The organism is Streptomyces sp. NEAU-W12 (assembly GCF_026242095.1).
GTDB lineage: Bacteria > Actinomycetota > Actinomycetes > Streptomycetales > Streptomycetaceae > Streptomyces.
On record NZ_JAPJDM010000015.1, the window covers coordinates 34772 to 90355 of the forward strand.

A 55584-nucleotide genomic window follows, 5' to 3' on the forward strand; every position below is an offset into this window, starting at 1 on the left:
TCAGGGGCGTCCCCGGGGCGGGGCTGGGTGCGGGGCGCGGCCCCGCCGGGCCCCCCCCCCCCCCCCATGCCCGGTCGACAGGGCCGGGGTCCGGTGGCCCCGGGTCAGGTCTCCCGGCGCGGGGCCGGGGGCAGTGCCGCCGGCGCGTGGGGCCGCCCGACGGCGTGCCGGCCGACCGCCGGGACGCGCTGCCACTGCGGCTGCCGGCCCGCACCCTGACGGGCGCTGCTCGCCCCCGCGCTGTAGGCACCGTACGACTCGCCGCCGACGGAACCGCCGAACGTCCCCGAACCGTGGCCGACGGGCGATCCCGTACTGTGCGGGCCGCTTCCGAAGGAGGTGAAGCCCAGCTTCTCCTCGCCGCTGCGGTCGCCCGGCAGCGAGCGGAAGGACTTCACGTACTCGGCGTAGAGCGCGTCGTAGATCGGCGTGGCCGAAGGGCCGCCCGCGGAGTCCTGAGCCGACCGCACGGGGGCGGGGGCCAAGGGGAAGGGCTGGCGGCGGGGAGTGTCGTATGCGTGCACGTATCTCCCAACGACCCCGCCCGGCAAGGGATGCGGCCGTGGTACGGGTTTTCGCCGGTCACCGGCCTGTCGGCCGGCGGCCGGATCCCGGTCGGGTGTCAGCCGCCGGTCATCGGCCGTCAGCCGGTCAGAGACCGGCGAGCGGCAGGGCCGCCGCGACCAGCCTTCCACCCGCCGCGGCCCTGTCCAGCGCGTCGCGCAGCAGGTCCTCGCGCGGCTGACGGCCGATCGAGCCGACCGGCGCCGCGAACAGCAGTACCTGCTGGTGCTTGTTGGCGGCCGCCCGCCAGCCCTCGGTGACCTGGAGCGGCTGGTGCGCCTGCCACCAGGCCACCGGCTGCCCGCCGTTCGGGTTCGGCTGGAGCACCGCGTGCAGTTGCCCCACGGCCAGCAGGACCGACCAGCCGTGCAGCACGGACGGCGTGGTGGACAGCTCGGTCACGGGCGTGAAGCCCTGCTCGACGAGCAGCGGCAGGAAGTCGTCGCCGAACCCGGGTGAACCGGGCCGCGCCACCGGCGCGGTCGGCTCGACGACCAGCGCCGGGTGCAACTCCCCGGCGATCAGGACCAGCCCGCTGGTCACGCCGAGCACCGCCTGCTCCGGCACGACGTGCGGTGCGGCCCGGCCGGGGGCGGCCTGCGCGTCCCGCACGGGCGCCGGCGGGGCCGCGGCGTCGCCGTTGATGGACCGCACGGCGCCCTGGAGCTGCGCCTCGGTGACCTGGACGACCTGCGAGGGCAGGCAGGTGGAGTGGGCGAAGGCGAGAACGGCGGTCTCGTCCCCGATGAACAGGACAGTGCTGGTCCGCTCCTGCTCCGGATCGCCCGGTGTGCGGCAGGAGGTGCAGTCGTAACCGCCCGGGGCGGAATCTCCGGCGAGCAGGCGGTCCGCTTCTTCGTCGCCGATCTCGGCGCGTACCTCGTCGCTGACGTCGAGCATGCGCGGCACGGGTGGCTCCCTCGGGATGCGGTGCGTGGCGAGGCCGGGTGGGGCCCGGCCCGTGGTCCGGGGCGGGTCCCCGGCTCGTACAGATGACAACGGGCGATCTGTGGCGGGAGTCACGCCCGGGAGCGAACGGAATCGAACCATCCCGGGCGCACGGTCACTTCCGGCACGGGACCGGGCACTCACCGTCAACTGTCTGCAACACTCATGCTGTTGCTCGAGTGAGGCGACTTCCACGGTGCGCGGCCCGCTGGCCGGCACATCCTGAAATCAGGGAGTGAAGTGGGGTTCCCGGAATTGCAGTTGCCGGCGGTAATCAGGAACTGGCCTGCGAGTAGGGGGAGTTGCTTGAGTCCGGTCCGGTCGGCTGTCTGGATTCCTCCACCGTGTGCAGCGAGCACCGCTCGGGAACGTCCGCCGACCGCACCAGCCGGATCCACCGCACCACCGGATCCGTCGCACGACCCGACGGCGGGCGGGGCGAGCGCGGCATGCCGCGTCCCGCGACGCGGCGACGGCGCCCGGCCCCGGGGGGCCCCGGGGCTTCGGAGAGGGAGCTGCATGTCCGATGGTGCCGGCACCACCCGCGACGGCGTCCGCAGGAGCCGGAAGACCCCAAAGCCCCCCGTACGGCGGCGGCTCTGGCCGGCGCGGCCCTGCTCGCGCCCCGCGGCGGACGGCGGGGTGGGGACCGCATCGCACAGTGCGAGAGCGGCGGCAACCGGCACACCGACCCCGGCAACGGCTACCACGGCGGGCTCCAGTTCTCCGCCTCCCCCTGGCGCGCGTCCGGCGGCACGGCCTACGCGCCGGCCGCCGACCGGGCCACCAGGGCCCAGCAGACCGCTGTCGCCACCAAGGTCCAGCAGGGGCAGGGCCGGGGCGCCCGGCCCACCTGCTCGGCACGTGCCGAAGCGTCCGGAAGCGCACCCGGCGCCGGCTCGGCGGCCGCCGAGGAAGCCCTGGCGAAACCCGCGAACCGGCGGGCTCCTCCCCGCGGTCGACCTCGTCGGACCAGTCGGACCAGTCGGACCAGTCGGACCAGTCGGGCCAGTCGGGCCAGGCCACCCGGCCGAAGCGGGCGGTCCCGTCGAAGGCGCCGGCCGGTCGCCGGGCGGCGCGCAGCGGAGCTCGTCCGGCGGTGAACACACCGTCCGTGCGGGCGACACACCGAGCACCATCGCCGCCCGGCCCGGCCCGGCACCGCCCGGCAGCAGCTGCACGCCGCTCACGAGGCCGTCATCGGCGGCGACCCCGACGTGATCCTGCCAGGCCGGCGTCTCGTGCTCCGAGCCGCCGAACGCGCCGGGTCCCGAGGTGAGGCCCCGTCCGGCCGCCGGTTGCCGGCCTCCGGCTCCCGGCCGCCGGGCGGGGCCGCCTCCTCGCGGACAGTGGCTGTCCGCAAAGGCTGGCAGACTCGGCCCATGGTGGAGACCTCGGCACGTCTGCTGCGTCTGCTGTCCCTGCTCCAGGCCCACCGTGAGTGGTCCGGCGCCGATCTGGCCGAGCGGCTCGGGGTCAGCTCCCGGACCCTGCGCCGGGACGTGGACCGGCTGCGCGGACTCGGTTATCCCGTCAACGCCAGCCCCGGAACCGGTGGTGGCTACCAGCTGGGCGCGGGGGCCGAACTGCCGCCGCTGCTGCTGGACGACGACGAGGCCGTCGCCGTCGCGGTCGGCCTGCGTACGGCGGCCGGGCAGGGCATCGAAGGCATCGGGGAGACCTCGGTGCGGGCCCTGGCCAAACTGGAACAGGTCCTGCCGGACCGGCTGCGCCGCCGGGTCGGCGCCCTGAACGCCGTCACCGTGCCGATGCTGCGCGGGCCGGGCGCCGACGCCGTCGACCCGGCCCTGCTCACCGAACTCGCCCAGCTCTGCCGCGACACCGAACGCCTGCGCTTCGAGTACCGCGACCACGAGGGCGCGATAAGCCGCCGCACCGTGGAACCGCACCGTCTGGTGTGCTCGGAACGCCGCTGGTACCTGGTGGCCTGGGACCTCGGCCGCGAGGACTGGCGCACCTTCCGGGCGGACCGTCTCACCCCGAAGCCCCCGCACGGCCCCCGCTTCGTCCCGCGTGAACCCCCGGCCGGGGACCTGGCCGCCTATGTGTCCCGGGGCGTCTCCACGCGCGCGTACGCCTCGCAGGCCGTGATCCGGCTGCTGGTGCCCGTCGAGGAGGCCGCGGAGCGGATCTCGCCCTCCGCCGGCGCGCTCCGGGCGGACGGGCCGGACGCCTGTGTCCTGAGCACCGGGGCGGCGAGCTTCGACGCCCTGATGGTCCACGTGCTGCTGCTGGGCTTCGAGTTCGAGGTGCTGGAGCCGGCAGGGCTGACCGACGGGATCGCCGCGGCCCGCGACCGGCTCTCCCGCGCCCTGGCCCGGGCGGGGGAAGCGGACGCGGCGCGCTGACGCCGGAGCGTGCGGACCGTGTGGGGGAACGGCGGATTTTCCGTGGAGAGTCGTCGCCGGGGCGCGTACCTGCAGTCACGACGACGGAATGGAATGACCTGAAGGGGCCCCGGGGTACTTCTTCGGGAACTCCTCGCCGGGTTTATCAGCGACGTCGGCGCGATGGCCGGAAATTGTGTTCGCCTCCCGCGCGAAGAGGCTTCAAATCACCCATTCGTGTGAGGGTGGCGAGCATAAACGTCTGTCGTGGTCCTGTGACAGAAGTGTGACCGCCGGGGGATCTCGGGCAGGTGTTCCCGGTCCGGCCTTCCCCGCCCGCCGGGCAGGGCATAGCGTGACCGTATGGCACCCATTCCGACACCTTCCGCGGAACCCGACGACAGCCCGGACGCCTATGTGGGCCTGCCCGCGGACCGGGCCGAGCAACTCGCGCGCGAGCGCGGCTGGGCGGCGGTCCGGGCGCTGCCGCCGGGCGCGATCATCACCATGGAGTACCGGGTGGGACGGCTGAACTTCGAGGTGAGGGACGGCACGGTGGCGAGGTCCTGGAAGGGCTGAGACACGGCAGAGGCCCCGGTTCCACGAGAGAGCCGGGGCCGGGGTGCGTGTGCCGGGCCGCCGCCGCGGGGCCCTGTGGGGTCGTCAGGGGCGGGTCGCCGGGGTGTTCCCGCGCGGATGACGCTCGCCGTGCGGCGGGCGGCGGCTGCCGGCGGGGGTGACCGGTGCGCGCTCCCCGCGCGTCGAGTGCGGTCCCGGCGCCAGATAGGCGCCCGGCCGGCCGCCCGACCGGGACGCCGGGACCGGCTCGGGGGCCGCGCTGCCCTCGCGGCCGGTGAGCGGCTTGAGCATGACCGGTGTCGCGACGGCGGGGGCCGGGAGCGGTGTCCGGCCCCGTCGGGCCCGCCGGCGGTCCCGCCAGTGGTCGCGCCAGCCGAAGATCCGGTCCTCGGCACGGGCGATCAGCGGCTCGAACCAGGGCAGGGCCAGCAGGATCAGCAGGCCCGCCACCCAGCCGAGCAGGACGTCGCTCAGCCAGTGGGTGCCGATGTAGACGGTGGAGAGTCCGACGCCGAGCGAGGTCACCGCGGACAGGGCGGACAACCAGCGCCGCGCCCAGGGAGCGGAGGCCAGGTAGGCCAGGATCCCCCAGGTCACCACGGCGTTCGCGGTGTGGCCGCTGGGAAATATACTGCCGCCGAGCCACATCTCGTTGGAGCCGATCTCGGTCGCGTAATGCGGTCCGAGGCGCCCCATGCCGTACTTCGCGGCACCGACGGTGACGTTGAGCAACAGCAGGGAGACCGCGAGCGCGAGCAGCGGACGCAGCGTGTGCTGCCGCCAGGAGCGCCAGCCCAGCCAGGCCGCGACCATCACCGCGGTCGGACCGCGCTGGCCGAGCACCACGTAGTAGTCGACGAAGGCGTGCAGCTCCGCCCACTGCTCGTACGGGCGGAAGAACATCACCTGCCAGTCCAGCCGGACCAGCCAGGACGTGATGACGACGGCCCACACGATCGCCACGTAGAAGGCCAGGGTGGAGCCGAAAAGCACCGTCCGGTGCCGGCTCATTCGAGGCACGTCGAGGTGGGCCGGTCGTTCCGGCTCACGATCCAGCCTCGCGAACACCCGGTCCAGACGGGTGGTCTTCCGTTCGGTACGCACCCAATCGACGTTACAGGGAGTGAACGCGCTGACCCGTCGAATCGGCGGCTTTGTGATGACGATGTGATGTGGGATTGCTCTCAAGGCGGCCTTTGTTTTCCGCGAATCAGCAATCCCCGGACGGCTTCTGTCCCAATTCCTTTGATCATTCGAGAGGGCGATTTTATCGCGCTTTTGGAATGCGTTCACCGAAGGCTGGCCCAGATTTTCCCCGGTGCTCACCGCTCGTCGGCACGGGAGGGGCCGGGTACGGCCCGCGGGAGCGGTCAGGGTGGCCCGGAGCCGTTCAGCCAGAAGGCGCCGTACACCGCGGAGGCCACCGCCGCGGACCCCACCACCAGCGCCGGCCCGGGTGTACGCAGCCGGGCCAGGGCCAGGGCGGGGGGCAGCAGCAACGGGAAGGCGGGCATCAGCAGACGCGGCTTCGAGCCGAAGTAGCTCGACGCGCACAGGGCGAGGAGGGTGACGACACCGGCGTACACCAGCAGCGGGAGCGGCTGACGCTGTCGTACGCAGAGCACGTACAGCCGGACCAGCAGTCCGACCCCGAGAACCAGCCCGAGTCCCGCCGGGGCCGACGGAAGCGACGTGAACTTCTCCGCCGTGAACCGGGCGAAGGCGAAACCGCCGTCGAACCCGTTCCGCCAGCCCGCCTGCACCTCGAGATACCCGAACAGGCCCTCCCCGGTCCGGTACCCGACCCACAGAACGTAACCGGCGGCACCGAGCGGAGCGACGAACAGGCCGAGCGCCCGGCGGACGCCCGAGCCGGGGGCGCCCGGCAGGACGGGCACGCCCCCGGCTCGGGGCACGCGCCGGGTGGTCCCCTCCGTGGCGGCGCGTCTCCCGGAGCGCGCGCCGTCCACCGTCGTCGAGCCACCACTCCGACCGAACGAGCGGTGCTCGTCCTCACGCGTGCGGCGCTCGTGCAGGAAGGAGACGACGCCCGCCGCCCAGACGGCCGCGACCACCGCCAGCCCGACCGGGCGGGTCAGACCGGCCAGCGCCGCCAGGACACCGGCCGTCACCCAGCGCCCGGTCAGCACCGCGTACAGCGACCACGCGGCGAGCGCCGTGAACAGGGACTCGCTGTACGCCATCGACTGGACGATCCCGACCGGCAGCACCGCCCAGAGCAGCACCGCGCCCACCCCGGCCCGCGGCCCGTACACCTGGTCCGCCACCGCGAAGATCCCCCAGGCCGCGGCGAGCGAGGCCGACACGGCGACCACGAAGCCCCCGTCCGCGTACGACAGCGGCGACACCGCCGCCACCAGTCGCTCCAGCCAGGGGAGCAGGGGGAAGAAGGCCAGGTTCGAGTGCACGTCCCCGTTCGCCAGGCGCACCTCGTAGCCGTACCCCAGCTCCGCGACCCTCGTGTACCACAGGGCGTCCCAGCGGGCGGTGAGCAAGGTGTACGCGCTCTTGCCGCGGGCCTCGCTCCACAGGGCCAGAACGAGGAGGCCCAGGGCGCGCACGGCGGCGTACCCGAGGAGCGCCGGCGCGGCCCTGCGCAGTGCTCCGGGGCGGGCCGGTGCGGCATGTCTCTCGAGAACGGTCACGGGCCCGATTATCGACCGGGCGCGCGGCCGGTCCGTCCCACGGGGCGTGCGAACCCCCGGAGCGGGCCGCGGGAAACGGTGGGCAGCGGTGCGGAAGTGGCGCACGCCACACCTGTGGGCCCGAGATGTGAGAGGCCCGCCACTCGACACCGGCGCGGCCTCGCGTACGCTGCCTGTCACTCGCCGTTCGTTGCACGGGCCGGAGCCCTACCGCTCCTCTCCGGCCGAGTCACGGGGGAGTCCCCCACCCCGTGAGCCCGCCGAGGGCGAGGGAACATCTGGGAGGTCTGTACATGTCCGGGACGACCACGGTTGCCGCGCTGCGCCGTCGGGCGGCCGGGGCCGGTGCCAACCGCTGGGTGGTGCTCGTCGTCCTCTGCGTCAGCCTGCTGCTCGTCGCCGTCGACGCCACAGTGCTGCACGTGGCGGTCCCCGCCGTCACGGAGGACCTCAGGCCCGGCGCGATGGAACTGCTCTGGATCGTCGACGCCTACCCGCTGGTCTGCGCCTCACTGCTGATCCTCTTCGGCACACTGGGCGACCGGGTCGGCCGCAGACGCGTCCTCCTGCTCGGTTACGCCCTGTTCGGGGTCGCCTCCGGACTGGCGGCGCTCGCGGACAGCGCTCCGGTGCTGATCGCGGCGCGGGCGCTGCTCGGCGTCGGCGGCGCGATGATCATGCCGGCGACGCTGTCGATCCTGCGACAGGTCTTCCCCCACCGGCGCGAGCGGGCGCTCGCCATCGGCATCTGGAGCGCGGTCGCCGCGGTGGGCGCGGCGGTCGGACCGCTGCTCGGCGGTTTCCTGCTCGAGTACTTCTGGTGGGGCTCGGTCTTCCTCATCAACATCCCGCTGATGCTGGTCAGCCTCCCGGTGGGCAGGATCCTGCTGCCCGAGTCGAAGGGGGACGGCACCGGCCCCTGGGACGTGACGGGCGCACTGATGGCCGCCTCCGGGCTGTTCTCGGTGGTCCTCGGCGTGAAGCGGCTCGGCGGCGGGTCCGCCGGAGGCCTGTGGACCGTACTGTCGCTGGCCGCGGGCACCGCCCTGCTGGCCGCCTTCGTCCGCCGGCAGCGCCGGCGCACGCATCCGCTGGTCGACCTGCGGATGTTCGCCCGGCCGGCGTTCAGCACGTCGGTGGGCTGCATCGTGCTGGCGATGCTCGCTCTGGTCGGACTGGAACTGATCGCCGCGCAGTACCTCCAGCTCGTCCTCGGACTCTCCCCGCTGGAGACCGGACTGCGCCTGCTGCCGCTGACGTTCGCCGCGATGGCGGCGGGGCTGGCCGGCGCGCGGCTGCTGCGCCGGTTCGGACCGCGTCGCATGGTCTTCTCCGGATTCTGTCTGACGGCCGCCGCGGTGCTGCTGCTGACCCCGATGGGCGGGCAGGACAACCGCGTCCTGCTGCTGAGCGGGTTCGTCCTGCTCGGCTTCGGCCTGGAGACCACCCTGTTCGGGGCGTACGAGTCGATGCTGAGCGAGGCGCCGTCGGAACAGGCGGGCGGGGCCGCCGCCATAGGCGAGACCTCCTACCAGCTGGGCGCCGGAATCGGGATCGCGCTCCTCGGCAGCGTCATGAACGCGGCCTACGCGCCCCGCCTCGGGGACGTTCCCGGGGTCTCCGCCTCGGAGTCCTCGGCGGCGCGGCACTCGCTGGGCGAGGCCTACGGGGTCGCCGCACAGCTGGGCGGGCCCGCCGGAGCCGCTCTGCGGGACGCGGCCCGCCACGCCTTCGTGCACGGGCTGCACGTGACCCTGCTGGTCAGCGCGGCCCTGCTGCTGCTCGGGGCCGTCATGGCGCTGCGGCTGCCGCGGACGATGCAGTGCGAGCCGGCGACCGCGGCCGATGCGCCCGCCGAGGTGGCCGACGTCCCCGCGCCGAGGGAGGCCGCGGAGTCCCGCGTCTCGGTGTGAGGCGTGCCGCGGTGCGGCCGGGTGGACGCGCGCGGCACCGCGTCGTAACGTCGCTCCGGACCTGGCTGGTTGAGCAGCACGAGCCGCATCGGCCCCGGCCGGGTCCGTACCGGCCACCGGCCGCATCCGGCCCGGTTCGGCCCCGGCCCGAGCGCCCCGGAGGGTGTCCATGTCCGCGTCCGCGAAGTTGCCCCCCTTCGACCCGGCCGACCCGCTCGGCCTCGACGACCTGCTGGAGCCGGAGGACCTGGACGTCCGGGACACCGTGCGCGCCTGGGCGGGGGACCGGGTGCTGCCCTACGTCGCCGACTGGTACGAGAAGGGTGAACTGCCCGGTGTCCGCGAGCTGGCCCGGGAACTCGGCGCGCTCGGCGCGCTCGGCATGCCGCTCGACGGCTACGGCTGCGCGGGCGCCTCGGCCGTGCAGTACGGGCTCGCCTGCCTGGAGCTGGAGGCCGCCGACTCCGGCATCCGGTCCCTGGTCTCCGTCCAGGGCTCGCTCGCCATGTACGCGATCCACCGGTTCGGCAGTGAGGAGCAGAAGCGGCAGTGGCTGCCGGGGATGGCCGCCGGAGAGGTGATCGGCTGTTTCGGGCTCACCGAACCCGACCACGGCTCCGACCCCGCCGCCATGCGGACCCACGCCAAGCGCGACGGCGGGGACTGGGTGCTGAACGGCCGCAAGACGTGGATCACCAATGGCTCGGTCGCCGGCGTCGCCGTGGTGTGGGCGCAGACCGACGACGGGATCCGCGGCTTCGTGGTGCCCACCGGCAGCGCCGGGTTCTCGGCGTCCGAGATCAGGCACAAGTGGTCGCTGCGCGCCTCCGTCACCAGCGAGCTGGTCCTCGACGGCGTACGGCTGCCCGCCGACGCCGTACTGCCCGGGGCGACGGGTCTGCGCGGACCGCTCAGCTGCCTGACACACGCCCGGTACGGGATCGTCTGGGGCGCGATGGGCGCGGCGCGCGCCTGCTTCGAGTCCGCCGTCGGCTACGCGAAGTCGCGGGAGCAGTTCGGGCGGCCCATCGGCGGGTTCCAGCTGACGCAGGCCAAGCTCGCCGACATGGCGGTCGAACTGCACAAGGGGATTCTGCTCGCCCATCATCTCGGGCGGCGCATGGACGCCGGCCGCCTGCGGCCCGAGCAGGTCAGCTTCGGCAAGCTGAACAACGTCCGCGAGGCCATCGACATCTGCCGTACGGCCCGCACGATCCTGGGTGCCAACGGGATCTCGCTGGAGTACCCCGTCATGCGGCACGCGACGAACCTCGAGTCGGTGCTCACCTACGAGGGCACCGTGGAGATGCACCAGCTCGTGCTGGGCAAGGCGCTGACCGGGATCGACGCGTTCCGGTAGGCCGGGTGGGCCGTGCGGGTGGGGGCGGGTGCGGGGCCGGCGAGCGGCCCCGCCTCAGCTCTGGTTGAAGAAGCCGTCCGACCGGTGCGCCGCCGGTTCCCCGCTGACGACCTCGGTGTCGGCCGGGCTCAGCAGGAACACGCGGTTGGACACACGCTCGATGGAACCGCGCAGACCGAAGATCAGCCCGGCGGCGAAGTCGACGACGCGCTTGGCGTCACCGGCGTCCATCGCGGTGAGGTTGATGATGACGGGGACCCCGTCCCGGAACAGCTCGCCGATGGCGCGGGCGTCCCGGAAGCCGTCCGGGGTCACCGTCCCGATGCGGCGGCCCTTCTCCGCGGCGACGTCCGTGGCCACCTTGACCCGCGGATCAGTGACCCAGGCGTCCCCGGGCTCGGCCCCGTCGGAGTAGTCGTCGTCGTAGTAACGCTCGTCTTCGTTGTCGTCGACGAGGCCAAGCCAGGCACTTGCCTTGCGTACCGATCCCATGGACGCCTCCTCTCACAGCGGTCCTTCTTGCTTTCCGCATACCTATGGTCGTCCATGATGCGGATGGCGCGCCAAGCGATTGGACGCCGCGCGGGGGGTTTGTGACGGTACTGGTGCAGGGCGCATCCGTCGAGAGCCCAAGCCCCCCAAGGGTCCTGATGTAAAGGGATGCTGACGGTGAGTGAAATATGATTCTTCTCGGCGTATGGGTGATCGGCGGCGCGTACGGGTGAAGGCGCCCCTGGGTACGATGCCGCCGCTCCATATCGGACCGCCCACGGGGGGACGTCATGTTCGGAATCGTCAGGCCCTGCCGGCACCGGCTCGGTGAACGGCTCGCGGCCCAGTGGACGGCACATCTGTGCGGACTGTGTCTGGCGTTGCGCGGGGACCACGGACAGTTCGCGCGCGTCGTCACCCACTACGACGGGCTGCTCGTCTCCGTCCTGACGGAGGCTCAGGCCGGACGGGCCGGTGCCGGACGGCGCACGGCGGGGCCGTGTCCGCTGCGCGGGATGCGGACCGCCTCCGTCGCGCACGGTGAGGGCGCGCGGCTCGCGGCGGCCGTCTCGCTGGTCCTGGCCTCCGCCAAGGTGCGCGACCATGTCGCCGACCGGGACGGGCTGCTGGCCCGCCGCCCGGTGGCGCTCGCCGCGCGCCGCGTCGCCGCGCGCTGGGACCGGGCCGGGGCGCGGACCGGTTCGGACGTCGGGTTCGACACGGCCGTCCTGGTCGACGCCGTCGACCGGCAGACCGGCATCGAGACCCTCGCCGGCCTCGGTACCCCGATCCTCACCGTCACCGAACCGACCGAGACCGCCACCGCGGCCGCCTTCGCGCACACCGCGATACTCGCCGGACGGCCGCGCAACGCCGGGCCGCTCGCCGAGGCCGGGCGGCTCTTCGGCCGGCTCGCCCATCTCCTGGACGCCGTGGAGGACCGGGAGGCCGACGCCGCGTCGGGCGCGTGGAACCCCCTCACCGCGACCGGCACCCCGCTCGCCGAGGCGCGCCGGCTCGCCGACGACGCCGTGCGTGGCATCCGGCTCGCGCTGCGCGAGGTGGACTGGGGGGCCGGGGCATCCCCGGGAGGGCACAGCACCGACGGCGGACTGGCTCACCAGCTGCTCGTCCATGAACTGCCCCCCTCCGTGGATCGTGCCTTCAACACCGTTTCTTGTGCCCACGGTTCTCACCCCTACGCACCGCCCGGCGCCCCCGGCGCCCCGGGCGGTCCCGGAGGCCCGGTGCCGCCCGGGCCGCCGCGCCGGCGCGGGCTGATCGCCGGGTGCGCGGTGTGGGCGGGGCTGTTCTGCACGTGCCAGGTGTGCTGCGGGACCTACGAGGACCCCTGGACCGGGGAGCGCAGGCAGGCCTGCTCCCCCTGCGACTGCGGCGGGTGCTGCGACTGCTGCAGCTGCTGTGGCGAGGACGGCGGCTGCGACTGCGGGTGCGACTGCTGAGCCCGGGGCACAGGGCGGCCCGGCATGCCGTCCGGCGGTTACCGAGGCCTTCGGCGCCTGTTCGGAGAGTCGTCGGCAAGAGTATTCGGAGGGGTTACTTCCGGACATCTCGGGGGTGCGGGCGACCGGTTGCGGCGCAGAGGTATCGGCTGGTGACGCGAGGGGGCCGAGGGGCGTGCCGTACGGGCGGTGCGCGGGGCGACGACCGAAAGGCACTCTTGCGTCGACCGGGCCGTGGACCGAATACTCACCCCCAGCGCTTGTCAGGGGCACGGCATATCCGGAATCCGGGTGACCGGTCCCCTGACTGCGCCTCACGGGCCCCAACCCCACGAGGGCCCCCTACTTCCTTCATGGAGGAACGAGAAGTGAGGATCAAGCGCACCACCCCCCGCAGCGGCATGTCGAGACGTACCCGGCTGATCGCCGTCTCCACCGGTCTCGTGGCCGCCGCCGCGATCGCGATCCCCAGCGCGAACGCGTCCGAGGCTCCCACCACCTTCAGCTCCGCCGAGCTCAAGAGCGTCAGCGGTTCGGTGCTGGACGCCGACGTCCCGGGCACCGCCTGGGCCGTCGACAGCAAGACCAACCGGGTTGTCGTCACCGTCGACAGCACGGTGTCCGCGGCCGAGATCGCGCAGATCAAGCAGGAGGCCGGTGCCGACGCCGGTGCGCTGCAGATCAAGCGCACGCCCGGAAAGTTCACCAAGCTCATCCAGGGTGGCGACGCCATCTACTCGAGCAGCGGGCGCTGCTCCCTCGGCTTCAACGTCCGCAGCAGCAGCGGCGTCGAGTACTTCCTGACGGCCGGTCACTGCACCGCCGGCTCGAGCACCTGGTACTCCAACTCCGCGCGTACCTCGGTCATCGGCTCCACGGCAGGGTCCAGCTTCCCGGGCAACGACTACGGCATCGTGCGCTACACCGGTTCGGTCAGCCGCCCCGGCACCGCGAACGGCGTGGACATCACGCGTGCGGCCACTCCGAGCGTGGGCACCACCGTCATCCGCGACGGGTCCACCACGGGTACGCGCAGCGGCCGGGTCACCGCCCTCAACGCGACCGTGAACTACGGCAGCGGCCAAATCGTCTCCGGTCTCATCCAGACCACGGTCTGCGCCGAGCCCGGCGACTCCGGCGGCTCGCTCTACGGCAGCGACGGCACCGCGTACGGTCTGACCTCCGGGGGCAGCGGCAACTGCTCCTTCGGCGGCACGACCTTCTTCCAGCCGGTGACGGAGGCCCTGAGCGCCTACGGGGTCAGCGTCTACTAGGCCGGGCGTCCGCCGACCGGGACCGGCCGGTACCACCGGTCCCGCGGCGCAGGACCTCGCAGTGGCCGACACACGACGAGCCCCCGCACGCAACCAGCGTGCGGGGGCTCGCCCTTTCGCCGCCGCCGCCGACGCCGCCGACGCCGAACTCCAGGCGTCCAGGCAGCCCGCCGAAGCGGCCCGGCAGATGGCGGACACGCCCCCGCGCCGCAGCCGCGGGAGCCGCGGCCCGTCGTGGCGGGCGGGGGCGAGGAGAAATCCACGCCGGTGCCGCCCTTCCCGGTGGAACTGCCGCACTTCCTGGAGCGAACCTCTACGAGGGCTCCGCGCAGGCGATCTCCGGCGCCGCCGAGGCCGCCGTCGGCAGGGAGGCCACCCGCAGCGGTTCCACGACCCAGGTGCACTCCGGCACGGCCACGGGCCTGGACGCCACCGTGAACCACGGCAGCGGCGACACCGTCAACGGCCTGATCCGGGCCGGCGTCTGCGCCGAGCCCGGCGACAGCGGCGGCTCGCCCTTCCCGGGCGGCAGCGCGGTCGGGATCGCCCCCAGCAACCACGGCACCACCCTCGCGGGCCTCACCAACCTGCTGCCGTACTTCCCCGGCGTCGGGGACCCGCTGGGCGAGGCCACCCCCGCCCTCGCCCAGCAGGTCGCCGGCTCGGACTTCCCCACCCGGCTCAACGCGGGCGGGGACACCGTGCCCGGCGTCCGTCACACCGTCATCGCCACCCGGTACGGCCAGGTGGTCACCCCCTACTGCAGCCAGTACCTGAGCGGGCCGAACGTGCGCAACGTGCTGCTCCAGGACCTGTGTCCGGTCGACCTGTCCGAGCACGTGGCGATCGGGCCGACCGACCGGATCGCCTTCCACGAGGTCGCCAACGCCCTCGACCCGGCCCGTGCCCGCCCCACCACCTGCGCCTCGGCGTTCGGCCGACACGTGCAACCGCCCGTACGCGTGTCGGGGCCTGTCCGGCCTGAGCCGCCGGACAGGCCCCGGGTCGCGGCCGACGTGAGGTCGGCGGTCGACGTGGGGTCAGCGGCCGTGCCGCCCGCTCGCCGCGCGCCGCCGGGTGGAGGCGAACAGCGCCGCCGAACCGAGCGCCAGGGCGGCGGCCCCGCCGACCATCAGGTACGGGGTGACCCCGTCGCCGCCGGTCTCCGCGAGGTTCCCCGAAGCGCCGGCCGCCTTGGGCTGGTTGACGGCGGCCTCGGGGGTGCCGTCGGCGCCGTCGCCCGTCTTCCCGCCGGCGGTGTCTGCGCCGGCCGGGGCAGGCTGCGCGGTGGTGTGCGGGTCGTCGTCCCCGTGACCGTGGTTCTCGACGGTCGATCTGTCGGCGCCGTCGTCGATCTGCTCCTCGGAGGGCGCGGAGGCGACCGGCGCCGGGGCGGCCTCGCCCTCGGGCGTGTCACCGGTGGGCGTGTCACCGGCGCCGGCCCCGCTTCCGCTGTCGGCGGTGCCCCCGTCCGCGTCTCCTTCCCCTCCGCCGAACGAGACGTCCGAGCAGGAGTAGAAGGCCTCCGGGCTGTCCGAGCGCTGCCACACCGCGTACAGCAGGTGCTTGCCCGACCGCTCGGGGAGGGCGCCGGAGAACGTGTAGAAACCGCCGGTCGCGGCCGGGTCGGTGGACGAGGCCACCGGGTTCGCCAGATCCAGGTCGTCCCAGCCCAGCGGCTTCGCCGGGTCGTGGCCGGGCTTGGTGATGTACACCTTGAAGTCGCCCTTGTGCGGGGCGGTCACCCGGTACTTGAAGGTGTACGAGCCGCTGCTCACCGAGGTCGTGGGCCAGTCGGCGCGGGCCAGGTCGAGCCCCTTGAACGCCTCGTTGTTCGCGCTGCACAGCTTGCCGTCGGGGATCAGCTCCTCGTGACGTCCGCCCGCGTCGCCGATGCGTACGCCGTTCCAGTCGTAGAGCGCCTGGGTGCCGCCGTCCGTGACCGCCGCCCGGCACGCCGCCGACTTCGGGCTCTCCGGACCCTCGGCGAAGCACTGCGCGACCCTGCTGACCGGGTCGCCCATCGAACCGTGCGCGGCCGCCGGCGAGGCGGACAGCCCGGTCAGGGCGAGCGGGACGATACCGACGGCGGCGACAGCGGCCTTGCGGCGTGCGGGCATGGGGCGGCAACTCCTCGGACGATCAACGGGCTTGGGGGGGTCCCGTGGGGGGTGGCTCAGAAACTAGCCCCAGGGATCCCGGAAATCGCCTGCCGAAGGCCGCTCGCGGTGATCCTTATGGCCCCGTTAAGGGAGTGCTCAGGCTGGGATCAGGTTGTCACCCCTGAGCGGCCCCGGCCGAGGAGTTGTGGGGGTGGGCGGCAGGGAAGCGCGGGAGGCGGGGGACGGTGAGCCCGGTCGGGACACCGGCGGACCGGCTCACCGCCCTCCTTGCCCCGCTCGGTGGGCGGGTGAGCGTGGAACGGCTGTCGGACGACGTGGCGCTGTGGGGCCGGGAGGTGGACGACGAGCGCTACGCGGTGGTCGTGGCGTGGCGTGGCGTGGCGTGGCGTGGCGACGGACGGCCGACCCGGACCCGTCCTCCTCACGCGAGCAGCGCGCCCAGTCCGCCCTCGTGGGCCAGGGCGTCCAGTTCGCCGAGGGCGGCCACCGCGGCGGCCGCGGCCCCGGGATCCGTCCGGGCGAGGCCGCTCGCCTCGAACTCGTCCTCGTCCAGCCGCCGTACGTCCGTGCCGTCCGCCGAGACCCACAGGTCCAGGTCGAGGTCCTCGACCACCAGCCGGTTGCCGGAGAGCTCGGCCGGGCGGGTGATGTCGCAGTAGTGGCCCTTGAGGGTGCCTGTGGCGGTGCGCACCTCCTTCACCGCGTACCACCGGTCGCGCCAGTAGTACTCGGTGAAGACGTCGCCGGGCTCGAAGCGGACGAAGCCGAAGTCCCGCACGCCGTCGCCCGCCCAGGGGGCGCGCGCGGTGACGCGGGTGCCGTCGTCGGCGAGCAGTTCGGCCGGGTAGCCGATCTTCGTGCGTCCCGCCTTGACGAGGACGACGTCCAGGAGGACCGGGCGGTCAGCCGAGTTCACGGACATACCGCACCTCCCTGCCGCAGACCTCGTAGTCGAACCACCTGTTGATCGCGATCATCGAGGTCGGCGCGGGCTTCGGGACGCAGATCGCGGACGGTCACAGTCATGGACGCGTACGTTACGGGCAGACGTGCCGGAGCCGCCTCCCATTTTCCGCTCGTTCCTCGCCGGGTGCGGGACAATCGGGCCGTGACCCTGAAGATCCATATCGACGACAGCGCGCCGCCGTACGAGCAGGTGCGGGTGCAGATCTCCGAGCAGGCCCGGTCGGGGGTGCTGCCGGTGGGCCACCGGCTGCCGACGGTACGGGGCCTGGCCCAGACCCTCGGCCTCGCCGCGAACACGGTGGCCAAGGCCTACCGTGCGCTGGAGGCGGACGGCGTGATCGAGACCCGCGGCCGCAACGGCACGTTCGTCGCCGCCGCGGGCTCGGCCGCGGAGCGTGAGGTCGCGGCGGCGGCCCGGGCGTACGCGGAGCGGGCGCGACGGCTCGGGCTGGACGAGGACGCGGCCCTGGCCGCCGCACGGGACGCGCTGCGGGCGGCGTACGAGGCGTAGGGCCTTGTGACGGAAGGGACGTCTGCCGCACGATGCCCGGCGCGTGCTCCCCCAGGCTCTCGGCTTCGCTCGAGCAGGGGACCCCCAGGACGCCGCGCGGCCGCCCTCCGGGCGACGACGCCTCTTCCGCCACAGGCCCCGGCCGCGGGCCGTCGGGCGGGAGGGGAGCAGGGCGCGGAGCAGGCCGGCCCGGTTCCGGAGCACCGGCCCCGTGCCCTCGTGCCTACAAGTACAGCCCCGCCTCCGCGTCCCCCCGTGGTGGGGGCAGTGCCGTCGGGGAGGTGCCCCTGCGCAGGGCGTACAGCTCGGCCAGGGTGGCGCCCTCGCGGCCGACGCCGTCCTCGCGGCCCAGCCAGTCCACCGCCTCGGCCCGGGTCAGCGGCCCCACCTCGATCCGGGCGAGACAGCGGCCGGGGCGGACCACGGCCGGGTGGAGGCGCTCCAGGTCCTCGTTGGTGGTGACGCCCACCAGTACGTTGCGGCCCTGGCCGAGCAGGCCGTCGGTGAGGTTCAGCAGCCGGGACAGGGCCTGCCCCGCGGTGTGCTTGGCCTCGCCGCGGATCAGCTCGTCGCAGTCCTCCAGCAACAGCAGCCGCCAGCGCCCCTTGCCCGTCGTCGCGTCCTCCTCGCCGATCGCGATGTCCATCAGATAGCCGACGTCGGAGAAGAGCCGCTCCGGGTCCAGGACGCAGTCCACCCGGCACCAGTCCTGCCAGGAGCGGGCCAGCGTGCGCAGCGCGGACGTCTTCCCGGTGCCCGGCGGGCCGTGCAGCAGGAGCAGCCGGCCCGCGATGTCCTCGGGCCTGGTCTTCATCAGGCCGTCCATGGCGTCCGCCACCGGCGCGGTGTAGTTGGGCCGGATCTCGTCCCAGGTGCCCGCGGAGATCTGCCGGGTGGTGCGGTGCGGGCCGCGACGAGGGGACACGTACCAGAAGCCCATGGTGACGTTCTCCGGCTGCGGTTCCGGTTCGTCCGCAGCGCCGTCCGTGGCCTCGTCGAGGATCTTCGCCGCGAGTTCGGCGGTGGTCGCGGTGACGGTGACGTCGGCGCCCCGGTTCCAGCGGGAGACCAGCAGCGTCCAGCCGTCGCCCTGGGCCAGGGTGGCGCTGCGGTCGTCGTCCCGGGCGGTCCGCAGCACCTCGGCGCCCTTCGGCAGCAGGGTCGCGCCGGAGCGCACGCGGTCGATGTTCGCCGCGTGCGAGAACGGCTGCTCGCCCGTCGCGAAGCGGCCGAGGAACAGCGCGTCGACGACGTCGGACGGGGAGTCGCTGTCGTCGACGTTGAGCCGGATCGGCAGTGCGTCGTGCGGGTTCGCTGGCATACCGCCATGATCGGGCACGCGGACGCCCCCGCGCACCCGGTTTCCCCGAGGCACGCGGGACGCGCGCCGTACGTGAAGCGCGCCGTGTGCCCGGGTCACCGCCGGACGCGCGCCGCCGCCCGCCGCGCGTGCCGCGCCCGCCGGAGCACCGCGTACCCCTTGGTCAGGGCCCGGTCCCGGGCGAAGAGGCGCGTGAGGCCGCGGCCGTCCACCAGCCGCTCGAACTCGGCGGCGTCCGTCGACCGGCGCACGGTCACGCGCCGCAACGCGTACGGTCCCTGCGCGCGGCGGGCGAGCCCGTTGCCGACGGCGAGTGCCTGCGCGTACCCCGTCTCCCGCACCGCCTCCCGCACCCGGCGGCTGGAGTAGCCGTAGGGATAGGCGAACGACGTGGGAGCGCGGCCCAGCTGGTCCGAGACGATCTCCTTGCACAGGATCAGCTCGGAGCGCAGCCGCCGGTCGTCGAGCTGGTCGAGCTGCGGGTGGCTGTGGCTGTGGCCGCCGATCTCCACGCCCGCGGCGGCCAGTTCGCGCACCTGCTCCCAGTCGAGCATGGTGTCCAGGCCGCCGCCGGTGTCGTGGGGCCCCCGGAGCCATCCCGTGGAGACGAACAGCGTGGCGGAAAAGCCGTGTTCGGCGAGGGCCGGCAGGGCGTGCCGGTGCACGCCCTCGTAGCCGTCGTCGAACGTGATGAGGACCGGCCGCGCGGGCAGCGGCCGCCCGGTGCGCCAGCGGGCCGCCAGTTCGGCCGTGCCGACGGGGGTGAGGCCCCGCGCGGCGACCACCGCCATCTGTTCGGCGAACGCCCGCGGGGACACGGACAGCGCACGGGTGGCCTCGCTGGGGGCGTCGGCCACCGAGTGGTACATGAGGATCGGCACCCGTTCGTCAGCCACGGACACCCCCTGACCCTCCGTCCGGCCGGTCTTCCCCGCAGTGCGCCCCGCCTTCCGGGTCCGACACGTCGACCACGGAGAACGTGACCCCGCCCCGCCGCGCCCGCACACTCCCCACCGCGTATCCGCCCGCCGCCGTGAGCACCCCGGCGACGATCGCGCCCGCGCGCCCCGCCCCGCCCGGCCGGGCCAGCAGGGCGTCCCGCAGCCCCCGCACCACACCGGCGGGCAGCACCCGTGCGGTGTACCGGCGTTCCGACTCCAGCCCCTTCCCGGCACCCACGCTGCGCGCCACCAGCGCCTTGGACAGGCCCTCGGCGTAGGTGCGGGTGCGGAAGTAGCGGAAGTGCTCGCGGGTCTCGGGCACCCGGTGGTGGATCACCGCGCGGTCGTCGATCAGCAGGACCGCGTCGGGCCGGGCGCGGCTGAGGCGGATGCACAGTTCCGTCTCCTCCCCGCCCAGCGGGCGCTTGTTCCCGTCCCGCCCGATCCCGGTGGCGAAGCCGCCCGCCGCGTCGAAGGCGGTGCGCCGGAAGGAGGCGTTGCCGCCGAGGACGTTGCGCACCCGCACGCGTCCGGGCGGCAGTCCCCGGTAGCTGCAGCCCACCACCCAGTCGAACTCCTCGGGGAACCAGCCGGGGCGCCGCCCCGACGCCCAGAGGGGCTCGGTGCGCCCGCCGACCGCCATCACGCGCGGATCGGCGTACGCCTCGGCGAAGTGCCCGAGCCAGTCGCGTTCGGCCACGGCGTCGTCGTCGAGGAACGCGACGATCCCGCCGCGCGAGGCGGCGATGCCGGTGTTGCGTCCCGCGGACAGGCCGCGGGGGCCCGCGTTGGCGAGCACCCGCACGTCCTCGGTCTCCCGGTACTCCTTGGCCAGCCGGTCCAGCAGAACCTGGTTGTGGTCCACGACCAGCAGGGTCTCCAGGGCCGGCCGGGACTGCGCCCGCACCGAGGCGACCGCCGCGAGGACGTCCTCCCAGCGGTCCTCGGTGTAGGCGCAGATCACGACCGAGATGCCGGGCGGGCCCGACGCGTCGGGCCCGCCCGGAGCACCCGTGAGGGTGGGCCCGCTCAAGACACCTTCCCCCGGACCGTGTCGAGCAGCGGGGAGCGGTGCGGGCGGCGGCGCAGCGCACGCCGGTTGGAGCGCTCCTGGAGGATCACCCCGAGGACGCGGAACCCGTCCCGCACGGCCCGCAGATTGCTCGCGCCGTGGATGCGCAGGTACTCGTGGCTGGGGATCTCCTGCACTCTCAGTCCGGCCTTGACGACCCGGATGTTCATCAGGGTCTCGACCTCGAAGCCGGTGCAGTCGAGGTCGATCTTGTTCAGGCAGTGCCGCCAGAACGCGTTGTAGCCGTAGCAGAGATCGGTGTAGCGGGCGCCGAACTTGCGGTTGACGACCCCGCACAGGACCCGGTTGCCGAGCTTGCGGATGAAGGTCATGTCGTCGGTGCCGCCGCCGTTGGCGAAGCGGGACCCCTTGGCGAAGTCCGCGCCCGATACGAGGGCGGAGACGTACGACACGATCTCGTTGCCGTCCGCCGAGCCGTCCGCGTCGACCATCACGATGATGTCGCCGGTGCAGGCCTGGAACCCGGTGTTCAGGGCGTCCCCCTTGCCCTTGCCGCGCTGTTCGACGACCTTGACGTCCGGCCACAGCTCGCGGGCCACTTCGACGGTGTTGTCGGTGGAGTTGCCGTCGACCAGGACGACTTCGTGGATCCAGTCGGGAAGCGTCTTGAAGACGTACGGCAGGTTCTCGGCCTCGTTCATGGCGGGTATCACCACGCTCACCGGTGGTGCGATGGCCAGGTGCGAGGAGACGGGCCGGTACTTTCCGGTGGCCGGCGGGTTCTGGTCCTCGGTCGCCGGCTGCAGAACGGAACTCATGAGTCTGATCCCTCTCGTCCGGTGGGCCGCCCGCCCCTGGGCGGCCCGGCTGTTCGTCCGGTTCGAAAGGGGGGTTCTCACCCGCGCACGACGCGACAAGAGCTCCGTGCACGCCGGGTGAGCTGGCAGAACTGGCCGACCGCGGCACACGCCGGCCGACCGCGCGGCCCGGCCCGGTCCCCGTTGCGGTCACCGAGCACGGCACCCCCCTACCGCGCCCCGCGCCGGTGCGTCGCGGCCCTGAGCCCTCCCCTGGAGCCGCTTGCTGACGGACCGACGCGGGTGAGATGTATTGCGATGTATGACGGTATTGACGATTGAGCCCGGATGGCAAGGCCGCAAGCCGGACCTCACGTTTTTGTCGGTTTGAGTGTCACGTGTGGTTCCGGCCGGGGCGGCTCGCGCGAAGCGGCGTGCCGGTGCGGACGGTCTGCATGGCCGACTTTGCCCCCTGAAGCGCCGGATGCCGGGCTTCAATCTGACGCAGCCCGTTGTGGGCGTCAAGGGTGGAACGGCCCCAAGGTGTGAATTCGTCCGGGATTGAACAGATGTTCCGGTGGCCGGTGGTGGCGGTCCTGCGCCGCTCCCGTGGCGTTTCGTCAATGAGCCCGTGAGAGGCGGACGGTGACCCCGTGGTGGTCGCGCGGTGGTTATCCGGTGGACGAATTGCGGGGTTCCTGGGGAGGGGGCGACATTTTTGGCATGGACACTTCCAGTCAACGCGCGTAGTCGCTATGAAGGTTGCGGCAGAGATCCTGCTAAAGGAGGTTCCATGAGACGTTCCCGGCTTTCCGTCCTTCTCGGTTCCATCCTCCTCGCCGTCGTTACCACCCTCACCGGGGCAGCCACGGCGCACGCGTCCCAACAGGCCGCCGCAGACGGCTATGTGGCGCTCGGCGACTCCTACTCCTCCGGTGTCGGCGCAGGCAGCTACATCGGCTCCAGCGGAGACTGCAAGCGCAGCACGAAGGCCTATCCGTACCTCTGGAACGCCGCCAACTCACCCTCGTCCTTCGACTTCACCGCCTGCTCGGGCGCCCGAACGGATGAAGTTCTGGCGTCGCAGCTCGGCCCGCTCGGTGCCGGCACCGGTCTCGTCTCGATCAGCGTCGGCGGCAACGACGCGGGCTTCGCCGACGTCATGACGACCTGTGTGCTCCAGTCGGAGAGCGCCTGCCTCTCCCGGATCAACACCGCCCGCTCGTACGCCACCTCGACGCTCCCCGGCAAGCTCGACAACGTCTACTCGGCCATCCGCACCCGGGCCCAGAACGCCGAGGTCGTCGTCCTCGGCTACCCCCGCTTCTACCGGCTCGGCACCACCTGCATCGGCCTCTCCGAAGCCAAGCGGGCGGCCGTCAATGACGCGGCCGACCTCCTCAACAGCGTCACCGCCCAGCGCGCCAACGCCCACGGCTTCACCTTCGCCGACGTGCGCGCCCCCTTCACCGGCCACGAGATCTGCTCCGGCAACTCCTGGCTGCACAGTGTGAACTGGGCCAACATCGGCGAGTCCTACCACCCGAAGGCGGCCGGCCAGTCCGGCGGTTACCTCCCGGCCTTCGACAGCGCGGCCTGATCCCCGGGGAGCCGCCCTCACCGGGGGCCGCCGCCCCAGGTCCACGTCACCCCACGGCCGCGCACCTCGTCCCTCAGGGAGCGGCCGCCGAACCGACAGGAGAGGGGCAGGCCCCGTCCGGCGGGGCCTGCCCCTCACACGTCACCGAGAACGGCACCGAGCCCGACGCCGTGTGCACGGGCTCCCGCACCTCCACCCCGATGCTGTTCCCGAACGTCCCGGACTCCAGGTACGTCGTCACGGTCACCGTGTCCTGCTTCGTGCGCCCGCCGCCCTCCGGGAACGACAGTGTCCGCCACCCCGGGTCGGCCACCGACTCGTCCTCGCCCACCCAGCGGTGGGCCACCTCCGCGGGCAGCCGCCCCACGGTGGACGTCGCCGTGAAGGAGGGCGCCCCCTCCCGCGGCGGGGGACAGGCGCCCGAGTACTCCGTGTGCACGCCCTCCACGGTCACCCGCACCGACTGCTGCGGTGGCGGACTCTCCTCTCTCCCTCGCCGTCCTCGCCGTCCCCCTCGCCGTCGTACTCGGGGGTGGCCGGGGCGGATCCGCCGGTCTGCCCGGTCCCGTCGTCGCTCCCGGACCCACCGCCGCCGGTCCGCGCGGACGAACCCGCCCCGCCCGTAAGGCCGTCCGCGCCCTCCGAGCCGTCCCCGCGGTTCAGCGGCACGTACGTCAGACCGGTCAGCGCCAGGGCCAGTACGGCCACGCCCGCGACCAGGACGGCGGCGGCCCGGCGACCGCGCCCGGGGCGGGCGACCGCGGTGCTCCCGGCGGACGGGGGCGGGGGCGGGGCCGCCGCGGCAGGCCGGGACGCGGGGGCCCCGGACGGGTGCGCGCGGACCGTCACGGTGGGGGCGTACGGGGCAGGTGTTCGTGCCCTTCGCGACGGCCGCCGCCGCTGCCCTCGTCGTCGCCGCGCTGTTCGCCGTCCAGGCGGACCGGACCCAGGACCAGCTGACCGCCGAACGGGACCGGGCACGTGAGATCGCCCACGTTCTCGCCGCTCCCGACGCCCTTGCGGACAGCGGCCGCGACGCACGGGGCGGCACGATCGGAGTGATCGCTTCCGCATCGGAGCGGAGCGCCGTCGTCACCCTCGGCGGATACGGCAACCCGCCGAACGGACGTGTGCGTCAGCTCTGGCTCATGCGCTCCGGCGCGCAACCGCGCTCCCTCGGGCTCTTCGAGAGCAGTGTCCCCCTCGTCGCCCCCGGTCTCGACGCCTCCGCGACGTCACTGGCCGTAACCGTCGAGCCGGACGGAGGATCGCCGCAGCCCACCACGCAGCCGGTTGTTCAACTCACCCTGAAAACGGTTGGATTCGGAGAGTAACCATCGTGTGTTCGTCAACCCCCTTACGGGGAAGGTGAATCCTGTGGCCGGGATACGCGAGTGCCCGGACGGGACGATAGGGTTACTCTGCCCGGGGCCGGGCGGACTCGTACGGGTGGGGAGTGACATGGATCAGATAACGGTGCGCGGCAGGGCCAGGGTCCCCGCGGTCACCTGCGGGAGCAACGCGACCAGTACGCGACTGGACCGCCACCTCTCGGTGCTGGCGGGCCCCGCCGTCCCGCAGCGGGAGGCGGCCGAGGCGACGTCACTGATGCGCGAACTGACCGCGCGCGACCGGCACGACCGCGGAGCCAAGGGTGCACGGGCGCGGACGAGCCGCGTCTCGCTCTTCGCCCCACTGCGCCGGCTGCGCCGCTCCCTCCTCGGCAGCCGCTAGTCCCGCGCCCGCGTCCGGACGGGCCCACCGTCCCGGCGTGGCACACCGTGCGCGCCGCCGTCACCCCACGGCGCGCGGCGCCGCCCACCGGTGCGCCGTCCTCCCCGGCTCCCCTTCCGGTACCTCTCGGTACCCCTTTCAGGCCCCGTTCCTCCCTCGGCTCGGCGCTCCCGACCCACCCGGCCGTGATCCGGGGGCGCGAGCGATCCGGGGGCGTGCGGACTCCTGCTGTTCCCGGCCCGCACCCTGTCCCTGTCCCTGCCCGTGAGCGTTGCCGATGCGGCCCGGTCGGGTGCCGCGTGGTGTCAGATCAGCGCGAGCTGGCCCTCCGGCCCCTCCGCGTGTGCGTCCAGGACCGAGGCGGGCCCGCGCGCCGACCGCGGTACGGGGAGCACGCCCGCCCGGCGCAGCTCCGCCGGGGTGACCGGATCGGCTGCCGTACCGTCCGTCAACGCAACCTGCCGCGGGCGCAGTTCGGCGAGCAGGGCGAGGACCGTGATCAGCTCCAGGAGTTCCGACGTCCAGGTCTGCGACCAGCCGGCCGGACGGATCGCCTCCAGTGTCCCCGGCCCGGCCACCTCCGTGCGGGCCGCACACCACCGCTCCAGCACCCGCACCCCGGCCACCTCGAAGTCCCAGGCCGCCGGCGGCACCGGCGAGATACGGCCCTCGTCGAAGCACAGGGCCTCCTCGTCACGGTCGTACCGGACGGACGGCGGGCGGGACGGGAGCGGGGCGCGGACGTAGGGGCGGCGTCCGCCCGGGAGCCGGGGGCGTTCCCCGTCGCGCCGCATCAGCCACAGCATCCGGCGCCCCACCTCCACACCCGCGTCCCAGACGCCGGCGTCCCCGGTGAGCGGCACCGTGAGCCCTCCGGGGCCGGGCCGCACCATGGCCACCGCCCAGGCGAGCACGTCGACGGCCGCTGCCTTTCGGCCGAGGCGCGCCGTGAGGTGCTCGGACAGGCCCGGGGTCAGATTCGGCTCCGCGCCCCCGGGGCGGCGGTACAGCGGGCGGACCCGGCCGGGACGGAACACCGGCAGCAGGGACGTGGCGAGCAGCGGCGGACCGGGGGTGCCACCGGCGTCCCCGGTGCCGACGCCGCCCCGCGCACGTTCGCCCCGGGTGCGGCCCCCGCGCCCTGGGGCGGGTCCGGTTTCGACGACGAAGACCTGCCGCTCGTCCGCCACCCGCCACAACTCGGGGCGCGCCGCGTCGATCAGCCGCTGGTCGGGAATCAGCCACTGCTCGTCGAAGGGGGCGCGCAGCACGCGGACCGGATCCGGGCACGGGCCCGAGGCGCGCTCCAGCCGCTCCGTCCCGCCCGTTCCTCCCGGGAGCCGGCCGACCGCCGTACGGCCCGTCCGTGAGCGGGTCGGCTGGAACAGGGCCTCCCTGTCCGGTCCCGACGCTTTCACCAGGGCGTCCCAGCGGGCTTTCAGGGCCGCCGGATCGGGTGCCGCCGGCCACCCCCGGCCGAGCCGCGGCGGTGCGACGGACCACGGCATGAGGTCCGCCAGCAGCGGAGCGTCGTCGTGCGTCACGCTGGGCATCGTACGACCTGACGGGCGGGCGGGATCAGGTGGCTTCCAGCGTCACGGTGAAGGAGAAGCGGTCACCCCGGTAGTTGATCACGGCCACGTCCAGCGGGCTGCCCTCGGCGTCGTAGGTGATGCCGGTGTAGTGCAGGATCGGGCTGAGCAGCGGCACCCGGAGGAGCCGGGCGGTCTCCGGATCCGCGAGCCGCGCCTGAACGGTGTCCGTGATGCGGCTGATGTCCACCCCGACGACGTCCCGCAGCACCTTGGTCATCGGCCAGCGCCGCAGATCCTCCAGGTCGATCCGGGCGGCGAGTTCCGGACGGACGTAGTTGCGGGCGTGATTGGTCGGCTCGCCGGTCCTCTCGTCGCTGCGCAGCCGGTGGTAGGCCGCCGCCTCCGTCAGGCCGGGGAAGTACTCGGCGAGTTCGGCCGGCACCGGCGCGGTGCCGTGCTCCAGCAGCTCGGTCGTCATGCCGGACTGCTGGGCCACGATCGCGTCCACCGAGCCCAGCAGCCGCACCGGGGCGCCCCTGAGGGCATCGGGCTCGATGAACGTGCCGCGCCGGCGGTGACGGGTGATCAGCCCTTCGTCCTCCAGCTCCTTCAGCGCCTGCCGCATGGTCAGCACGCTCACCCCGTAGTGCACCGCCAGCTGTTCCTCGGTGGGCAGGCGCAGCGGGTCCCGGGGCGAGCGGCCGAGGATCGAGGCGCGCAGCGACTGCGACACCTGGTACCAGAGCGGCAACTTGCGGTTCAGGACGATCGAATCCGGCGCGAAGGAGGTCACGGGCTATCCGTACCGGTCGGGAGCGTTCAGTGCAATGTGAGGCGCAGGGGTGTGCCGGCATCGCCTGTGACACCCCGGAGCCGAACCGGACCGCGGGGACCGCCCGGCTCCTTCGGACCACCCGGCTACAGCGTGCGGAAGTGGCGCTCGAGGCCCTGCCACACGTCGTCGTAGTGCTGCTGCAGGTGCTCCGCGCGTGCCGCCTGCGGCGTCAGGGACACCGGCCAGCGTGTCTCGAACATGAACGCGAGACCGTCGTCGATCTTCTGCGGGCGCAACTCGGCGGCGCTCGCCTTCTCGAACGTCTCCCGGTCCGGCCCGTGCGCCGACATCATGGTGTGCAGCGAGCCGCCGCCCGGCACGAACCCCTCCGCCTTCGCGTCGTAGGCACCCTCGATCAGGCCCATGTACTCGCTCATCACGTTCCGGTGGAAGTACGGCGGCCGGAAGGTGTCCTCGCCCACCAGCCAGCGCGGCGCGAACACCACGAAGTCCACCCCCGCCACCCCCGGCGTATCGCTCGGCGCCGTCAGCACCGTGAACACCGACGGGTCCGGATGGTCGTACGAGATGGTGCCCAGCACGTTGAAACGGCGCAGATCGTACGTGTACGGCACGTAGTTGCCGTGCCAGGCGACGACGTCCAGGGGAGAGTGGTCGTAGGTGGCCGACCAGAGGTTGCCGCAGAACTTGTTCACCACCTCCACCGGGCCCTCGACGTCCTCGTACGCGGCGACGGGCGCCCGGAAGTCCCGTGCGTTCGCCAGCCCGTTGGCGCCGATCGGGCCGAGCTCCGGGAGCCGGAAGGCGGCGCCGTAGTTCTCGCACACATAGCCGCGGGCCGCACCGTCCGGAAGCTCCACACGGAAGCGCACCCCACGGGGGATCAGCGCGATGTGTCCCGGCTCCGCGTGCAGCAGCCCGAACTCGGTCCGCAGCAGCAGTCCGCCCCGCTCCGGGACGATCAGCAGCTCGCCGTCGGCGTCGCTGAACACCCGGTCCATCGACGCGTTCGCGTGGTAGAGGTGCACCGCCATGCCGACGCGCTGGGTGACGTCGCCGTTGCCGCCCAGGGTCCACAGGCCGGCCAGGAAGTCCGTCCCCCCGTCCGGTGCGGGCAGCGGGTTCCAGCGCAGCCGGTTGGGGTCGGGCACGGTCTGGTTGAAGGGTGCGCTGCGGATCGCCCCGTTGCCCGTGCGGGTGAACGCCGGGTGCGCGGCCGACGGGCGGATCCGGTACAGCCACGAGCGGCGGTTGTGGGCCCGCGGCTCGGTGAACGCCGTACCGCTCAGCTGTTCCGCGTACAGCCCGAGCGGCGCGCGCTGCGGCGAGTTGCGCCCCTCGGGCAGGGCGCCCGGGACCGCCTCGGAGCTGTGCTCGTTGCCGAAACCGGAGAGGTGGCCGAGTCCCTCGGCGGCCTTGCGCGCGTCTCCGCTCATTCTCACTGCTCCCTTGGGTGCGATTCCTATGCAACACCGTAGGATTGCGGTTTCTCCGGCGCAAGAGGACCGCGCCGCCTACTCCCTCAGGACCGCGTCCCTCATCTCGACGGAGGACACGGAACCCGACTCCAGGGGGATCCGTGCGACCGGACACCTGTTCTACGCTCCTCTGCATGGCGTGGACGGGGAGGCAGGTCACCGTGCTCGCGGTCTGTGGCGTCCTGATGGCCGGATCCGCGGGCTGCGGCTCGCGTGCCGTCCAGGAGCGGGAACGGGGCGCAGGGCCGCCGCCGCCGGCCGGCAGGCTCCTGGAGGAGCGGGACGACGAGGGCCGGCCCTACCGCGAGGTGGACGAGGAGGACGCCCCCGAGGTCGGCGTCGAGGTCACGCCCGACACCGACGGCGGCTGGGACGTACGGCTGCGTGTGCGCAACTTCCGCTTCTCGCCGGACGGCGCCGCCCGCCGCGCGGTGCCCGGCCGCGGCCTCGCACACCTCTACGTCGACGACCGCCTCGTCGCCCTGCTGCGCGCCCCCGGCCACCACCTCCCCCCGCACGCGGTCCGGCGGGGCACGCACCAGGTCACCGTCCGCCTCCACGCGGACGACGACTCGGTGTGGGCCGTGCGCGGAAAGCCGGTGGAGGGCACGGCCGACATCACGGTCTCGGAACCGGGCCCGGTCACGGACACGACCACGAGCCCCGCCGCGGACCCGGCCGCGACAGGGCGAGCCGGGGAGCGGGGTTCACCCGGCCGGGACCCGGGAGCACCGTGAAGTCCGTGCCCGTGCCACCCGCGACCTCGCTCCGCCGCGCGCCCGTGCAGCGTCGCAGCACCGAACGGCTGGCCAGGATCCTGGACGCCTGCGCCGCGCTTCTGGACGAGGCCGGCTACGAAGCCCTGAGCACCCGTGCCGCCGCGCGGCGCGCCGGTGTGCCCATCGGCTCCGTCCACCGCTTCTTCGGCACCAAGCGCGAGATGGCCGACGCGCTCGCCCGGCGTGAGCTGGAGCGCTTCACGCACCAGGCCGCCGAACGTCTGAGGGCCGCCACCGGCGCCCGGACTGGCGGCGGGCCATGGACGCCGTACTCGACGAGTACCTGGACGTGAAGCGCACCGCTCCCGGCTTCTCCCTGGTCGACTGCGGCAACCGGATCCCCGTCGGCACCCGCAGGACCGAACCCGACCACCGCGTCGCCGACCGCCTCGCCGACCTGCTGTCCGGCTACCTGGACCGCGAACCGGACGACGCCCTGCGCCGCCGCTTCCTCATCGCCGTCGAGACCGCCGACGCCCTCGTCCGCCTCGCCTTCAGGGTCGCCCCCGGGGGCGACGAGAAGATCATCGCCGAACCGCGGGAGATGCTGCGCGCCCATCCGGCACGCGTACTGGACTGATCGGGAGGGCTCCTGCGGGGGTGCCTGTAAACGGCACCGGCAAAGGGCTCCCCCGCATGCATACCGGTCGGTATGCTCGGGTCGTCCGTTCAGCCGTCTCCTGGCCTGTCCGCCTGTCCGAGGGCCCGGCTCTCTGCTCGCCTGCCTGTCCGTGTGTCACCGTCGTCGTACCCGGGAGGTTCCATGTCCCGCACCGCTCTTCGTATCTGCCCTTTGTGCGAGGCCACCTGTGGCCTGACCCTCACCGTCGACGAGGGCAGGGTCACCGGTGCCCGGGGCGACCGCGACGACGTCTTCAGCAAGGGGTTCATCTGCCCCAAGGGCGCCTCCTTCCCCGCTGTCGACGCCGACCCCGACCGACTGCGCGGCCCGCTCGTCCGGGTCGACGGCGTGTTGCGCGAGGCCGGCTGGGAGGAGGCGTTCGACGCCGTCGCCGCCGGCATCCGGCCCGTCGTGGAACGCCACGGCCCGGACGCCGTCGGGGTCGTCCTCGGCAACCCCAACGTGCACACCATGGCGGGCGCCCTCTACCCGCCCCTCCTGGTCGGTGGGCTCGGCACCCACAGCCTGTTCACCGCGTCCACCGTCGACCAGATGCCCAAGCACGTGTCCAGCGGACTCCTCTTCGGCGACGCCAACGCGATCCCCGTACCCGACCTGGACCACACCGACCACCTGCTGCTGATCGGCGCCAACCCCCTGGAATCCAACGGGAGCCTGTGCACCGCACCCGACTTCCCCGGCCGCCTCCGGGCGCTCAGGGCCCGCGGCGGCACCCTCACCGTCGTCGACCCGCGCCGTACCCGCACCGCCCGCCTCGCCGACCGGCACGTCGCCGTCCGGCCCGGCACCGACGCCCTGCTGCTCGCGGCGATGGCGTCCGTGCTCGTCGAGGAGGACCTCGTCGACCTGGGGGAGTGCGCTCCCCATGTGCAGGGCGTCGCCGAACTCGCCGACGCGGTGAAGGACTTCACCCCCGAGGCCGTCGCCCCGGCCTGTGACGTCGACGCGGGCACCATCCGCACCCTCGCCCGTGAGCTCGCAGCCGCCCCCACCGCCGCCGTCTACGGCCGCATCGGCAGCTGCACCGTCCCGCACGGCACCCTGGCGAGCTGGCTCGTCGACGTCCTCAACATCCTCACCGGCAACCTCGACCGGCCCGGCGGCGCCCTCTTCCCCCGTGCCGCCACCGACAAGACCCCACGCCCCGCCGGGCCCGGCCGCGGCTTCGCCCTCGGACGCTGGCACTCCCGGGTGAGCCGGCACCCCGAGGCCAAGGGCGAACTGCCGCTCTCCGCCCTCGCCGAGGAGATCGACACCCCCACCGACGCGGGCGAACCGCTGCGCGCCCTCATCGTCGTCGCCGCCAACCCGGTCCTGTCCGCGCCCGACGGCGACCGTCTCGACAAGGCGCTCGGCTCCCTCGACTTCATGGTGAGCGTCGACCCGTACCTCAACGAGACCTCGCGCCACGCCGACGTCGTCCTGCCCCCGCCCCCGCCCGCGCAGAGCCCGCACCACGACTTCGCCTTCAACACCCTCGCCGTGCGCAACCAGGTCCGCTACACCCGCCCCGCGCTCCCGCTGGAACCCGGCCGCATGGCGGAGACCGAGATCCTGGCCCGGCTCGTCCTCGCCGCCACCGGTGCTCACGGCGCCGCCCCGCAGGACGTCGACCGGCTGGTCGTCGACCAGACCCTCGGCAGGGCGGTGAAGGCCCCGCACTCCCCGGTGCACGGCCGCGACCCGAAGGAACTCGCCGGGCTGCTCACCGGCCGCGACGGCCCCGAGCGGCGGCTGGACATGATGCTCCGCCTGGGCCCCTACGGCGACGGCTTCGGTGCCGACCCGGACGGCCTCACCCTCGACCGGCTGCTCGCCCACCCGCACGGCATCGACCTCGGACCCCTGCGCCCCCGCCTGCCGCAGCCCCTGAGGACCCGCAGCGGCCGGGTGGAGCTGCTGCCGGAACCGATCGCCGCCGACCTTCCCCGGCTGCGCGCCGCCCTCGACGCACGCCCCGACGGCTTCGTCCTGGTCGGCCGTCGCCATCTGCGCTCCAACAACAGCTGGATGCACAACGTGCCCGCCCTCACCGGCGGCACCAACCGGTGCACCCTGCAGATCCACCCCGACGACGCCGAACGCCTCGGCATCCAGGACGGGCAGCCGGTACGTCTGCGGGGCGCCGGGGGAGAGGTGACCGCGCCCGCCGAGCTGACCGACGGGCTGCGCCGGGGCGTGGTGAGCCTGCCGCACGGCTGGGGCCACGACCGGCCCGGCACCCGGCTGCGGCACGCCGAGGCCGACCCCGGCGTCAACGTCAACCAGCTGCTCGACGGCAGCCTCCTCGACCCGCTCTCGGGCAACGCCGTGCTCAACGGGGTGCCCGTCGAGATCGCGCCCGGGGGCGGCCCCGGAGCCGTCCCCGGAACCGCTCCCTGACCGCCCCGCGACCGAAAAGTACACCGCGCTGCCACCGCGCTGACCTGAGCAAAGCTGTGACCTGGTGTTTTGCGCTTATTGCTCGCACGTCAACGTCTTGTTAACGCTGCCGAGCGGGACCTAACGTCGTCGCACCGCCGGCCCTGGTGGGATGTTCAAGGGCGAACGTTAGGTGACCCACTCCATGCTGACCCTCCTCGGCTTCGCCATGATCGCGACCTTCCTGGTCCTGATCATGCTGAAGAAGATGTCGCCGATCGCGGCGCTCGTACTGATCCCCGCACTGTTCTGCGTGTTCGTCGGCAAGGGCGCCCACCTCGGTGACTACGTCATCGACGGCGTGTCCACCCTCGCCCCGACCGCGGCGATGCTCATGTTCGCGATCGTCTACTTCGGTGTGATGATCGACGTCGGTCTCTTCGATCCGATCGTCCGGGGCATCCTCAGGTTCTGCAAGGCCGACCCGATGCGGGTCGTCGTCGGTACCGCGCTGCTCGCCGCGATCGTGTCGCTGGACGGCGACGGCTCGACCACCTTCATGATCACCGTCTCGGCGATGTACCCCCTGTACAAGCGCCTGAGGATGAGTCTCGTCGTCATGACCGGTGTCGCCGCGATGGCCAACGGCGTGATGAACACCGTCCCCTGGGGCGGCCCCACGGCCCGTGCCGCGACCGCGCTGAAGCTCGACGCCGGCGACCTCTTCGTACCGATGATCCCCGCGCTGCTGGTCGGACTGCTGGGCGTCTTCGTCCTCGCGTACGTGCTCGGCCTGCGCGAGCGCCGACGGCTGGGTGTGCTGACGCTGGACGAGGACCCGGTGACGGAGCCGGCCGACGCCGGCGCGGGGGCCGGGGCGGGCGCCGGCGCGCGGAAGCCCGAGACCGCACTGGTCGGTGCGGAGGCGGGTGAGGGCGCGGGTGCGGGCACCCGGTCCGGGCCGGGCTCGGGCGAAGGCCCTCCTTCCGCCGGCGGTCCGGGCGCCGGCACGGACGCCGACGGGCGCGACGACTCCGGCGACGACCTCGGCGACTTCCGCGGCCTGGACCCCGACCGCCCCACCCTGCGGCCCAGGCTGTACTGGTTCAACGCGCTGCTCACGGTGTGCCTGCTCACCGCCATGATCATGCAGTTGCTGCCGATCCCGGTGCTGTTCCTGCTCGCCGCCGCGCTCGCCCTCACCGTCAACTTCCCGCACCTCCCCGACCAGAAGGCCCGGATCGCGGCCCACGCCGACAACGTTCTGAACGTGTCGGGCATGGTCTTCGCCGCCGCCGTCTTCACCGGCGTCCTCCAGGGCACCGGCATGGTCGACAGCATGGCCACCTGGCTGGTCGACATCGTCCCCGGGGGCATGGGTCCGCACATGGCGCTCGTCACCGGACTGCTGAGCCTGCCCCTCACCTACTTCATGTCCAACGACGGCTTCTACTTCGGCGTCCTGCCGGTCCTCGCCGAGGCCGGCGCGGCCCACGGCGTCTCCCCGCTGGAGATGGCCCGCGCCTCCCTGGTCGGCCAGCCCCTGCACATGTCGAGCCCGCTCGTCCCCGCGGTCTACGTCCTGGTCGGCATGGCGAAGGTCGAGTTCGGCGACCACACGCGGTTCGTGGTGAAGTGGGCGGCCCTGATCTGCCTGCTGATCCTCGGCGCCGGAATCCTGTTCGGCATCATCTGAGACACAGGACCGGCCGGAGGGAGGACCCGATCATGGTGCCCGGTGGGAACCGCGGCTGGCTGCTCCGCCTCGTCATCGCCTTCACCTTCGCGCAGGGGGCCGTGTCGATGGCCCGGCCCGCCGTCTCCTACCGGGCGCTCGCGCTGGGCGCGGACGAGCGGGCGATCGGTGTGATCGCCGGCGTGTACGCGCTGCTGCCGCTGTTCGCCGCGGTACCGCTCGGCCGGCGCACCGACCACGGCCGCTGCGCCCCCCTGCTGTCCCTCGGCGTGATCCTCATATCCGGCGGCTGCGCGCTCAGCGGGCTCGCCGGCTCCTTGTGGGTGATGGCCCTGTGGAGCGGGGTGATGGGGCTCGGCCACCTCTGCTTCGTCATCGGAGCCCAGTCACTCGTCGCCCGCCGGTCCGCGCCGCACGAACAGGACCGAAACTTCGGGCACTTCACCATCGGCGCGTCCCTCGGGCAACTGGTCGGCCCGATCGCGGCGGGCGCGCTCGTCGGCGGCGGCGACAGGGCCGCCGGCAGCGCCCTCGCCCTGCTGGCGGCGGGCGCGGGGGCGGCGATCGCGCTCACCTCGCTGTGGCGCACGGAGCGCCCGGTACCGCCCGGCTCCCGCGTGGCACCGGGTACGCGCGTCCCGGTCGGGCGCATCCTGCGGGCCCGGGGCGTCCCCGCGGGCATCTTCGTCAGCCTGGCCGTCCTGTCCGCCACCGACATCCTCACCGCCTACCTCCCGGTGGTCGGCGAGCAGCGGGGCGTCGCCCCGTCCGTCATCGGTCTGCTGCTCAGTCTGCGGGCCGCGGCCACCATCGCCTGCCGGCTGGCCCTCACCCCGCTGCTGCGGCTCGTCGGCCGCACCCCCCTGCTGACGGTGACCTGTCTCCTGGCGGCACTGCTCTGCGCGGGCATCGCCCTGCCGGTGCCCGTGTGGGCCCTGGCGCCGATGCTGGCGGTGCTCGGCTTCTGCCTGGGGGTCGGCCAGCCGCTCTCCATGACGACCGTCGTCCGGGCCGCTCCCGCCGGCGCCCGCTCCACCGCTCTCGCCCTCCGCCTGACCGGTAACCGTCTCGGCCAGGTGGTCGCGCCCGCCGGGGCGGGCCTGATCGCCGGGGTGGCGGGCGTGGCGGCCCCGTTCGTCGTGCTCGGCGCGCTGTTGTTCGTCTCCGCGGGGGTGGCGCTGCGCGCACCGTCCCGCCCCGCCGAGCACGCCGGCCCGCCGGCGCCAGGGGGGACGCCCGCCACCGATGCCCCGGGCCGGCCCAAGGAGCCCGACCCGCCCGGCCCGGCCCGTCGCACCACGGACTGACCGGCGGGCCTGCCGGGCGGGGCCGGGCGGGCAGGGAGCGCACGCCGCACGCGACGGCGAGCTCCGGTTCGTCCGCACGGTCCCGGGCGGTACGGGCCCGGGCGTGTGCGGTGGGACGTCGTACCGCGTGTGCGGCAGGGCCGCGAGGCCGTCGTGCGTCTGTGCGCCGAGGCCGTTCTGGCGGTGCCCGGGTGCACGGGGGCGCGTGAACCCGGGCGTGACCCCAGCCGGGACCGGGACCGGCTCCGCGCGGACCGGCCCGGTCTCCGGCGGGTGCCGCCCCGCCCGCGCGCCCGCGCGCCCGCGCGCCCGCGCGCCCCAATTCCCGCACGGCGCCGCTGCCGACCCGTATCCTCGTCCCTCTGGCGTCATTAAATTAGCGCCGCTAGTTTATGGGGTGGACGACGACGCCCCGCCCCGGAGGAAGCGCGATGAAGGCATACGACGGCATGTACATCGACGGTGCCTGGCGCCCCGCCGCCGGCCCGGACGTGATCGAGGTCGTGAACCCGGCCGACGGGCAGGTGATCGCCACCGTCCCCGCGGGCACCGCCGAGGACGTGGACGCCGCCGTGCGGGCGGCCCGCGCAGCCCTCCCCGCCTGGGCCGCGACCGCACCTGCCGAGCGCGCCGCCCGCCTCGCCGCACTCCGGGACGCGCTGGTGGCCCGGCAGGACGAGATCGCGGAGACGGTGACCGCCGAGCTCGGCGCGCCCCTGAAGCTCTCGCAGGCCGTGCACGCGGCCGTGCCGATCGCGGTGGCGGGCTCGTACGCCGAGCTGGCGGCGACGTATCCCTTCGAGGAGCGGACGGGCAACTCGACCGTGCTGCACGAGCCGGTCGGCGTGGTCGGCGCGATCACCCCCTGGAACTATCCCCTGCACCAGATCGTCGCCAAGGCCGCCCCGGCCCTCGCCGCCGGCTGCACGATCGTCGTCAAGCCCGCCGAGGACACCCCGCTGGTCGCCCGGCTCCTCGCGGAGGCGGTGCACGAGGCCGGCGTCCCGGCCGGCGTGTTCAACCTGGTCACCGGCCTCGGCCCGGTGGCCGGCCAGGCCCTCGCCGAGCACCCGGGCGTCGACATGGTCTCCTTCACCGGTTCCACCGCCGTCGGCCGCCGGATCGGCGCCGTCGCCGCGGGTGCCGTCAAGAAGGTCGCCCTCGAGCTGGGCGGCAAGTCCGCCAACGTGATCCTCCCCGGCGCCGACCTGGCCCGGGCGGTCAACGTCGGCGTCGCCAACGTGATGTCCAACTCCGGCCAGACGTGCAGCGCCTGGACCCGCATGCTGGTCCACCGCGACCAGTACGAGGAGGCCGTCGAGCTCGCCGCGGCCGCCGCCGCCAAGTACGGCGACCGCATCGGCCCCCTCGTCAACGCCACGCAGCAGGAACGGGTGCGCGGGTACATCGAGAAGGGCGTCGCCGAGGGCGCGCGCCTGGTCGCCGGCGGCCCCGGGGCGCCGCGCGAGCAGGGCTGCTTCGTCAGCCCCACCGTCTTCGCCGACGTCACCCCCGACATGACCATCGCCCAGGAGGAGATCTTCGGCCCCGTCCTGTCCGTGCTGCGCTACGAGGACGAGGAGGACGCCCTGCGCATCGCCAACGGCACCGTCTACGGACTCGCCGGCGCGGTCTGGGCCGCCGACGAGGCGCAGGCGGCGGCGTTCGCCCGCCGCATGGAGACCGGTCAGGTCGACATCAACGGGGGCCGCTTCAACCCTCTCGCGCCCTTCGGCGGCTACAAGCAGTCGGGCGTGGGCCGCGAACTCGGTGTGCACGGCCTGACCGAGTACCTCCAGACCAAGTCCCTCCAGTTCTAGGGGAGTCCCACCATCATGGCTGTCCGCGCCGCCGTACTGTCCGCCGTCGACGCCCCGTTGGAGATCACGGGGATCGACCTGCCCGAGCCCGGCCCCGGGAAGGTCCGGGTCCGGCTCGCCGCGGCCGGGGTCTGCCACTCCGACCTGTCCCTGACCAACGGCACCATGCGTCTCCCGGTACCGGCGGTGCTGGGCCACGAGGGGGCCGGCACGGTCGTCTCCGTCGGCGAGGGCGTCACCCGGGTCGCGCCCGGCGACGACGTCGTCCTCAACTGGGCGCCCTCCTGCGGCGCCTGCCCCGCCTGCGCGCGCGGTGAGGTGTGGCTGTGCGCCGACGCCCTGAGCGGCGCCGCCGCGGTGCACGCCCACCGCGCGGACGACGGCACCGCGCTGCACCCCGGCCTGAACGTCGCCGCCTTCGCCGAGGAGACGGTGGTGCCCGCGTCCTGCGTCCTGCCCGCCCCGGACGGCGTCCCCCTCACCGACGCCGCCCTGCTGGGCTGCGCGGTGCTCACCGGCTACGGCGCCGTCCGCCACTGCGCGCGGGTCGAGCCCGGTGAGTCGGTCGCGGTGTTCGGCGTCGGGGGAGTGGGCCTCGCCGCCCTCCAGGCGGCCCGCATCGCGGGAGCGGCCACGATCGTCGCGGTCGACGTCTCCCCGGAGAAGGAGGAGCTGGCGCGCGGTGCGGGGGCGACCGAGTACCTCGTCGCCTCGGACACCACCGCCCGCGAGATCCGGGCCCTCACCGGGAAGCAGGGCGTGGACGTGGCCGTCGAGTGCGTGGGCCGCGCCACCACCATCCGCACCGCCTGGGAATCCACCCGGCGCGGCGGCCGTACCGCGGTCGTCGGCATCGGCGGCAAGGACCAGCAGGTCACCTTCAACGCCCTGGAGATCTTCCACTGGGGCAGGACCCTGTCGGGCTGCGTCTACGGAAACTCCGACCCCGCCCGCGACCTCCCCGTTCTCGCCGGACACATCCGGTCCGGCCGGTTCGACCTGGGTGCCCTCGTCACGGAACGGATCGCCCTGGACGGCATCCCGGCAGCCTTCGACACCATGCTGGCGGGCAAGGGCGGGCGGGCCCTGGTGGTCTTCTAGAACCGGCCGCCGGTCTCCTTCGGAGCCGGAGCCGGAGCCGGGGCCGGGGCCGCCGGGCCGCACCCGGGGCGACCTGCGCGGTCGGCTCCTCCACCAGCTGGGCGGTCCGCGCGTCGGCGAGCCGTACGTACCGGTGCCGGCCCTGCCGTTCCCCGGCGAGCAGCCCGCCGGTGACGAGCTTGCCCAGATGCTCGCTCAGCGTGGACGGGGCGACACCGGCGTGCCGCGCCAGTTCGCCCGCCGTCCACGCCCGGCCGTCGAGCAGTGCCAGCAGGCACGCGGCCCGGGTCTCGTCGGCGATCGGCCCGGCGAGCCGCGCGAGCCCGGCGGTCCGGGGGTCCTTCGAGGTCGTGCGCCCCAGCATGCGGTACGGACACTTCGGTGAGGGCCGAAGTGTCCGAGAGGCCCTACCCGGTGCGCCGCACCTGCTCGTACTGACCCGCCAGGCCGTCCAGCAGAGCCGTCAGGCCCGTCTCGAAGGCACGCTCGTCGATCTTCTCCTGCCGGTCGGAGAGCAGGTGCGCCTGCCCGAGATGGGGATAGTCGGCGGGGTCGTAGGCGGCGGCGTCGTCCACGAAGCCGCCGGCGAAGGAGCCGAGTGCCGAGCCCATGATGAAGTACCGCATCAGCGCGCCGATGGACGTGGCCTGTGCGGGCGGCCAGCCCGCCTCGACCATCGCGCCGTAGGCCGCGTCGGCGAGCCGCAGGGCGGCCGGGCGGCGGCCGGGGCCGCGGGCCAGGACCGGCACGATGTTGGGGTGGGCGCGCAGCGCGGACCGGTAGGAGACGGCCCAGTCGTGCAGCGCGGTCCGCCAGTCCCGGCCGTCCTCGAACATCGACAGGTCGACCAGCGCGCTCACCGAGTCGGCCACCGCCTCGAGGATCTCGTCCTTGGTGCGGAAGTGGTTGTAGAGCGAGGGTCCGCTGACCCCCAGCTGTGCGGCGAGCCGGCGTGTGGAGACGGCGGCCAGACCCTCCGCGTCCACGAGCTCCCGTGCCGTCTCGACGATCCGGTCGGTGCTGAGCAGGGGCTTGCGCGGTCGGGCCATGGCGCACATAGTAGGGCTGCACCAGAAAACTAGCAGTGGTAATTAAAATCCCGGGGTTGGGTGACTGTCATGAACCTGGAGCTCAGCGAGGAGCAGAGCGCCGTCCGCCGGCTCGCCCGGGACTTCGTCGAGCGCGAGGTCGCGCCCCACGCCACGGCCTGGGACCGCGCCGAAGAGGTGGACCGGGGCATCGTGAAGAAGCTGGGCGACCTCGGCTTCCTCGGGCTGACGATCGACGAGCGGTACGGCGGCTCGGGCGGCGACCATCTCGCGTACTGCCTGGTCACCGAGGAGCTGGGGCGCGGCGACTCCTCCGTGCGCGGAATCGTCTCCGTGTCCCTGGGACTGGTGGCGAAGACCGTCGCGGCCTGGGGTGACGAGGAGCAGAAGCAGGCCTGGCTTCCCGGCCTCACCTCCGGCGCGTACGTCGGCTGCTTCGGTCTCACCGAGCCGGGCACCGGTTCCGACGCCGGCAACCTCTCCACCCGCGCGGTGCGCGACGGCGGGGACTACGTCATCAACGGCACCAAGATGTTCATCACCAACGGCACCTGGGCCGACGTCGTCCTGCTGTTCGCCCGGTCCACCGACGCCCCGGGCCACAAGGGCGTGTCCGCCTTCCTCGTGCCCGCCGACACCCCCGGTCTGACCCGTCGGACCCTGCACGGCAAGCTCGGCCTGCGCGGCCAGGCCACCGCCGAGCTGGTGCTGGAGGACGTCCGCGTGCCCGCGTCCGCGATGCTGGCCCCCGAGGGCAAGGGCTTCTCGGTCGCCATGTCCGCCCTGGCCAAGGGGCGCATGTCGGTCGCCGCGGGCTGTGTCGGCATCGCCCAGGCCGCGCTCGACGCGGCCGTGCGGTACGCGGGGGAGCGCGAGCAGTTCGGGAGGACCATCGCCCACCACCAGCTCGTGCAGGAGCTGATCAGCGACATCGCCGTGGACGTCGACGCCGCCCGGCTGCTGACCTGGCGGGTGGCCGACCTGATCGACCGCGGGCAGCCGTTCGCCGTCGAGTCCTCCAAGGCCAAGCTCTTCGCCTCGGAGGCGGCCGTCCGCGCCGCCAACAACGCTCTCCAGGTCTACGGCGGTTACGGCTACATCGACGAGTACCCGGCGGGCAAGCTGCTGCGCGACGCCCGTGTCATGACACTCTACGAGGGCACCAGCCAGATCCAGAAGCTGGTCATCGGGCGTGCGCTGACCGGGGTCTCGGCGTTCTGAGACCGGACGGGGCGGGCCGGCCCGAGTGACTCGCCCGGGGTGGATCTGAGTATCCGGACGGATGTGCGCGGTGCCGTGGTCGCCGACCCTGTTTCCCATGAGTGACACACCGGTCAAGCAGCAGAGCACGGCGGCCTTCTACGGTCAGGCCGTCGTCTCGTTCGCCGTCGCCCTGGGGGCGACGGCCTTCGGCGTCATCCGGCTCGAGGCCGACGCCTGGGTGCGCGGCTTCATGGCGATCGCCGTCCTGTACCTCGTCACCTCCGCCTTCACCCTGGCCAAGGTCATCCGTGACCGTCAGGAGGCCGGCCAGATCGTGAGCCGGGTGGACCAGGCGCGGCTGGAGAAGCTCCTCGCGGAACACGATCCCTTCGAAAAGCTGTGAGCATTCCGCGGGACGACGTCCGCTCGTCCGCTCGGACGAGCGGACGAAGGGCACGCCCTAAGCGACCGCTCACCCTTGCCGGTATGGTGTTACCCCTGCCAGTGAACGGGGTGAGCGATGAATGCGGTGAGGGAGACGGCCGAGGCCGATGCGCAGCCGTGGGGTGAGGTCACGCCCGACGCGGCCCGACGGCTGCTGCTCGCCGCCGTCGAGGCGTTCGCGGAGCGTGGCTACCACGCCACGACGACCCGCGACATCGCCGGCCGTGCCGGCATGAGCCCGGCCGCGCTCTACATCCACTACAAGACCAAGGAAGAGCTGCTCCACCGCATCAGCAGGATCGGCCACGAGAAGGTCCTGGACATCCTGCGGACCGCGGCCCGCGCCGAGGGCAGCGCGACCCGGCGTCTCGCCGAGGCCGTGAGCTCCTTCGTCCGCTGGCACGCGGGCAGGCGTACCACCGCGAGGGTCGTGCAGTACGAACTCGACTCGCTCGGCCCCGACGCCCGCGCCGAGATCATCGCCCTGCGCCGGCAGGTCGACGCCGAGGTGCGCGGGATCATCGAGGAGGGCGTGCGTTCGGGCGAGTTCGACGTCGGGGACGTGCGGGGCACCACCCTCGCCGTGCTCTCCCTGTGCATCGACGTCGCACGCTGGTTCAACGTCAACGGCTCCCGCACCCCCGAGGAGGTCGGCGCCCTCTACGCCGACCTCGTCCTGCGCATGGTCGGCGCCGGCCGCACGGGCACCGCGCCCGGGGAGTAGGGCGCCGCCGGCCCGGGCTCAGAGGTAGTACCGGGCCACCGACTCGGCCACGCACACCGGCTTGTCGCCGCCCTCGCGCTCCACGGTGAACGCCGTGGTCACCTGGACGCCGCCCCCCACCTCGTCCACGGCGGTGACCTTCGCGGTGGCGCGCACCCGCGACCCCACCGGGAGGGGTGCGGGGAAACGCACCTTGTTCGTGCCGTAGTTGACGCCCATCTTCACGCCCTCGACGGAGAGCAGCTGCGGGCCGAACAGCGGCAGCAGCGACAGCGTCAGATAGCCGTGCGCGATGGTCGTGCCGAACGGCCCCGACGCGGCCCGCTCCGGATCGACGTGGATCCACTGGTGGTCACCGGTGGCCTCGGCGAACAGGTCGACCCGCTTCTGGTCGACCTCCAGCCAGTCCGTGTACCCCAGCTGTTCGCCCACCGCCGCCTTCAGGTCGTCGGCGGACGTGAAGATTCTCGGCTCTGCCATGTCCCGGCCTCTCGCGTCACGTGGTCGCGCGCGCCACCGCGCATGCCTAAGCGACTGCTTAGCATGGTCGGCCGTGCGGGCGTTGTCAACGCACCGGCCGCCACACGGGGTGGGTAGCCTTCGAGGCGTGCCCCAGATTCCGGAGAAGATCCACGAACTCACGGTCGGCCGCCTCGCGGAGCGCAGCGGCGCCGCCGTCTCGGCCCTCCACTTCTACGAGTCCAAGGGGCTGATCAGCAGCCGGCGGACCTCGGGCAACCAGCGCCGCTACAGCCGTGACACCCTGCGCCGGGTGGCCTTCATCAGGGCCGCCCAGCGGGTCGGCATCCCGCTCGCCACCATCCGCGGTGCGCTCGCCGAGCTGCCTCGGGAACGTACTCCCACGCGGGAGGACTGGGCCCGCCTCTCCGAGGCGTGGCGCGCGGAGCTGGACGAGCGCATCGAGCGGCTCAACCGGCTGCGCGACCACCTCACCGACTGCATCGGCTGCGGTTGCCTGTCGCTCGACTCCTGTGTCCTGTCCAACCCGGACGACGTCTTCGGCGACCGCCTGACGGGCTCCCGGCTGCTGGCCGGGAAACGCCCCGCCGGGTCGGGCGCCCCGCCGGCCGGCACCGGCACCGCGTGACAGTCGTCCCGTGACAGCGGGGGCGCGGCATCCCCGGCGCGCCCCCGCGCCTCTCAGGCCGACACCAGCAGCTTCGACCGCCTGGCGTCCGCCAGTGCCTCGGTCGTCAGAACGGGGCGCGGCACCAGGATTCCGCAGTCCGAGCAGACCGGTCCCGCCGACGGCTCGTGGTCCAGGCCGTACCGCCACCTGAGCCGCTCCCCCCGGCACACGGGGCAGGCGTCACCCGGTTCGCGCTCCAGCGCGGCGATCAGCCGCCGCAGCACCTCGGCCAGCGGTTCCCGCGGATGCACCCGCGGGTCGTCGCACCAGGCCACACCGAAACCGCCCCAGGTCAGCCGGTGCCAGTCGTCCACACTGCCCGGCCTGCGCAGGCCGCCGTGCTTCTCCTTCCTGCGGCGCTCGGCGAACTCCACCTCGTAGCCCAGCCAGACCGCGCGGGCCTCCTCCAGCTCGTCCAGTGCGGCCACGAGCCGCGCCGGGTCGACGGAGCGGTCCTCGGGGTCGAATCCCGCACGCGCGCACAGATGGTCCCAGGTCGCCCTGTGCCCGTACGGAGCGAACCGCTCAAGGCACTTGCGCAGCGAATAGCGCCGCAGTGCCAGATCGGACCGCGGATCTCGGACCTGTCTCGCCAGACTTCGGAAACCGGCCATCGTCGTGCACCTCCGTCACACCTGCACCTGTAATCCGGTCACTTCGGCGTCGTCGAACGGACGTCGCCGAATAGACGTATCGACAAGCGAATCGGCTCCATCCCTCTTCAGGCGGCCTGCCCCGGCCGGTCGCGCGGAGCCGTGGGCCAACTCCCGTGCCCCGTGCTTCAGCCGTGGTCTCCCACGGCGTCCCCGTGGCCCGTTCCGTGGTCATGTCCGTGGTCGTCTCCCTCGCCGCCCCCGGCCCTCGGCGGCTGTCCAGGGCGGTTGCCCGGGCAGCCCGTTCCCATGCGCGGCGGGAACGTCCCGGCGGTCCGGTTCCCGTCGGGGGAGCCCTGTTCCGCGGCGTACCGGCGCACCGGCCCCGACAGACAGAGAACTCCCCGCGGGCTCCACGGGTTCCTGAAGGCCGCGGCGTTATGCGCGCCGATCGCGTCCCTGATCGCCCCCGCGGTCTTCGAAGAACCCCGCAGGGGCGGTGTCCGCGCAGGTGGCGGCGGTGGGACCTCGGCACGCACCGGCGCCCGAGGCGGGCTCAGCGGTACAGCAGGTACTCCCGCCGCGTTCGCCGGAACGCCGCCAGCTCCTCCCGCCAGCCGGCCACCACCTCGTCCGTGTCCGCGCCCGCGTCGATCATCGTGCGCACCCGCTCGGAGCCGGTGAGCCTGTCGATCCAGTGGTCCGGGCGCCAGGCGAACCCGCTCCACGCCCGCTTCGCGCTCACCAGCAGCCCCACACCCGTACGCACCGGATCGAACGCCTCCCGGTCGTGCACGTGGAGCTGCACACCCCCGACCGTCCTCCCCTGGAACTTGGAGAACGTCGGCGCGAAGTACGCCTCGCGGAAGCGCACACCCGCCAGCCCCAGCCCGTTCGCCCCGGCCGCCCAGCGCCCGTCGATCCCCTCCGCGCCCAGGAGCTCGAACGGCCGGGTCGTCCCGCGCCCCTCGGACAGGTTGGTGCCTTCGAACAGGCATGTCCCCGCGTACACCAGGGCCGTCTCGGGCGTCGGCATGTTGGGGCTGGGCGGCACCCAGGGCAGCCCCGAGGCGTCGTAGAAGTCGGACCGCCGCCAGCCCGACATCCGTACCGTCTCCAGCCGCACCGGCGCGGGCAGGAACTCGGCGTTGAACAGCCGTGCCAGTTCCGCCACCGTCATTCCGTGCACCTGCGCGATCGGCTGCCGTCCGACGAACGTCGCGAACTCCGGGTGCAGCACGGGCCCCAGGGCGGCCCGCCCGGTCACCGGGTTCGGCCGGTCGAGGACCACGAACCGCTTGCCCGCGAGCCGGGCCGCCTCCATGCAGTCGTACAGCGTCCAGATGTACGTGTAGAAGCGGGCGCCCGCGTCCTGGATGTCGAAGACGACCGTGTCGACGCCCGACGCGGTGAAGACGTCGGCGAGCGGCCTGCCGCTCTTCAGGTACGTGTCGTAGACGGGCAGTCCGGTCGCCGGATCGTCGTAGCGGCCCTCCGAGCCGCCCGCCTGCGCGGTGCCCCGGAAGCCGTGCTCGGGGCCGAACACGGCGGTCAGGTCCACGCGGTCGTCGGCGTGCATGACGTCGACGATGTGCCGCGCGTCCCGGGTGATGCCCGTCGGGTTGGTGACCACGCCGACCCGCTCCCCGTCGAGCGGCGCGTATCCGGCCGCGGAGAGCTGCTCGAAGCCGGTGCGCAGGCCGCGGCCCCCGGGCACCGGGGCCGCCCGCCCGGATTCCGCAGGCCCTTCGGCCTGTCCCCGGGGGGCCGCCCCGGCGGCCGCGGGGGTCGCGGCGGCGGTCGTGAGGGTGGCTGTGGTGGTGGCGAGCAGGCTCCGTCTGGACAGTCTCATACCGTGACCTCCGCGATCGCTCCCGATGTCATGTTCACGCACGTTAACGCGCGTGAACCGTCCGGGGAACGAGCCGGGCCGCCGCCGTTCGGCTCCGCTCCCTCTCTTCCGCCCGACATACCGACCGGTTAGTCTGGCGCGACGCGTCGCGTCGCACGACGACCGCTCGTGCGGTCGGGGCGGCCGGTGGCCGTGCGGTCACGTGGCCGAGGAGCAACCGGGCAGCCGTGCCGAAGGAGCCGATGATGGAAGCCGTACAGGGTGCGAAGGTGGTCGTCACGGGAGCCGGGGGCGGCATCGGGGCGGCGCTCGCCCGCCGCTTCGCGGGCCAGGGGGCCCAGGTCGTCGTCAACGACCTGGACGCCGGGCGGGCCAGGGCCGTCGCCGACGAGATCGGCGGCATCGCCGTCCCCGGGGACGCCTCGTCCGTCGTTCCCGACGCCCGGGACGCGCTCGGCGGCACGGTCGACGTCTACTGCGCCAACGCCGGCGTCGGCCGCGACGGCGGGGAACCGGGCGCGCCGCTCGACGAGCAGGGCTGGGCGCTCTCCTGGGACGTCAACGTCATGGCCCACGTCCGCGCGGCGCACGCGCTGCTCCCGGACTGGCTGGAGCGCGGCAGCGGCCGCTTCGTCTCCACCGTCTCCGCCGCCGGACTGCTCACCATGATCGGCACGGCCCCCTACAGCGTCACCAAGCACGGCGCCTACGCCTTCGCCGAGTGGCTGTCGCTGACGTACCGCCACCGTGGGGTGAAGGTCCACGCGATCTGCCCGCAGGGCGTGCGCACCGACATGCTCACCGCCAGCGGCAGCGCGGGCGACCTGGTCCTCAGGCCGACCGCGATCGAGCCGGACGACGTGGTCGACGCCCTGTTCCACGGCATCGACGAGGACCGCTTCCTCATCCTGCCGCACCCCGAGGTCGCCGAGTACTACCAGGCCCGCGCCGCCGACCCGGAGCGCTGGCTCGGCGGCATGAACCGCATCCAGCGGCACTGGGAGTCCACCAGGTGATACCGGGCGACACCGGGTGACGCCGGTACGCGGTGAGGCCCCGCGTACCGCGATGCGATCCTGCCCGACGCGCCGGGGCCGGAGAATGGGAAGATCCCCGTCGGGGACGGACCGCGTCCCCGGGCCGGCGGCGAGCGGCAGTACCAGCAGTGTGTGACGACCGGCAGTGACACGGAAGGCAGGTGGCGGAAGTGCCCAGGACGACGGACGGCGACGGGCCCCCGGTACCGCAGCGGCTCCTGGCCGCCGCCACCCGGCTCTTCGCCGAGCAGGGCTACGACCGTACTTCGGTACAGGAGATCGTCGAGGCGGCCGGAGTCACCAAGGGGGCGCTCTACCACTACTTCGGCTCCAAGGACGACCTGCTGCACGAGATCTACGCGCGCGTGCTGCGCGTCCAGCAGGAGCGTCTGGACGCCTACGCGAACGCCGACGAGCCGATCGACAAGCGCCTGCGGGGCGCGGCGGCGGACGTCGTCGTCACGACGATCGAGAACCTCGACGACGCGTCGATCTTCTTCCGCTCCATGCACCACCTGAGCCCGGAGAAGAACAAGCAGGTACGGGCCGAGCGCCGCCGCTACCACGAGCGTTTCCGTGCGCTGGTCGAGGAGGGGCAGGCGGCCGGCGTGTTCTCCACGGCGACCCCGGCCGACCTGGTGGTGGACTACCACTTCGGCTCGGTCCACCACCTGTCGACCTGGTACCGCCCCGACGGCCCCCTCACCCCGCAGCAGGTCGCCGACCACCTCGCCGACCTGCTGCTGCGCGCCCTGCGCCCCTGAGATGCAGCAGGACCCACCGGGGCCCGCGGGCCCCGGGTCCGCGCCTCCTACCGGTACTTCTTGATCTCCCGCCGTGCCAGCGACCGCTGGTGCACCTCGTCCGGGCCGTCGGCGATCATCAGCGTCCGCGCGGCGGCGTACAGCTCGGCCAGCGGGTGGTCCTGACTGACCCCGCCCGCTCCGTACAGCTGGATGGCCCGGTCGAGGATGCCGACGACCGCGCGCGGAGTGGCGATCTTGATGGCCTGGATCTCGGTGTGCGCGCCCCGGTTGCCGACGGTGTCCATCATCCAGGCCGTCTTCAGCACCAGCAGGCGCAGCTGCTCGACGGCGACCCGCGCGTCCGCGATCCAGTTCTGCACCACGCCCTGCTGGGCGAGTGCCTTGCCGAAGGCGTCCCGGGACACGGCCCGCCGGCACATCAGCTCGATCGCCCGCTCGGCCATGCCGATCAGCCGCATGCAGTGGTGGATGCGGCCGGGACCGAGCCGTGCCTGGGCGATGGCGAAGCCGCCGCCCTCCTCGCCGATCAGGTTCGACACCGGCACGCGAGCCCGGTCGAAGACCACCTCGGCATGGCCGCCGTGGTAGTGGTCCTCGTAGCCGAACACCCGCATGGCACGCCTGATCGTGACGCCCGGGGTGTCGCGCGGCACCAGGATCATGGACTGCTGGCGCCGGACGTCCGCGCCGTCGGGGTCGGTCTTGCCCATCACGATGAAGATCCTGCAGTCCGGGTGCATCGCCCCGGAGATGTACCACTTGCGGCCCGTGACGACGTACTCGTCGCCCTCCCGCTCGATGCGCGTGGTGATGTTGGTGGCGTCGGAGGAGGCCACGTCCGGCTCGGTCATCGCGAACGCCGAGCGGATCTCACCCGCCAGCAGCGGCTCCAGCCACTGCTTCTTCTGCTGTTCGTCCCCGAACTGCGCCAGCACCTCCATGTTGCCGGTGTCGGGCGCCGCGCAGTTCGTCGCCGTGGGCGCCAGCTGCGGGGAGCGGCCCATGATCTCGGCGAGTGGCGCGTACTGGAGGTTGGTGAGCCCGGCACCGTACGCGGAGTCGGGCAGGAACAGGTTCCACAGGCCCTGCCTGCGCGCCTCCGCCTTGAGCTCCTCCACCACGGGGGCGTTCGCCCACGGCGAGTCCAGCGCGGCGCGCTGCTCGTCGGCGACCTGCTCGGCGGGGTGGACGTGCTCGTCCATGAAGGCGAGGAGCCTGGCCCGCAGTTCCTCGGTGCGCGCGTCGAACGTGAAGTCCATGGTTCAGCCCTTCCGGAGGCCTTCGCGAAGCGTGGTCAGACCGTGCTCGATGAAAACGGGGACGAGATCGCCGATGCGGTCGAAGCCGGGGCCGACGGTCTGTCCCAGCGTGTAGCGGTAGTGGATGCCCTCGAGGATCACCGCGAGCTTGAACCAGGCGAACGCGGTGTACCAGGAGACCGCGGAGACGTCACGGCCCGAACGGGCGGCGTACCGCTCGATCAGCTCGGCGGGCGACGGGTGCCCGGGGGCCTCGGCGGTCGTGGAGACCGGGGAGTCGGGCATGCCCAGCGGCATGCCGTACATCACCAGCAGGCCGAGGTCGGTCAGCGGGTCGCCGAGCGTGGACATCTCCCAGTCGAGGACCGCCCGGATCGAGTCGGTGCCCCCGTCGGTGCTCGCGATCAGGACGTTGTCCAGGCGGTAGTCGCCGTGCACCACGGCCGGTGCGGGGGAGCGGGGCAGCTCCCGGCCGAGCGCGGCGTGCAGTTCGTCGATCCCGGCCAGGTCCCGGTTGCGGGAGGCGTCCAGCTGCTTGCCCCAGCGGCGCAGCTGCCGGTCCAGGAAGCCCTCGGGGCGGCCGAAGCCCGCCAGGCCCACCGCGTCGGGGTCCACGGCGTGCAGGTCGACCAGCGTGTCCACCAGGCCGAGCACCGCCTGCCGGGTGCGCTCCGGGCCGAGCGGCGCCAGCTGGTCCGCCGTCCGGTACGGGGTGCCCTCGACGAACTCCATGACGTAGAAGGGCGCCCCCAGCACCTCCTCGTCCTCGCACAGCAGGACCGTGCGGGGGACCGGGACGGGGGTGGTGTGCAGCGCGCTGATCACCCGGTGCTCGCGCTTCATGTCGTGCGCGGTGGCCAGGACATGCCCGAGCGGAGGACGCCGTATCACCCACTTGGCGGTGCCGTCGGAGACCGCGTACGTGAGGTTCGACCGGCCGCCCTCGATCAGCCGGCCGGAGAGCGGGCCGTTCACCAGACCGGGCCGCTCGCGGGAGAGCAGCGCGCCCAGCCGGTCGAGATCCAGTCCGGGCGGGTGGTCGGGGCTCATACTCGCTCCTACGGGCCGGTGACAGTACCGAACACATGATGCCGACCAGTCGGTATGCCGTCCAGGGCGGGAGGGGAACGTGATGGGGGCCACGAGCGAAGTGATCGGGCCGCACGTCGGGTGTGATCGGGCCATCCACTTGCGTCGCGGGAGACGACGGCGAAGGCTCGGTCCCATGAAAGCGATCAGCTATGCACAGTACGGCGGCCCCGAGGTACTCGAACTCACGGAGGTGGCGGAGCCCCGGGTCGGCCCCGACTCCGTGCTCGTGAAGGTGCGGGCGGCGGCCGTCAACCCCGTCGACTGGAAGTGCCGCGAGGGCTACCTCGACCAGATCCTGAGCCCGGTGTTCCCCGTCGTTCCGGGATGGGACGTCTCGGGCGTGGTGGTACGACCGGGTGCGGCCGTCCCCGAGTTCGCCGCCGGCGACGAGGTCATCGGCTACGTGCGCGAGGACTTCCTCTCCCGCGGCACCTTCGCCGAGTACGTGGCCGCCCCGGTGCGGGCCCTCGCGCGCAAGCCGCGCAACCTGTCCTTCGAGGAGGCCGCCGGGCTGCCCCTCGCGGGACTCACCGCCTACCAGGTGCTGCACAGGGTCCTTCGGGTGAAGCGCGGCGAGACCGTCCTGGTGCACGCCGCGGCCGGCGGTGTCGGTTCCGTCGCCGTCCAGCTCGCCGCGCACCTCGGTGCCCGTGTCATCGGTACGGCGAGCGAGCGCAACCACGACTTCGTGCGAAGCCTGGGCGGGGAACCGGTGACCTACGGCGACGGCCTCGCCGAGCGGCTGCGGGGGCTCGCCCCGGGCGGTGTGGACGCCGTGTTCGACTCGGTCGGCGGTGACGCCCTGAAGGACTCCGCCACGGCCCTGGCGTCCGGGGGCCGGCTCGCGTCGATCACCGATCCCGCCGTCGTGGAGTACGGCGGCCACTACTGGTTCGTCCGCCCCGACCCGCAGGACCTCGGGCGCCTGTCCGAACTGGCGGAACAGGGCGTCGTGAGCGTGCACGTCTCCGAGACGTTCCCGCTGGAACGCGCGGCGGACGCCCACCGCCTCAGCCAGGAGGGCCGGACCAGGGGGAAGATCGTCGTGACGGTGGACGAGCAGACGGCCAACGGGTAGACGGCGGACAGGGAGACGGGTGGACGGCGGACGGGAGGGGGCAGGAAGAGGCCGCCCGTCGGGTCGGCCGCCCGTCGGCCCCGTACGTCGTCAGCCCTGGAGGACGAGGGCCGCCCCGCACACGGCCAGGGCCGTGGTGCAGAGCACCGCCGCGGTGAGGTGCCGCGGGGCGGGCACGGCCGGGGTGCCGGTGGCCGAGAGGGTGTCGATCCGCCGGTGGGCGATCAGGAGGAACCCCAGCCAGCAGGCGCAGCACAGCGCGCCCAGGACCACCCCTGCGGCCGACACGCCGCCGTGCAGCGCGGTCCGCACGGCCAGCACGGACGCGACCGTGGCCGCCAGGGTCGTACGGCGCCAGGCGAGCCGGGTCCGCTCGGGCTGCAGCCCGGGGTCCCGGTCCGCCCGCACCCCGGGCGGCCCGGTCACCCGTCCCATCCGGCGAGCACCACGACGACCATCGCCAGCGCGACGACGGCGACCACGAGACTCAGCAGCACGGGGAACCGGGACACCGGCAGGTCCTCGCCGCGCCGCATCGCCCGCTCGCAGCGCACCCAGTGGTTGACCGCGCGCAGCGCGCACAGCACCCCCGCGGTGAGCAGCGCCAGCGCGAGCCCGACCCGCCAGCCCCAGCGCAGGTCCGGCAGGAACTGGTCCACGGCGAAACCGCCGCCGACCAGCGCGAGCGCGGTTCGCAGCCAGGCCAGGAACGTGCGCTCGTTCGCCAGGGAGAACCGGTAGTCGGGCGTGTCCCCCTCCTGCCGCACGTCCTGGGGCGCGAACCACAACCGGACGTTCCGCATGAAGTCGATCACTCTGCGACCCTACCCGGGGGCCGGGACGCGGGTGGGGCCGGTGCGGCTCACCGGCCCGGGCCGTCCGGCTGCCCGCGGTGGGCCCTGAGGCGTGCGTACGCTTCCAGGCCGTCCGGAGTCCACGCCCACCCGCCCAGGCGGCGCTCCAGCTCCGGCCCGGTCAGGAAGGCGTGCCAGGCCACCTCCTCGGCCTGGGGCCTCACCGGCAGGTCGCAGCGGACCTCGTGGACCGCCGACCACCAGCTCCGTCCGCCGCCGTCGTCGTAGAGGAACGCGAAGAGGAACGTGGGCTGCGGCAGCCCGGACACGCCCAGCTCCTCCTCGGCCTCCCGCAGGGCCGCCTCGGCGTAGCTCTCGCCGGTGCCCACGACCCCGCCGACGAACATGTCGTACAGGGAGGGGTGGACGAGCTTGGCCGCCGTGCGCCGGTGTACGAAGATCCGGTCCTCGGCGTCCCTGACCAGGACGAACGCGCAACGGTGCCGCAGACCTCGCGCGTAGGCCTCACCGCGTGGGGCCCGGCCGGTCACCCGGTCGTTCTCGTCCACGATGTCGAGGATCTCGTCGGCGGCGGGCACGGGACGGTCGGCAGCGCTCATGCACCCATCGAAGCAGGTCCCGCGCCGGGCCCGTCCACGCGGGCCCCCAGGGCCCGCCGTGTGGCAAGTGATGTGCCCGCGAAGCCTGTTGACGCGTGTAATGCCCCGGGTGCCCTTGACGTCAACTGTTGGCTGGCGGTTTGCTGTCCGTGATCAGCCCATGGCTGACGGCAGCCGACCACTGCCGTACGGGCCGACCACCCGCCATGGGCCGAGCCACCGGAAGAGCGCGTGAGGAAGTCCGCGGTGCCCCCACCCCCGCCTCCCCTCGGCCGTGCCCGCAGACGGGCGGCACAGGCCTTCGACGAGGCCCTCGACGACGACGAACTCGTCGCCGCGCGAGCCGCACTGGCGCAGGGCCGGTGGCAGAACAGCCGCTCGCTGCTGGTGCGCACGGGGGAGGACTGGGACCGCCGCGGCCACCGGATCACGGTGCTCGCCCGGGAACCCTCCTGTGCCGCCTGGGCCCGCGACTGGCTGCTCGCCGACCCCGGCTCCGGGGACGGGGCCGTCCTGCTCGCCCTGGCCCAGGTCCGGCGTGCCCTGCGCGGCAAGGAGAAGCCCGCCCCCGCGCGCGAGGCCTGCCACCGGGCCGCCGCCGTGCTGCCCGCCGACCCCACCCCCTGGCTGGGCCTGCTCCTGCTGGAGTGCGCCCGGGGCGCCGAGGGGGACGCGGTCCGTGTCTTCGAGCAGATCCGCTCCCGGTACGCGGACCACCACCACGCCCACCATCTGGTGGTCGCCTGGCTCGCCGAGCGCCGTGTGGAGGCGGGCCCGGACCCGCTGCACGAGGTCTACGACTTCGCCAACTGGTCCGCGGAGCAGGCGCCCGCGGACTCGCCCCTGGCGATCCTGCCGGTCATCGCGCACGCCGAGCGCTACCGTGCCCTCGCCGCCGCAGGGTACGAGCGGGCCGACCCGGCAGCCTCCGGACACTGGGTGGGCCGCCGGGCCCGGCAGGTGATGAAGGCCGCCTTCGACTGGTGGCTGGAGTGGGAGCAGGAGGACCATCCGCGCCGCCTGATCGACCTGAACTTCCTCGCCCACGCCAAGGTCTGCGAGGGCCGGGGCGCCGAGGCAGCCGCCCTGTTCCACCGGATCGGCGACAAGGCCACCCCGGTTCCCTGGTCGTACCCCGACCGGGACCCGCTCACCGCCTTCCGTGCCGCACGGGCCGCCGCCCTCGGCACCGGATGACCCCTCGCGCGCCCCTGTGCACCACTCAGGAACACCCGGCCCGCTCCCTTCACCGCGCTCCCTCCAGCACACGGCAACCACTCCCGACGCAAGGACGGTTCCCCGATGACGACGGACAGTTCGCGCACGAGCAGATCCGCAGCGGACGGCATCAGCACGTTCAAGGGACAGGAGCGTGCCCTGCGTGCGGGCCGGCTCGGCACGGGAGGACTGCTGCTCTCCGTGCTCGCCGCGACCGCCCCCCTCATGGTGGTCGCGGGTGTCATGCCCACCACATTCGCGGTGATGGGCATCGTCGGACAGCCGCTGCTCTTCGTCCTCCTCGGCGTCGTGCTGGTGCTCTTCAGCCTCGGCTACGCCGAGATGAGCCGGCACGTCCACAACGCCGGCGCCTTCTACGCGTACATCTCCCGCGGCCTCGGCGGCACCGCCGGCGCGGGCGCCGCGATGGTCGCGCTGGTCGCCTACAACGCCCTCCAGGTCGGCATCTACGGCATCTTCGGCTTCGAGGTCTCCGGGCTCCTCGCCACCTACGCCGGCCTCGAGGTCGCCTGGTGGATACCGTCGCTGGTGGCCCTGGCCGCCGTCGGCGCGCTGGGCTGGCTGAAGATCGACGTCAACGCGCGTGTGCTCGGCGTCCTGCTGGTCGTCGAGGTGCTCCTGGTCGTCGTCTTCGACGTCGCCGCCATCGCCGATCCGGGCGGGGAGGGGCTGTCGCTGCACGCCTTCGACCCGGACACCCTCACCGGCGCCGGTGTCGGCACCGCCCTGTGCTTCTGCATCGCCGCCTTCCTCGGCTTCGAACAGGCCCCGGTGTACGCGGAGGAGACCAGCAGGCCGCACGTCCTGGTGCCCCGCGTGATGTTCCTGGCCGTCACCGGCGTCGCCGTGTTCTTCGCGATCAGCAGCTGGGCCCTCACCGTCGCCACCGGTCCCGCGGGCATCGTCGCCACCTCGCAGGAGCAGAGCGCGGGACTGCTGTTCTTCCTCACCGAGTCCCGGCTCGGCGGCACCTTCACGGACGTCCTGCACGTCCTCTTCGTCACCGGCATGTTCGCCGCGATGCTCAGCTTCCACAACGTCGTCGCCCGGTACGCCTTCGCCATGGGCCGCGAGGGCCTGCTGCCCGCCGCCTTCGGCCGCACCACCGGCACCAGCGGCGCCCCCGGCACCGGCTCGCTGCTCCAGACGGGCATCGCCGCGGTGCTCGTGCTCGCCTTCGCGCTCACCGACGACAAGCCGGCCGGCGACCCGACCGCGCCCGTCCTGCGCCTGTTCACCTGGTTCGGCAACGTCGGCGCCCTCGGCGTGATCGTCCTGATGGCGACCGCCTCGCTGTCCGTCGTCGTCTTCTTCGTCCGCCGCGGTGCCGCGGGCGCCCAGGCCTGGCGGCTGGTCACCTCGGCGCTGTCCGGTCTCGCCCTGGCCGTGATCGCCGGCTACACCGTCAAGGACTTCGACGTACTCGTCGGCACCGGTCCCGACTCCGTCCTGAGCCTGCTGCTGCCCGGCATCATCGGGCTGGCCCTCGTCGCCGGCCTGGTCCAGGGCCTGGTCCTGCGCTCCCGCGCCCCCGGGACGCACGCCCGTATCGGGCTCGGCAACGAGGCGTTCCAGCTGGACAAGGAGGCCGGGCGCACGTCGTAGGCCCACACGGACGGGCGGGGCGGGCGGGGCGGGGCGGCCCGCACGGCCGGCTTACGGAAGTCTGACGGACACCCGCGCCCCCTGGCCCCACCGGGGGCGCGGGTGCTCGAATGGCACGGTGAACCCCGAACGACCGGAAGCACGCGACCATCCGGACGACCGCGAACGGCTTGCAGCGCACGACCGGCCGGACGACCGGGAACGGCCCGCGGCACGCACACCGCCCGACGGGGAGGCGCCCGACGGCCGGGGCCGGCCCCTCGGCCGCCGGATCCTCCTGGGCACCCTCGGACTCGGCGCCCTCGGCGTGGCCGCCGCCCCCGTACTCCAGCGCGGACTGGAGTCCTTCCTCGCCGGGGCCTCCGACAAGGACCCCACCGGCCTGACCGGCCTGCTCCCGAACGGCGGCGGCTTCCGCTACTACTCCGTCACCTCCTCCGTCCCGCGGAAGGACGCCGGGACCTACCGCCTCACCGTCGACGGCCTGGTCGACCGTCCCGCCTCCTACACCCTGGCCGACCTGTCGGCCCTGCCGCAGACCCGCATGGTCCGCGACGTCCAGTGCGTCACCGGCTGGCGGGTGCCCCGTACACCGTTCGAGGGGGTACGCCTCTCCCGCCTCCTGGACGCGGCGGGCGTGCGCGCCACGGCCGGCGCGGTGCGCTTCACCTGCTTCGACGGCGCCTACTCGGAGAGCCTCACCCTCGCCCAGGCCCGCCGGGCGGACGTCCTGGTCGCCCTGCGCATGCAGGACGAGGACCTCGGCCACGCCCACGGCGGCCCGGTCCGCCTCTACGTCGCCCCCATGTACTTCTACAAGTCGGCCAAGTGGCTCTCCGGCATCACCGTCACCGAGGACGTCGAGCCCGGCTACTGGGAGCAGCGCGGCTACGACATCGACGCCTGGGTCGGCCGCTCGAACGGACGCG

At 73.4% G+C, this 55584-nt stretch carries 51 protein-coding genes and 5 pseudogenes (1 of these 56 running past the window's edge); 30 read left to right on the forward strand and 26 right to left on the reverse strand.

Translation table 11 applies throughout. The annotated features are described in order from the left end of the window. Positions 1-104 precede the first annotated feature (104 nt). Both ORI94_RS19945 and ORI94_RS19950 read right to left on the reverse strand, forming a co-directional pair. A complete protein-coding gene (locus tag ORI94_RS19945) occupies positions 105-524 on the reverse strand; it encodes a hypothetical protein (RefSeq protein WP_266077458.1) in 420 nt (139 codons plus the stop codon). Positions 525-651: 127 nt separating this feature from the next. Continuing rightward, complete coding sequence (locus ORI94_RS19950) at positions 652-1473, reverse strand: hypothetical protein (protein ID WP_266077460.1); 822 nt, start codon at positions 1471-1473, stop codon at positions 652-654. A 488-nt stretch (positions 1474-1961) separates the two neighbouring features. On the opposite strand from ORI94_RS19950, the gene ORI94_RS19955 reads away from it, so the two are divergent. From ORI94_RS19955 to ORI94_RS19965, 3 genes are all read left to right on the forward strand, one after another. After that, positions 1962-2615 carry a transglycosylase family protein gene (locus tag ORI94_RS19955; protein WP_266077707.1) on the forward strand — a complete coding sequence of 218 codons (654 nt, stop codon included), beginning with the start codon at positions 1962-1964 and terminating at the stop codon, positions 2613-2615. Between the two features lie 279 nt (positions 2616-2894). After that, the gene (locus ORI94_RS19960) at positions 2895-3881 is read left to right on the forward strand and encodes a helix-turn-helix transcriptional regulator (RefSeq protein WP_266077462.1); all 987 of its coding nucleotides are present in this window, start codon (positions 2895-2897) and stop codon (positions 3879-3881) included. 342 nt (positions 3882-4223) lie between these two features. Further along, positions 4224-4439, forward strand: coding sequence for an I78 family peptidase inhibitor (locus ORI94_RS19965; protein WP_266077464.1), 216 nt, complete (start codon positions 4224-4226; stop codon positions 4437-4439). 84 nt (positions 4440-4523) lie between these two features. Here the strand turns inward: ORI94_RS19965 and ORI94_RS19970 are convergent, their stop codons facing one another. Continuing rightward, positions 4524-5543, reverse strand: a complete 1020-nt coding sequence (locus tag ORI94_RS19970) for a phosphatase PAP2 family protein (RefSeq protein WP_266077466.1) — start codon at positions 5541-5543, stop codon at positions 4524-4526. A 266-nt stretch (positions 5544-5809) separates the two neighbouring features. Next, the gene (locus ORI94_RS19975; protein WP_266077468.1) at positions 5810-7105 is read right to left on the reverse strand and encodes a mannosyltransferase family protein; all 1296 of its coding nucleotides are present in this window, start codon (positions 7103-7105) and stop codon (positions 5810-5812) included. A gap of 293 nt (positions 7106-7398) precedes the next feature. Between ORI94_RS19975 and ORI94_RS19980 the strand changes: the two genes are divergently transcribed. Beyond that, positions 7399-9018 (forward strand): MFS transporter, encoded by a 1620-nt coding sequence (locus ORI94_RS19980; protein WP_266077470.1) that lies wholly within the window; start codon positions 7399-7401, stop codon positions 9016-9018. A 169-nt stretch (positions 9019-9187) separates the two neighbouring features. Continuing rightward, on the forward strand, positions 9188-10378 hold the full coding sequence (locus tag ORI94_RS19985) for an acyl-CoA dehydrogenase family protein (RefSeq protein ID WP_266077472.1): 1191 nt from the start codon (positions 9188-9190) through the stop codon (positions 10376-10378). A gap of 54 nt (positions 10379-10432) precedes the next feature. Here the strand turns inward: ORI94_RS19985 and ORI94_RS19990 are convergent, their stop codons facing one another. Further along, positions 10433-10870: a cell division protein SepF gene (locus ORI94_RS19990; RefSeq protein WP_042168720.1), complete on the reverse strand. Its 438-nt coding sequence runs from the start codon at positions 10868-10870 to the stop codon at positions 10433-10435. A gap of 290 nt (positions 10871-11160) precedes the next feature. On the opposite strand from ORI94_RS19990, the gene ORI94_RS19995 reads away from it, so the two are divergent. Together ORI94_RS19995 and ORI94_RS20000 are read left to right on the forward strand one after the other, a co-directional pair. Next, positions 11161-12333 carry a DUF5685 family protein gene (locus ORI94_RS19995; protein ID WP_266077476.1) on the forward strand — a complete coding sequence of 391 codons (1173 nt, stop codon included), beginning with the start codon at positions 11161-11163 and terminating at the stop codon, positions 12331-12333. A 368-nt stretch (positions 12334-12701) separates the two neighbouring features. Then, positions 12702-13607, forward strand: coding sequence for a S1 family peptidase (locus tag ORI94_RS20000; RefSeq protein WP_266077709.1), 906 nt, complete (start codon positions 12702-12704; stop codon positions 13605-13607). A gap of 313 nt (positions 13608-13920) precedes the next feature. Here the strand turns inward: ORI94_RS20000 and ORI94_RS20005 are convergent, their stop codons facing one another. Beyond that, positions 13921-14163 (reverse strand): hypothetical protein, encoded by a 243-nt coding sequence (locus tag ORI94_RS20005; RefSeq protein WP_266077478.1) that lies wholly within the window; start codon positions 14161-14163, stop codon positions 13921-13923. On the opposite strand from ORI94_RS20005, the pseudogene ORI94_RS20010 reads away from it, so the two are divergent. Further along, positions 14144-14542: pseudogene (locus tag ORI94_RS20010) on the forward strand (lipase); the annotation flags it as partial. The gene ORI94_RS20005 and the pseudogene ORI94_RS20010 sit on opposite strands and share 20 nt — an antisense overlap. 105 nt (positions 14543-14647) lie before the next feature. Here ORI94_RS20010 and ORI94_RS20015 read toward each other — a convergent pair. Continuing rightward, positions 14648-15727: a lytic polysaccharide monooxygenase auxiliary activity family 9 protein gene (locus tag ORI94_RS20015; RefSeq protein ID WP_266077480.1), complete on the reverse strand. Its 1080-nt coding sequence runs from the start codon at positions 15725-15727 to the stop codon at positions 14648-14650. Between the two features lie 221 nt (positions 15728-15948). Between ORI94_RS20015 and ORI94_RS20020 the strand changes: the two are divergent. Next, positions 15949-16092: pseudogene (locus ORI94_RS20020) on the forward strand (SAM-dependent methyltransferase); the annotation flags it as partial. Between the two features lie 59 nt (positions 16093-16151). Here ORI94_RS20020 and ORI94_RS20025 read toward each other — a convergent pair. Further along, positions 16152-16652, reverse strand: coding sequence for a DUF402 domain-containing protein (locus ORI94_RS20025; protein WP_266077482.1), 501 nt, complete (start codon positions 16650-16652; stop codon positions 16152-16154). Between the two features lie 186 nt (positions 16653-16838). Between ORI94_RS20025 and ORI94_RS20030 the strand changes: the two genes are divergently transcribed. Then, entirely contained in the window at positions 16839-17207 is a 369-nt protein-coding gene (locus ORI94_RS20030; RefSeq protein WP_266077484.1) for a GntR family transcriptional regulator, read from the forward strand. A 223-nt stretch (positions 17208-17430) separates the two neighbouring features. On the opposite strand, the gene ORI94_RS20035 is transcribed toward ORI94_RS20030, so the two are convergent. From ORI94_RS20035 to ORI94_RS20050, 4 genes are all read right to left on the reverse strand, one after another. Continuing rightward, the gene (locus ORI94_RS20035; RefSeq protein ID WP_266077486.1) at positions 17431-18528 is read right to left on the reverse strand and encodes a DUF5925 domain-containing protein; all 1098 of its coding nucleotides are present in this window, start codon (positions 18526-18528) and stop codon (positions 17431-17433) included. 95 nt (positions 18529-18623) lie between these two features. Further along, positions 18624-19424 carry a polysaccharide deacetylase family protein gene (locus tag ORI94_RS20040; RefSeq protein ID WP_266077488.1) on the reverse strand — a complete coding sequence of 267 codons (801 nt, stop codon included), beginning with the start codon at positions 19422-19424 and terminating at the stop codon, positions 18624-18626. Beyond that, positions 19417-20502, reverse strand: a complete 1086-nt coding sequence (locus ORI94_RS20045) for a glycosyltransferase (protein WP_266077490.1) — start codon at positions 20500-20502, stop codon at positions 19417-19419. Before ORI94_RS20045 ends, ORI94_RS20040 begins: the two co-directional genes overlap by 8 nt. Beyond that, positions 20499-21320 (reverse strand): glycosyltransferase family 2 protein, encoded by an 822-nt coding sequence (locus ORI94_RS20050; RefSeq protein ID WP_266077492.1) that lies wholly within the window; start codon positions 21318-21320, stop codon positions 20499-20501. The genes ORI94_RS20045 and ORI94_RS20050 overlap by 4 nt, the downstream gene beginning before the upstream one ends. Before the next feature lie 772 nt (positions 21321-22092). Here ORI94_RS20050 and ORI94_RS20055 point away from each other — a divergent pair. Further along, positions 22093-22899: an SGNH/GDSL hydrolase family protein gene (locus ORI94_RS20055; RefSeq protein WP_266077494.1), complete on the forward strand. Its 807-nt coding sequence runs from the start codon at positions 22093-22095 to the stop codon at positions 22897-22899. 73 nt (positions 22900-22972) lie between these two features. Here the strand turns inward: ORI94_RS20055 and ORI94_RS20060 are convergent, their stop codons facing one another. Beyond that, positions 22973-23338 (reverse strand): hypothetical protein, encoded by a 366-nt coding sequence (locus tag ORI94_RS20060; RefSeq protein ID WP_266077496.1) that lies wholly within the window; start codon positions 23336-23338, stop codon positions 22973-22975. 199 nt (positions 23339-23537) lie between these two features. On the opposite strand from ORI94_RS20060, the pseudogene ORI94_RS20070 reads away from it, so the two are divergent. Both ORI94_RS20070 and ORI94_RS20075 read left to right on the forward strand, forming a co-directional pair. Beyond that, positions 23538-24233, forward strand: a pseudogene (locus ORI94_RS20070) (anti-sigma factor); the annotation flags it as partial. A gap of 127 nt (positions 24234-24360) precedes the next feature. Beyond that, positions 24361-24633 (forward strand): hypothetical protein, encoded by a 273-nt coding sequence (locus ORI94_RS20075; RefSeq protein ID WP_266077500.1) that lies wholly within the window; start codon positions 24361-24363, stop codon positions 24631-24633. Between the two features lie 305 nt (positions 24634-24938). Here the strand turns inward: ORI94_RS20075 and ORI94_RS20080 are convergent, their stop codons facing one another. The 3 genes from ORI94_RS20080 to hmgA all read right to left on the reverse strand — a co-directional run bounded on the left by ORI94_RS20080 (position 24939) and on the right by hmgA (position 28400). Further along, positions 24939-26186, reverse strand: coding sequence for a type ISP restriction/modification enzyme (locus ORI94_RS20080; RefSeq protein WP_266077502.1), 1248 nt, complete (start codon positions 26184-26186; stop codon positions 24939-24941). A 25-nt stretch (positions 26187-26211) separates the two neighbouring features. Next, positions 26212-26961 carry a GntR family transcriptional regulator gene (locus tag ORI94_RS20085; protein WP_266077504.1) on the reverse strand — a complete coding sequence of 250 codons (750 nt, stop codon included), beginning with the start codon at positions 26959-26961 and terminating at the stop codon, positions 26212-26214. 125 nt (positions 26962-27086) lie between these two features. Next, positions 27087-28400, reverse strand: a complete 1314-nt coding sequence (hmgA, locus tag ORI94_RS20090; protein ID WP_266077506.1) for a homogentisate 1,2-dioxygenase — start codon at positions 28398-28400, stop codon at positions 27087-27089. A 176-nt stretch (positions 28401-28576) separates the two neighbouring features. Here hmgA and ORI94_RS20095 point away from each other — a divergent pair, with 176 nt between their 5' ends. From ORI94_RS20095 to ORI94_RS20125, 7 genes and pseudogenes are all read left to right on the forward strand, one after another. Further along, complete coding sequence (locus tag ORI94_RS20095; RefSeq protein WP_266077508.1) at positions 28577-29179, forward strand: hypothetical protein; 603 nt, start codon at positions 28577-28579, stop codon at positions 29177-29179. A 5-nt stretch (positions 29180-29184) separates the two neighbouring features. Further along, positions 29185-29801, forward strand: a pseudogene (locus ORI94_RS20100) (TetR family transcriptional regulator). 183 nt (positions 29802-29984) lie between these two features. Continuing rightward, positions 29985-32246: a molybdopterin oxidoreductase family protein gene (locus tag ORI94_RS20105; RefSeq protein WP_266077510.1), complete on the forward strand. Its 2262-nt coding sequence runs from the start codon at positions 29985-29987 to the stop codon at positions 32244-32246. Positions 32247-32430: 184 nt separating this feature from the next. After that, complete coding sequence (locus ORI94_RS20110; RefSeq protein ID WP_266077711.1) at positions 32431-33921, forward strand: CitMHS family transporter; 1491 nt, start codon at positions 32431-32433, stop codon at positions 33919-33921. Positions 33922-33953: 32 nt separating this feature from the next. Continuing rightward, on the forward strand, positions 33954-35228 hold the full coding sequence (locus ORI94_RS20115) for an MFS transporter (RefSeq protein WP_266077512.1): 1275 nt from the start codon (positions 33954-33956) through the stop codon (positions 35226-35228). Positions 35229-35659: 431 nt separating this feature from the next. Beyond that, entirely contained in the window at positions 35660-37048 is a 1389-nt protein-coding gene (locus tag ORI94_RS20120; protein ID WP_266077514.1) for an aldehyde dehydrogenase family protein, read from the forward strand. A gap of 15 nt (positions 37049-37063) precedes the next feature. Beyond that, positions 37064-38149, forward strand: a complete 1086-nt coding sequence (locus tag ORI94_RS20125; protein WP_266077516.1) for a Zn-dependent alcohol dehydrogenase — start codon at positions 37064-37066, stop codon at positions 38147-38149. On the opposite strand, the pseudogene ORI94_RS20130 reads toward ORI94_RS20125, so the two are convergent. Together ORI94_RS20130 and ORI94_RS20135 are read right to left on the reverse strand one after the other, a co-directional pair. After that, positions 38133-38513 (reverse strand): annotated as a pseudogene (locus tag ORI94_RS20130) (ArsR/SmtB family transcription factor); the annotation flags it as partial. The gene ORI94_RS20125 and the pseudogene ORI94_RS20130 overlap by 17 nt on opposite strands. Positions 38514-38556: 43 nt before the next feature. Further along, a complete protein-coding gene (locus tag ORI94_RS20135) occupies positions 38557-39198 on the reverse strand; it encodes a TetR/AcrR family transcriptional regulator (RefSeq protein ID WP_266077518.1) in 642 nt (213 codons plus the stop codon). A 69-nt stretch (positions 39199-39267) separates the two neighbouring features. On the opposite strand from ORI94_RS20135, the gene ORI94_RS20140 reads away from it, so the two are divergent. From ORI94_RS20140 to ORI94_RS20150, 3 genes are all read left to right on the forward strand, one after another. Continuing rightward, positions 39268-40419, forward strand: coding sequence for an acyl-CoA dehydrogenase family protein (locus ORI94_RS20140; RefSeq protein WP_266077520.1), 1152 nt, complete (start codon positions 39268-39270; stop codon positions 40417-40419). Positions 40420-40516: 97 nt separating this feature from the next. Beyond that, the gene (locus ORI94_RS20145) at positions 40517-40804 is read left to right on the forward strand and encodes a YiaA/YiaB family inner membrane protein (protein ID WP_266077523.1); all 288 of its coding nucleotides are present in this window, start codon (positions 40517-40519) and stop codon (positions 40802-40804) included. Between the two features lie 117 nt (positions 40805-40921). Continuing rightward, positions 40922-41569: a TetR/AcrR family transcriptional regulator gene (locus ORI94_RS20150; RefSeq protein WP_266077525.1), complete on the forward strand. Its 648-nt coding sequence runs from the start codon at positions 40922-40924 to the stop codon at positions 41567-41569. A gap of 18 nt (positions 41570-41587) precedes the next feature. Here ORI94_RS20150 and ORI94_RS20155 read toward each other — a convergent pair whose 3' ends face one another. Beyond that, positions 41588-42049 (reverse strand): MaoC family dehydratase, encoded by a 462-nt coding sequence (locus ORI94_RS20155; RefSeq protein ID WP_266077527.1) that lies wholly within the window; start codon positions 42047-42049, stop codon positions 41588-41590. Positions 42050-42176: 127 nt separating this feature from the next. Here ORI94_RS20155 and soxR point away from each other — a divergent pair, with 127 nt between their 5' ends. After that, the gene (gene soxR / locus ORI94_RS20160; protein WP_266077529.1) at positions 42177-42677 is read left to right on the forward strand and encodes a redox-sensitive transcriptional activator SoxR; all 501 of its coding nucleotides are present in this window, start codon (positions 42177-42179) and stop codon (positions 42675-42677) included. Between the two features lie 53 nt (positions 42678-42730). Here soxR and ORI94_RS20165 read toward each other — a convergent pair whose 3' ends face one another. Beyond that, positions 42731-43333 carry a hypothetical protein gene (locus tag ORI94_RS20165; RefSeq protein ID WP_266077531.1) on the reverse strand — a complete coding sequence of 201 codons (603 nt, stop codon included), beginning with the start codon at positions 43331-43333 and terminating at the stop codon, positions 42731-42733. 535 nt (positions 43334-43868) lie between these two features. Continuing rightward, positions 43869-45164, reverse strand: coding sequence for a DUF1343 domain-containing protein (locus ORI94_RS20170; protein WP_266077533.1), 1296 nt, complete (start codon positions 45162-45164; stop codon positions 43869-43871). A gap of 242 nt (positions 45165-45406) precedes the next feature. Here ORI94_RS20170 and ORI94_RS20175 point away from each other — a divergent pair, with 242 nt between their 5' ends. Both ORI94_RS20175 and ORI94_RS20180 read left to right on the forward strand, forming a co-directional pair. Next, a complete protein-coding gene (locus ORI94_RS20175; RefSeq protein WP_266077535.1) occupies positions 45407-46180 on the forward strand; it encodes an SDR family oxidoreductase in 774 nt (257 codons plus the stop codon). 191 nt (positions 46181-46371) lie between these two features. Further along, positions 46372-46965: a TetR/AcrR family transcriptional regulator gene (locus ORI94_RS20180; RefSeq protein WP_042168834.1), complete on the forward strand. Its 594-nt coding sequence runs from the start codon at positions 46372-46374 to the stop codon at positions 46963-46965. A 47-nt stretch (positions 46966-47012) separates the two neighbouring features. Here ORI94_RS20180 and ORI94_RS20185 read toward each other — a convergent pair whose 3' ends face one another. Next, on the reverse strand, positions 47013-48227 hold the full coding sequence (locus tag ORI94_RS20185; protein WP_266077537.1) for an acyl-CoA dehydrogenase family protein: 1215 nt from the start codon (positions 48225-48227) through the stop codon (positions 47013-47015). 3 nt (positions 48228-48230) lie between these two features. Then, on the reverse strand, positions 48231-49277 hold the full coding sequence (locus ORI94_RS20190) for a phosphotransferase family protein (RefSeq protein ID WP_266077539.1): 1047 nt from the start codon (positions 49275-49277) through the stop codon (positions 48231-48233). A 175-nt stretch (positions 49278-49452) separates the two neighbouring features. Here ORI94_RS20190 and ORI94_RS20195 point away from each other — a divergent pair, with 175 nt between their 5' ends. After that, positions 49453-50397, forward strand: coding sequence for an NADP-dependent oxidoreductase (locus tag ORI94_RS20195; protein WP_266077541.1), 945 nt, complete (start codon positions 49453-49455; stop codon positions 50395-50397). Positions 50398-50487: 90 nt separating this feature from the next. Here the strand turns inward: ORI94_RS20195 and ORI94_RS20200 are convergent, their stop codons facing one another. From ORI94_RS20200 to ORI94_RS20210, 3 genes are read right to left on the reverse strand one after another with little or no spacing between them, the layout of a single operon-like run. Then, positions 50488-50832, reverse strand: a complete 345-nt coding sequence (locus ORI94_RS20200; RefSeq protein WP_266077543.1) for a DUF202 domain-containing protein — start codon at positions 50830-50832, stop codon at positions 50488-50490. After that, positions 50820-51212 carry a YidH family protein gene (locus tag ORI94_RS20205; protein ID WP_266077545.1) on the reverse strand — a complete coding sequence of 131 codons (393 nt, stop codon included), beginning with the start codon at positions 51210-51212 and terminating at the stop codon, positions 50820-50822. Before ORI94_RS20205 ends, ORI94_RS20200 begins: the two co-directional genes overlap by 13 nt. 47 nt (positions 51213-51259) lie before the next feature. After that, positions 51260-51811 carry an NUDIX hydrolase gene (locus ORI94_RS20210; RefSeq protein WP_416237858.1) on the reverse strand — a complete coding sequence of 184 codons (552 nt, stop codon included), beginning with the start codon at positions 51809-51811 and terminating at the stop codon, positions 51260-51262. Positions 51812-52057: 246 nt separating this feature from the next. Here ORI94_RS20210 and ORI94_RS20215 point away from each other — a divergent pair, with 246 nt between their 5' ends. The 3 genes from ORI94_RS20215 to ORI94_RS20225 all read left to right on the forward strand — a co-directional run. After that, positions 52058-53008, forward strand: a complete 951-nt coding sequence (locus ORI94_RS20215; protein ID WP_266077547.1) for a hypothetical protein — start codon at positions 52058-52060, stop codon at positions 53006-53008. A 105-nt stretch (positions 53009-53113) separates the two neighbouring features. Beyond that, positions 53114-54655, forward strand: a complete 1542-nt coding sequence (locus ORI94_RS20220) for an APC family permease (RefSeq protein ID WP_266077549.1) — start codon at positions 53114-53116, stop codon at positions 54653-54655. A 271-nt stretch (positions 54656-54926) separates the two neighbouring features. After that, positions 54927-55584: the 5' portion of a molybdopterin-dependent oxidoreductase gene (locus tag ORI94_RS20225; RefSeq protein WP_266077715.1), read on the forward strand. The gene runs 20 nt beyond the window's last position; only the first 658 of its 678 coding nucleotides appear in the window; the start codon lies at positions 54927-54929; its stop codon lies beyond the right edge, outside the window.

Excerpts from the sequence above, each read along its gene's own strand:
- ORI94_RS20150 (WP_266077525.1), top strand. The coding sequence starts at position 40,922 with ATGAATGCGGTGAGGGAGACGGCCGAGGCCGATGCGCAGCCGTGGGGT.
- ORI94_RS20175 (WP_266077535.1), top strand. The coding sequence starts at position 45,407 with ATGATGGAAGCCGTACAGGGTGCGAAGGTGGTCGTCACGGGAGCCGGG.
- ORI94_RS20165 (WP_266077531.1), bottom strand. The coding sequence starts at position 43,333 with ATGGCCGGTTTCCGAAGTCTGGCGAGACAGGTCCGAGATCCGCGGTCC.
- ORI94_RS20110 (WP_266077711.1), top strand. The coding sequence starts at position 32,431 with ATGCTGACCCTCCTCGGCTTCGCCATGATCGCGACCTTCCTGGTCCTG.
- ORI94_RS20095 (WP_266077508.1), top strand. The coding sequence starts at position 28,577 with ATGGCGTGGACGGGGAGGCAGGTCACCGTGCTCGCGGTCTGTGGCGTC.
- ORI94_RS20220 (WP_266077549.1), top strand. The coding sequence starts at position 53,114 with ATGACGACGGACAGTTCGCGCACGAGCAGATCCGCAGCGGACGGCATC.
- ORI94_RS19980 (WP_266077470.1), top strand. The coding sequence starts at position 7,399 with ATGTCCGGGACGACCACGGTTGCCGCGCTGCGCCGTCGGGCGGCCGGG.
- ORI94_RS20105 (WP_266077510.1), top strand. The coding sequence starts at position 29,985 with ATGTCCCGCACCGCTCTTCGTATCTGCCCTTTGTGCGAGGCCACCTGT.
- ORI94_RS20080 (WP_266077502.1), bottom strand. The coding sequence starts at position 26,186 with ATGCCCAGCGTGACGCACGACGACGCTCCGCTGCTGGCGGACCTCATG.
- hmgA (WP_266077506.1), bottom strand. The coding sequence starts at position 28,400 with ATGAGCGGAGACGCGCGCAAGGCCGCCGAGGGACTCGGCCACCTCTCC.
- ORI94_RS20195 (WP_266077541.1), top strand. The coding sequence starts at position 49,453 with ATGAAAGCGATCAGCTATGCACAGTACGGCGGCCCCGAGGTACTCGAA.
- ORI94_RS20115 (WP_266077512.1), top strand. The coding sequence starts at position 33,954 with ATGGTGCCCGGTGGGAACCGCGGCTGGCTGCTCCGCCTCGTCATCGCC.
- ORI94_RS20125 (WP_266077516.1), top strand. The coding sequence starts at position 37,064 with ATGGCTGTCCGCGCCGCCGTACTGTCCGCCGTCGACGCCCCGTTGGAG.
- ORI94_RS20025 (WP_266077482.1), bottom strand. The coding sequence starts at position 16,652 with ATGTCCGTGAACTCGGCTGACCGCCCGGTCCTCCTGGACGTCGTCCTC.
- ORI94_RS20200 (WP_266077543.1), bottom strand. The coding sequence starts at position 50,832 with ATGGGACGGGTGACCGGGCCGCCCGGGGTGCGGGCGGACCGGGACCCC.
- ORI94_RS20185 (WP_266077537.1), bottom strand. The coding sequence starts at position 48,227 with ATGGACTTCACGTTCGACGCGCGCACCGAGGAACTGCGGGCCAGGCTC.
- ORI94_RS20170 (WP_266077533.1), bottom strand. The coding sequence starts at position 45,164 with ATGAGACTGTCCAGACGGAGCCTGCTCGCCACCACCACAGCCACCCTC.
- ORI94_RS20050 (WP_266077492.1), bottom strand. The coding sequence starts at position 21,320 with ATGAGTTCCGTTCTGCAGCCGGCGACCGAGGACCAGAACCCGCCGGCC.
- ORI94_RS20140 (WP_266077520.1), top strand. The coding sequence starts at position 39,268 with ATGAACCTGGAGCTCAGCGAGGAGCAGAGCGCCGTCCGCCGGCTCGCC.
- ORI94_RS19990 (WP_042168720.1), bottom strand. The coding sequence starts at position 10,870 with ATGGGATCGGTACGCAAGGCAAGTGCCTGGCTTGGCCTCGTCGACGAC.
- ORI94_RS20210 (WP_416237858.1), bottom strand. The coding sequence starts at position 51,811 with ATGAGCGCTGCCGACCGTCCCGTGCCCGCCGCCGACGAGATCCTCGAC.
- ORI94_RS19995 (WP_266077476.1), top strand. The coding sequence starts at position 11,161 with ATGTTCGGAATCGTCAGGCCCTGCCGGCACCGGCTCGGTGAACGGCTC.
- ORI94_RS20015 (WP_266077480.1), bottom strand. The coding sequence starts at position 15,727 with ATGCCCGCACGCCGCAAGGCCGCTGTCGCCGCCGTCGGTATCGTCCCG.
- ORI94_RS20135 (WP_266077518.1), bottom strand. The coding sequence starts at position 39,198 with ATGGCCCGACCGCGCAAGCCCCTGCTCAGCACCGACCGGATCGTCGAG.
- ORI94_RS19965 (WP_266077464.1), top strand. The coding sequence starts at position 4,224 with ATGGCACCCATTCCGACACCTTCCGCGGAACCCGACGACAGCCCGGAC.
- ORI94_RS19985 (WP_266077472.1), top strand. The coding sequence starts at position 9,188 with ATGTCCGCGTCCGCGAAGTTGCCCCCCTTCGACCCGGCCGACCCGCTC.
- ORI94_RS19955 (WP_266077707.1), top strand. The coding sequence starts at position 1,962 with ATGCCGCGTCCCGCGACGCGGCGACGGCGCCCGGCCCCGGGGGGCCCC.
- ORI94_RS20035 (WP_266077486.1), bottom strand. The coding sequence starts at position 18,528 with ATGCCAGCGAACCCGCACGACGCACTGCCGATCCGGCTCAACGTCGAC.
- ORI94_RS19960 (WP_266077462.1), top strand. The coding sequence starts at position 2,895 with ATGGTGGAGACCTCGGCACGTCTGCTGCGTCTGCTGTCCCTGCTCCAG.
- ORI94_RS20155 (WP_266077527.1), bottom strand. The coding sequence starts at position 42,049 with ATGGCAGAGCCGAGAATCTTCACGTCCGCCGACGACCTGAAGGCGGCG.
- ORI94_RS20190 (WP_266077539.1), bottom strand. The coding sequence starts at position 49,277 with ATGAGCCCCGACCACCCGCCCGGACTGGATCTCGACCGGCTGGGCGCG.
- ORI94_RS20120 (WP_266077514.1), top strand. The coding sequence starts at position 35,660 with ATGAAGGCATACGACGGCATGTACATCGACGGTGCCTGGCGCCCCGCC.
- ORI94_RS20055 (WP_266077494.1), top strand. The coding sequence starts at position 22,093 with ATGAGACGTTCCCGGCTTTCCGTCCTTCTCGGTTCCATCCTCCTCGCC.
- ORI94_RS20145 (WP_266077523.1), top strand. The coding sequence starts at position 40,517 with ATGAGTGACACACCGGTCAAGCAGCAGAGCACGGCGGCCTTCTACGGT.
- ORI94_RS20075 (WP_266077500.1), top strand. The coding sequence starts at position 24,361 with ATGGATCAGATAACGGTGCGCGGCAGGGCCAGGGTCCCCGCGGTCACC.